Source organism: Cellulomonas fengjieae (assembly GCF_018388465.1).
Taxonomy (GTDB): Bacteria; Actinomycetota; Actinomycetes; order Actinomycetales; family Cellulomonadaceae; genus Cellulomonas; species Cellulomonas fengjieae.
Genome location: NZ_CP074404.1, coordinates 3,712,364 through 3,767,094 on the forward strand (window position 1 = coordinate 3,712,364; position 54,731 = coordinate 3,767,094).

General features: G+C 73.7%; 61 protein-coding genes and 1 riboswitch (2 of these 62 running past the window's edge). Of the genes, 20 read left to right on the forward strand and 41 right to left on the reverse strand.

Translation table 11 applies throughout. From position 1 onward, the window contains the following. Positions 1–132, reverse strand: partial view of a thioesterase domain-containing protein gene (locus KG102_RS18935; RefSeq protein WP_208290254.1) — the start only. 1,380 nt of this gene lie to the left of the window's left edge; only the first 132 of its 1,512 coding nucleotides appear in the window; its start codon is at positions 130–132; the stop codon falls past the left edge of the window. Further along, on the reverse strand, positions 129–368 hold the full coding sequence (locus tag KG102_RS17310) for a hypothetical protein (protein ID WP_208290253.1): 240 nt from the start codon (positions 366–368) through the stop codon (positions 129–131). Before KG102_RS17310 ends, KG102_RS18935 begins: the two co-directional genes overlap by 4 nt. Before the next feature lie 120 nt (positions 369–488). On the opposite strand from KG102_RS17310, the gene KG102_RS17315 reads away from it, so the two are divergent. Further along, on the forward strand, positions 489–1,445 hold the full coding sequence (locus KG102_RS17315) for an EamA family transporter (RefSeq protein ID WP_208290252.1): 957 nt from the start codon (positions 489–491) through the stop codon (positions 1,443–1,445). Here KG102_RS17315 and KG102_RS17320 read toward each other — a convergent pair. Genes KG102_RS17320 through KG102_RS17340 form a run of 5 tightly spaced genes read right to left on the reverse strand, consistent with a single transcriptional unit; the run spans position 1,442 to position 5,403 of the window. Beyond that, the gene (locus KG102_RS17320; protein ID WP_208213148.1) at positions 1,442–1,951 is read right to left on the reverse strand and encodes a hypothetical protein; all 510 of its coding nucleotides are present in this window, start codon (positions 1,949–1,951) and stop codon (positions 1,442–1,444) included. The genes KG102_RS17315 and KG102_RS17320 overlap by 4 nt on opposite strands. Then, a complete protein-coding gene (locus tag KG102_RS17325; RefSeq protein ID WP_208290251.1) occupies positions 1,948–3,225 on the reverse strand; it encodes a DUF58 domain-containing protein in 1,278 nt (425 codons plus the stop codon). Before KG102_RS17325 ends, KG102_RS17320 begins: the two co-directional genes overlap by 4 nt. Next, positions 3,222–4,202 carry an AAA family ATPase gene (locus tag KG102_RS17330; protein ID WP_208290250.1) on the reverse strand — a complete coding sequence of 327 codons (981 nt, stop codon included), beginning with the start codon at positions 4,200–4,202 and terminating at the stop codon, positions 3,222–3,224. Before KG102_RS17330 ends, KG102_RS17325 begins: the two co-directional genes overlap by 4 nt. Next, positions 4,199–4,693 carry a hypothetical protein gene (locus tag KG102_RS17335; RefSeq protein WP_208290249.1) on the reverse strand — a complete coding sequence of 165 codons (495 nt, stop codon included), beginning with the start codon at positions 4,691–4,693 and terminating at the stop codon, positions 4,199–4,201. The genes KG102_RS17330 and KG102_RS17335 overlap by 4 nt, the downstream gene beginning before the upstream one ends. After that, positions 4,690–5,403, reverse strand: coding sequence for a DUF4129 domain-containing protein (locus tag KG102_RS17340; protein WP_208290248.1), 714 nt, complete (start codon positions 5,401–5,403; stop codon positions 4,690–4,692). The genes KG102_RS17335 and KG102_RS17340 overlap by 4 nt, the downstream gene beginning before the upstream one ends. Positions 5,404–5,487: 84 nt before the next feature. On the opposite strand from KG102_RS17340, the gene purB reads away from it, so the two are divergent. Both purB and KG102_RS17350 read left to right on the forward strand, forming a co-directional pair. Then, complete coding sequence (purB, locus tag KG102_RS17345; RefSeq protein WP_208290247.1) at positions 5,488–6,909, forward strand: adenylosuccinate lyase; 1,422 nt, start codon at positions 5,488–5,490, stop codon at positions 6,907–6,909. Positions 6,910–7,143: 234 nt separating this feature from the next. Then, the gene (locus tag KG102_RS17350; RefSeq protein ID WP_243886025.1) at positions 7,144–7,998 is read left to right on the forward strand and encodes a hypothetical protein; all 855 of its coding nucleotides are present in this window, start codon (positions 7,144–7,146) and stop codon (positions 7,996–7,998) included. Between the two features lie 100 nt (positions 7,999–8,098). On the opposite strand, the gene KG102_RS17355 is transcribed toward KG102_RS17350, so the two are convergent. Continuing rightward, a complete protein-coding gene (locus KG102_RS17355) occupies positions 8,099–9,361 on the reverse strand; it encodes a glutamyl-tRNA reductase (RefSeq protein WP_208290246.1) in 1,263 nt (420 codons plus the stop codon). A gap of 46 nt (positions 9,362–9,407) precedes the next feature. Here KG102_RS17355 and hemE point away from each other — a divergent pair, with 46 nt between their 5' ends. The 6 genes from hemE (at position 9,408) to hemL (ending at position 16,044) form a co-directional block, all read left to right on the forward strand. After that, positions 9,408–10,472 carry a uroporphyrinogen decarboxylase gene (hemE, locus tag KG102_RS17360; RefSeq protein WP_208213156.1) on the forward strand — a complete coding sequence of 355 codons (1,065 nt, stop codon included), beginning with the start codon at positions 9,408–9,410 and terminating at the stop codon, positions 10,470–10,472. Between the two features lie 2 nt (positions 10,473–10,474). After that, positions 10,475–11,764 carry a protoporphyrinogen/coproporphyrinogen oxidase gene (locus KG102_RS17365; protein ID WP_208290245.1) on the forward strand — a complete coding sequence of 430 codons (1,290 nt, stop codon included), beginning with the start codon at positions 10,475–10,477 and terminating at the stop codon, positions 11,762–11,764. A 167-nt stretch (positions 11,765–11,931) separates the two neighbouring features. Then, positions 11,932–12,903, forward strand: a complete 972-nt coding sequence (hemC, locus tag KG102_RS17370) for a hydroxymethylbilane synthase (protein WP_208290244.1) — start codon at positions 11,932–11,934, stop codon at positions 12,901–12,903. Beyond that, complete coding sequence (locus tag KG102_RS17375; protein ID WP_208290243.1) at positions 12,900–13,727, forward strand: uroporphyrinogen-III synthase; 828 nt, start codon at positions 12,900–12,902, stop codon at positions 13,725–13,727. The genes hemC and KG102_RS17375 overlap by 4 nt, the downstream gene beginning before the upstream one ends. Next, positions 13,727–14,713, forward strand: a complete 987-nt coding sequence (gene hemB / locus KG102_RS17380) for a porphobilinogen synthase (protein WP_208213160.1) — start codon at positions 13,727–13,729, stop codon at positions 14,711–14,713. The genes KG102_RS17375 and hemB overlap by 1 nt, the downstream gene beginning before the upstream one ends. Then, positions 14,710–16,044 (forward strand): glutamate-1-semialdehyde 2,1-aminomutase, encoded by a 1,335-nt coding sequence (hemL, locus tag KG102_RS17385; RefSeq protein WP_208290242.1) that lies wholly within the window; start codon positions 14,710–14,712, stop codon positions 16,042–16,044. The genes hemB and hemL overlap by 4 nt, the downstream gene beginning before the upstream one ends. Here hemL and KG102_RS17390 read toward each other — a convergent pair whose 3' ends face one another. Further along, entirely contained in the window at positions 16,045–16,503 is a 459-nt protein-coding gene (locus tag KG102_RS17390) for an RrF2 family transcriptional regulator (protein ID WP_208213162.1), read from the reverse strand. It abuts the gene before it with no gap. 105 nt (positions 16,504–16,608) lie between these two features. On the opposite strand from KG102_RS17390, the gene KG102_RS17395 reads away from it, so the two are divergent. Genes KG102_RS17395 through KG102_RS17405 form a run of 3 tightly spaced genes read left to right on the forward strand, consistent with a single transcriptional unit; the run spans position 16,609 to position 19,507 of the window. Continuing rightward, positions 16,609–16,890, forward strand: coding sequence for a metal-sensitive transcriptional regulator (locus KG102_RS17395; protein ID WP_208213163.1), 282 nt, complete (start codon positions 16,609–16,611; stop codon positions 16,888–16,890). A 26-nt stretch (positions 16,891–16,916) separates the two neighbouring features. Beyond that, on the forward strand, positions 16,917–17,159 hold the full coding sequence (locus tag KG102_RS17400) for a heavy-metal-associated domain-containing protein (RefSeq protein ID WP_208213164.1): 243 nt from the start codon (positions 16,917–16,919) through the stop codon (positions 17,157–17,159). After that, positions 17,156–19,507 (forward strand): heavy metal translocating P-type ATPase, encoded by a 2,352-nt coding sequence (locus KG102_RS17405; RefSeq protein WP_256440374.1) that lies wholly within the window; start codon positions 17,156–17,158, stop codon positions 19,505–19,507. The genes KG102_RS17400 and KG102_RS17405 overlap by 4 nt, the downstream gene beginning before the upstream one ends. A gap of 18 nt (positions 19,508–19,525) precedes the next feature. On the opposite strand, the gene KG102_RS17410 is transcribed toward KG102_RS17405, so the two are convergent. From KG102_RS17410 to KG102_RS17425, 4 genes are read right to left on the reverse strand one after another with little or no spacing between them, the layout of a single operon-like run. Beyond that, the gene (locus KG102_RS17410; RefSeq protein WP_208213165.1) at positions 19,526–20,302 is read right to left on the reverse strand and encodes an ABC transporter permease; all 777 of its coding nucleotides are present in this window, start codon (positions 20,300–20,302) and stop codon (positions 19,526–19,528) included. Then, positions 20,299–21,210, reverse strand: coding sequence for an ABC transporter ATP-binding protein (locus KG102_RS17415; RefSeq protein ID WP_208213166.1), 912 nt, complete (start codon positions 21,208–21,210; stop codon positions 20,299–20,301). Before KG102_RS17415 ends, KG102_RS17410 begins: the two co-directional genes overlap by 4 nt. Continuing rightward, positions 21,207–21,509, reverse strand: a complete 303-nt coding sequence (locus KG102_RS17420) for a transcriptional regulator (protein WP_208213167.1) — start codon at positions 21,507–21,509, stop codon at positions 21,207–21,209. The genes KG102_RS17415 and KG102_RS17420 overlap by 4 nt, the downstream gene beginning before the upstream one ends. After that, positions 21,502–22,128, reverse strand: coding sequence for a hypothetical protein (locus tag KG102_RS17425; RefSeq protein WP_208213168.1), 627 nt, complete (start codon positions 22,126–22,128; stop codon positions 21,502–21,504). Before KG102_RS17425 ends, KG102_RS17420 begins: the two co-directional genes overlap by 8 nt. An 88-nt stretch (positions 22,129–22,216) precedes the next feature. Here KG102_RS17425 and KG102_RS17430 point away from each other — a divergent pair, with 88 nt between their 5' ends. Beyond that, positions 22,217–23,035, forward strand: coding sequence for a CPBP family intramembrane glutamic endopeptidase (locus tag KG102_RS17430; protein WP_208213169.1), 819 nt, complete (start codon positions 22,217–22,219; stop codon positions 23,033–23,035). A 14-nt stretch (positions 23,036–23,049) separates the two neighbouring features. Here KG102_RS17430 and KG102_RS17435 read toward each other — a convergent pair whose 3' ends face one another. After that, entirely contained in the window at positions 23,050–23,634 is a 585-nt protein-coding gene (locus KG102_RS17435) for an HdeD family acid-resistance protein (RefSeq protein ID WP_208290241.1), read from the reverse strand. 132 nt (positions 23,635–23,766) lie between these two features. Here KG102_RS17435 and KG102_RS17440 point away from each other — a divergent pair, with 132 nt between their 5' ends. Then, positions 23,767–26,310: a lysylphosphatidylglycerol synthase transmembrane domain-containing protein gene (locus tag KG102_RS17440; protein WP_208213171.1), complete on the forward strand. Its 2,544-nt coding sequence runs from the start codon at positions 23,767–23,769 to the stop codon at positions 26,308–26,310. A gap of 48 nt (positions 26,311–26,358) precedes the next feature. Here the strand turns inward: KG102_RS17440 and KG102_RS17445 are convergent, their stop codons facing one another. The 13 genes from KG102_RS17445 to KG102_RS17505 all read right to left on the reverse strand — a co-directional run bounded on the left by KG102_RS17445 (position 26,359) and on the right by KG102_RS17505 (position 36,481). Further along, positions 26,359–26,739 (reverse strand): SHOCT domain-containing protein, encoded by a 381-nt coding sequence (locus KG102_RS17445; protein WP_208213172.1) that lies wholly within the window; start codon positions 26,737–26,739, stop codon positions 26,359–26,361. A gap of 284 nt (positions 26,740–27,023) precedes the next feature. Next, positions 27,024–27,098, reverse strand: a riboswitch (cyclic di-GMP riboswitch). Between the two features lie 166 nt (positions 27,099–27,264). Continuing rightward, positions 27,265–27,453 (reverse strand): hypothetical protein, encoded by a 189-nt coding sequence (locus KG102_RS17450; RefSeq protein WP_208213174.1) that lies wholly within the window; start codon positions 27,451–27,453, stop codon positions 27,265–27,267. 1 nt (position 27,454) lies between these two features. Continuing rightward, the gene (locus tag KG102_RS17455) at positions 27,455–28,066 is read right to left on the reverse strand and encodes an ArsR/SmtB family transcription factor (protein ID WP_208290240.1); all 612 of its coding nucleotides are present in this window, start codon (positions 28,064–28,066) and stop codon (positions 27,455–27,457) included. 136 nt (positions 28,067–28,202) lie between these two features. Further along, complete coding sequence (locus KG102_RS17460; protein ID WP_208213176.1) at positions 28,203–28,373, reverse strand: CsbD family protein; 171 nt, start codon at positions 28,371–28,373, stop codon at positions 28,203–28,205. 37 nt (positions 28,374–28,410) lie between these two features. Further along, positions 28,411–28,857 carry an SRPBCC family protein gene (locus tag KG102_RS17465; protein ID WP_208213177.1) on the reverse strand — a complete coding sequence of 149 codons (447 nt, stop codon included), beginning with the start codon at positions 28,855–28,857 and terminating at the stop codon, positions 28,411–28,413. Next, the gene (locus KG102_RS17470; protein WP_208290239.1) at positions 28,850–29,440 is read right to left on the reverse strand and encodes a DinB family protein; all 591 of its coding nucleotides are present in this window, start codon (positions 29,438–29,440) and stop codon (positions 28,850–28,852) included. Before KG102_RS17470 ends, KG102_RS17465 begins: the two co-directional genes overlap by 8 nt. 31 nt (positions 29,441–29,471) lie before the next feature. Then, the gene (locus KG102_RS17475; RefSeq protein ID WP_243885089.1) at positions 29,472–30,059 is read right to left on the reverse strand and encodes a 1-acyl-sn-glycerol-3-phosphate acyltransferase; all 588 of its coding nucleotides are present in this window, start codon (positions 30,057–30,059) and stop codon (positions 29,472–29,474) included. A gap of 27 nt (positions 30,060–30,086) precedes the next feature. Then, a complete protein-coding gene (locus KG102_RS17480; protein ID WP_243885015.1) occupies positions 30,087–32,315 on the reverse strand; it encodes a SpoIIE family protein phosphatase in 2,229 nt (742 codons plus the stop codon). A 77-nt stretch (positions 32,316–32,392) separates the two neighbouring features. Further along, positions 32,393–33,061, reverse strand: a complete 669-nt coding sequence (locus tag KG102_RS17485) for a hypothetical protein (protein ID WP_208290237.1) — start codon at positions 33,059–33,061, stop codon at positions 32,393–32,395. After that, the gene (locus tag KG102_RS17490; protein WP_208290236.1) at positions 33,058–33,594 is read right to left on the reverse strand and encodes a sigma-70 family RNA polymerase sigma factor; all 537 of its coding nucleotides are present in this window, start codon (positions 33,592–33,594) and stop codon (positions 33,058–33,060) included. The genes KG102_RS17485 and KG102_RS17490 overlap by 4 nt, the downstream gene beginning before the upstream one ends. Before the next feature lie 74 nt (positions 33,595–33,668). After that, entirely contained in the window at positions 33,669–34,526 is an 858-nt protein-coding gene (locus KG102_RS17495) for an NAD-dependent epimerase/dehydratase family protein (protein ID WP_208290235.1), read from the reverse strand. Then, positions 34,523–35,494 carry an aldo/keto reductase gene (locus KG102_RS17500; protein WP_208290234.1) on the reverse strand — a complete coding sequence of 324 codons (972 nt, stop codon included), beginning with the start codon at positions 35,492–35,494 and terminating at the stop codon, positions 34,523–34,525. Before KG102_RS17500 ends, KG102_RS17495 begins: the two co-directional genes overlap by 4 nt. Positions 35,495–35,749: 255 nt before the next feature. Next, on the reverse strand, positions 35,750–36,481 hold the full coding sequence (locus tag KG102_RS17505; RefSeq protein ID WP_208290233.1) for an alpha/beta fold hydrolase: 732 nt from the start codon (positions 36,479–36,481) through the stop codon (positions 35,750–35,752). 112 nt (positions 36,482–36,593) lie between these two features. On the opposite strand from KG102_RS17505, the gene KG102_RS17510 reads away from it, so the two are divergent. Beyond that, positions 36,594–37,244, forward strand: a complete 651-nt coding sequence (locus KG102_RS17510; RefSeq protein ID WP_249667387.1) for a GntR family transcriptional regulator — start codon at positions 36,594–36,596, stop codon at positions 37,242–37,244. Between the two features lie 5 nt (positions 37,245–37,249). Here the strand turns inward: KG102_RS17510 and KG102_RS17515 are convergent, their stop codons facing one another. The 7 genes from KG102_RS17515 to KG102_RS17545 all read right to left on the reverse strand — a co-directional run bounded on the left by KG102_RS17515 (position 37,250) and on the right by KG102_RS17545 (position 43,840). Continuing rightward, positions 37,250–38,191 (reverse strand): outer membrane protein assembly factor BamB family protein, encoded by a 942-nt coding sequence (locus KG102_RS17515; protein ID WP_208290231.1) that lies wholly within the window; start codon positions 38,189–38,191, stop codon positions 37,250–37,252. 15 nt (positions 38,192–38,206) lie between these two features. Further along, complete coding sequence (locus KG102_RS17520; RefSeq protein ID WP_208290230.1) at positions 38,207–39,673, reverse strand: leucyl aminopeptidase; 1,467 nt, start codon at positions 39,671–39,673, stop codon at positions 38,207–38,209. A gap of 11 nt (positions 39,674–39,684) precedes the next feature. Beyond that, positions 39,685–41,484 carry an SLC13 family permease gene (locus tag KG102_RS17525; protein WP_208290229.1) on the reverse strand — a complete coding sequence of 600 codons (1,800 nt, stop codon included), beginning with the start codon at positions 41,482–41,484 and terminating at the stop codon, positions 39,685–39,687. 9 nt (positions 41,485–41,493) lie between these two features. After that, a complete protein-coding gene (locus KG102_RS17530) occupies positions 41,494–42,135 on the reverse strand; it encodes a DUF4386 domain-containing protein (RefSeq protein ID WP_208290228.1) in 642 nt (213 codons plus the stop codon). 69 nt (positions 42,136–42,204) lie between these two features. Next, the gene (locus tag KG102_RS17535; RefSeq protein WP_249667561.1) at positions 42,205–42,519 is read right to left on the reverse strand and encodes a helix-turn-helix transcriptional regulator; all 315 of its coding nucleotides are present in this window, start codon (positions 42,517–42,519) and stop codon (positions 42,205–42,207) included. Beyond that, a complete protein-coding gene (locus KG102_RS17540) occupies positions 42,414–42,842 on the reverse strand; it encodes a hypothetical protein (protein WP_208290227.1) in 429 nt (142 codons plus the stop codon). Before KG102_RS17540 ends, KG102_RS17535 begins: the two co-directional genes overlap by 106 nt. After that, positions 42,842–43,840 (reverse strand): NAD(P)-dependent alcohol dehydrogenase, encoded by a 999-nt coding sequence (locus KG102_RS17545; RefSeq protein WP_243885014.1) that lies wholly within the window; start codon positions 43,838–43,840, stop codon positions 42,842–42,844. The genes KG102_RS17540 and KG102_RS17545 overlap by 1 nt, the downstream gene beginning before the upstream one ends. Before the next feature lie 91 nt (positions 43,841–43,931). On the opposite strand from KG102_RS17545, the gene KG102_RS17550 reads away from it, so the two are divergent. Continuing rightward, positions 43,932–44,453, forward strand: a complete 522-nt coding sequence (locus KG102_RS17550; RefSeq protein WP_208290226.1) for an adenylyl-sulfate kinase — start codon at positions 43,932–43,934, stop codon at positions 44,451–44,453. On the opposite strand, the gene KG102_RS17555 is transcribed toward KG102_RS17550, so the two are convergent. Beyond that, a complete protein-coding gene (locus KG102_RS17555; protein WP_208290225.1) occupies positions 44,431–45,306 on the reverse strand; it encodes an RNA polymerase subunit sigma-70 in 876 nt (291 codons plus the stop codon). The genes KG102_RS17550 and KG102_RS17555 overlap by 23 nt on opposite strands. An 86-nt stretch (positions 45,307–45,392) precedes the next feature. Between KG102_RS17555 and KG102_RS17560 the strand changes: the two genes are divergently transcribed. Further along, complete coding sequence (locus KG102_RS17560) at positions 45,393–46,079, forward strand: DUF899 family protein (protein WP_208290224.1); 687 nt, start codon at positions 45,393–45,395, stop codon at positions 46,077–46,079. Here KG102_RS17560 and KG102_RS17565 read toward each other — a convergent pair. The 4 genes from KG102_RS17565 to KG102_RS17580 form a co-directional block, all read right to left on the reverse strand. Beyond that, positions 46,076–47,026 (reverse strand): LLM class flavin-dependent oxidoreductase, encoded by a 951-nt coding sequence (locus KG102_RS17565; RefSeq protein WP_208290223.1) that lies wholly within the window; start codon positions 47,024–47,026, stop codon positions 46,076–46,078. The genes KG102_RS17560 and KG102_RS17565 overlap by 4 nt on opposite strands. Then, the gene (locus KG102_RS17570; RefSeq protein ID WP_372438436.1) at positions 47,026–47,583 is read right to left on the reverse strand and encodes a sugar O-acetyltransferase; all 558 of its coding nucleotides are present in this window, start codon (positions 47,581–47,583) and stop codon (positions 47,026–47,028) included. Before KG102_RS17570 ends, KG102_RS17565 begins: the two co-directional genes overlap by 1 nt. An 8-nt stretch (positions 47,584–47,591) precedes the next feature. Next, positions 47,592–49,529, reverse strand: a complete 1,938-nt coding sequence (locus KG102_RS17575; protein WP_208290222.1) for a penicillin-binding transpeptidase domain-containing protein — start codon at positions 49,527–49,529, stop codon at positions 47,592–47,594. A 123-nt stretch (positions 49,530–49,652) separates the two neighbouring features. Then, positions 49,653–50,966, reverse strand: coding sequence for an FAD-binding oxidoreductase (locus tag KG102_RS17580; protein ID WP_208290221.1), 1,314 nt, complete (start codon positions 50,964–50,966; stop codon positions 49,653–49,655). A gap of 144 nt (positions 50,967–51,110) precedes the next feature. On the opposite strand from KG102_RS17580, the gene KG102_RS17585 reads away from it, so the two are divergent. The 3 genes from KG102_RS17585 (at position 51,111) to KG102_RS17595 (ending at position 53,578) form a co-directional block, all read left to right on the forward strand. Beyond that, on the forward strand, positions 51,111–51,947 hold the full coding sequence (locus tag KG102_RS17585) for an aldo/keto reductase (RefSeq protein ID WP_208290220.1): 837 nt from the start codon (positions 51,111–51,113) through the stop codon (positions 51,945–51,947). Positions 51,948–52,027: 80 nt separating this feature from the next. After that, positions 52,028–52,369, forward strand: coding sequence for a YciI family protein (locus KG102_RS17590; RefSeq protein WP_208213200.1), 342 nt, complete (start codon positions 52,028–52,030; stop codon positions 52,367–52,369). A 15-nt stretch (positions 52,370–52,384) separates the two neighbouring features. After that, entirely contained in the window at positions 52,385–53,578 is a 1,194-nt protein-coding gene (locus KG102_RS17595) for an RNA polymerase sigma factor (RefSeq protein ID WP_208290219.1), read from the forward strand. Here KG102_RS17595 and KG102_RS17600 read toward each other — a convergent pair. Then, positions 53,562–54,203: a GNAT family N-acetyltransferase gene (locus KG102_RS17600; protein WP_208290218.1), complete on the reverse strand. Its 642-nt coding sequence runs from the start codon at positions 54,201–54,203 to the stop codon at positions 53,562–53,564. The two genes, KG102_RS17595 and KG102_RS17600, sit on opposite strands and share 17 nt — an antisense overlap. Positions 54,204–54,226: 23 nt before the next feature. Beyond that, on the reverse strand, positions 54,227–54,731 hold the 3' portion of the coding sequence (locus KG102_RS17605) for an MFS transporter (protein WP_243885009.1). Its footprint extends 749 nt past the window's final position; the window shows 505 of its 1,254 coding nt (coding positions 750–1,254); the start codon falls outside the window, past its right edge — the gene reads right to left on this strand; the stop codon is at positions 54,227–54,229.

Sequence of the window (54,731 nt, forward strand, 5' to 3'; positions counted from 1 at the left end):
GAGCCGGTCCGCGGCGCGCTCCAGGACCCGGCAGACCTGTGCCAGCTCCTCGAGGTCGACGGACGTGGGTCCCGGCCCGCCCGCCACGCGATAGCCAGTGGCCCACTCCGTGGCGCTCGTGTCCTGCGTCACCGGCCGACGAGGACCGTCTCGGCGTCGGCGTCGGCCGCCGCCACGGGCTGCACCGCCCGCTCGACCGCGACCTGAGCCGCCCGCACCTCGGCGTCAGCCTCCTCGAGGGCCGTGCGGAACCGGTCCGCCGCGGGGGACCGCCATGCGACGTGCCCCGCGGCGGCGACGGCCCGGTGGGCGGCCACCACGTCGTCCAGCGCGCGCAGCACCAGAGGGAGCCCGTGTCCGATCTGCATGTCCGGGACCGTAGGACCGGCGACGGCGCCACGGCCCATCCGCCCGCCACCCGGTGGACACGACGTGCCGTGCGTGGGTTGTGGGCGGCTCGACGGGTGACCGGCCACTACGCTCGCGCGGTGCCACGCCCCTCCTCGTCCGCGATCGGCGTGGTCGCCGTCGTCACCGGGTCCCTGCTGTTCGCGGTCAACGGCACCGTGGCCAAGCTCGCGATGGAGGCCGGCCTCGGCCCCACCCGGCTGGTCGAGCTGCGCTGCCTGGGCTCCGCGGTGGTGCTCGTCACGGCCGCCCTCGTCGTGGCGCCGCGCAAGCTGCGGCCCGCGAGCAGGCGCGAGGTGGCCGTCCTGGCCCTGCTCGGCGTCGTCGGCGTGGCGCTCGTGCAGTGGTTCTACCTCGTGGCCATCAGCCGGCTGCCGGTCGGGCTGGCGCTGCTCATCGAGTACACGGCGCCACTGATCGTGGCGCTGTGGGCGCGGTACGTGTTCCGCGAGCAGGTGCGCGCCCGCGTGTGGTGGGCGCTGGCCGCGTGCCTGGCCGGGCTCGGGCTCGTCGCACAGGTGGGCGACGACGTCCGGCTGGACGCCGTGGGCCTGCTCGCCGCCGTCGGTGCCGCCGTCGCGCTCGCCACCTACTACCTACTGGGCGACCGGCTGCTGACCACGCGGGACCCGCTGACCACGCACGCCTGGTCGTTGGGGTTCGCCGCCCTGTTCTGGGTGGTCCTGCAGCCGCTGTGGACCTTCCCGACGAGCACGCTGAGCATCGACGTCGCGGTGCCGGGCACCGGGCTGCAGCCCCCGATGTGGCTCCTGGTCGCGTGGATCGTCCTGCTCGGCACCGTCGCGCCCTACCTGCTGTTCCTGGTCGGCATCCAGCGGGTGGGCGCCGCCCGCGCGGGCCTGCTCGGCATGGTGGAGCCCGTGGCGGCCTCGGCGGCGGCGTGGGCCGTGCTGGGCGAGTCGATGACGCCGGTGCAGCTGGTGGGCGGGGCCGTCGTGATCGCCGGCGTGGTGCTCGCGGAGACCGCCCGGCGGAGTCGGGACCAGGCCCTCCTGCCGGACACGGTCGTCACCTAGGGCCGAGGCAGCAGGACCGCGGCGAGGGTGATCGCGGCGACCAGCGCGGCGGCCCGCCACAGGTCGCCCTGTGCCACCCCGACCAGGAGCATCGCGACGACCGCGAGCACCTGGGCCCCCACCTGGACCAGAGCCACCTCGCGCAGCCCGCGCACCAGCACGGCGAGCTCCACGCGAGTCCGCCAGGACGTCCGCGCCGCGACGGCACCGGCCCACAGGGTCAGGTGCACCAGCAGCACGAGTGCGAGCACGACGCCCAGCGCCGGCGGGTCCCCCACGAGCAGCCGCGTGCCGGCGACCAGCACGACGAGCGCCGCCAGCCCGAGCCCGGGCAGGACGGTCGTCGCGACGACCAGCGCGGCCAGCGCGACCACGAGCACCGCGTGCGGACGCGGCCCGGTCCCGCCGAAGGCGACCGCCAGGAGACTCGCCGCGAGCGCCGCGAGCGACCCGCGCACGGCCCAGGCCGGCACGGGCCGGACGAGCTCGAGGCCGACCTCGCTCATCGGGACGCCCCCGCCCGGCGCTGCGCCCGGCGCGCCAGCGACGCGAGCGCGACCTGCGGGGAGTCCCGCCACGTCACCAGCTCGACGTCGAGGTCCGCCAGGTCGGCCAGCCGGTCCTCGCGCGCCATCCGGATCAGGCGCATCGCGAGCCGCTCGCGCTCCCCGAGCTGGCGCTCGCGCAGCGTCGGCAGCACGTCCACCGCGACCACGCGGTGCCCCGCACGGCGCCAGACCGACGCCACGTGGGCGGCCTCGTCGTCGAGGAAGGTGGAGAAGAGCATGACCAGCGCGCCCGACGGGAGCTGCGGGGGCCGCAGCCGGCGCAGCGGGTCGCCCTCCGGCCGGGTCAGGGCCAGCGCGTGCCGGATGCGGTCCAGCTGACGACGTCCGCCGCCCGGCGGCAGCGGGCGGCGGACAGCCCCGAGGTCGTCGAGCCCGACGCGGTCGCCCAGGTCGAGGAAGCCCTGCGCGGCGGAGGCGGCGGCCTGCCGCGCCAGGTCGAGCGACGTCGGCTCCTCGGCACGCGCGGGGACCGACCCCCGCCAGGTCATCGGGTCGGGCCCGACGTCGTCGCGCGAGTCCACGACCAGCACCACGACCGCCTCGGCGAGCGCGTGCTCACGCCGGACGTACAGCTCGTGCAGGTCGGGCGCGCGCCGCGCGGTCACCCGCCAGTCGATCCGCCGCAGCCGGTCACCGGGCGAGAACGGGTGCACGTCGCGCAGACCGCCGCCCTCGCCGGGGCGGCGGGACTCGTGCGCCCCGGTGAGCCCCCGCAGCCGTGGCGGCAGGGGCAGGTCGCCCAGCGGGCGCGGTGCGGGCAGCACCAGCGCGGAGCGGGACACCCCCGGGCTCGGCTCCGACACGCTCGCGGCCCCAGGCCCGACGCCCTGGGCCTCGACGAAGGCGAGCTCCTGCGGACCGGTGCGGACCGTCCGCACGACGAGCGGCAGGCGCCGGGTCCCGTCGACCACCACCCAGGCCCGCGCCAGGGACCGCGCGCCGCGTCGGACACCGACGAGCACCCCGGAGGGCGACTCGACCACGACGTCCGCACGCAGGGTCCCCGCGGCGGGCTGCACGTCCGACGCCTCGAGCCGCACGACCGGGCCGGTGGACGGCCGGCGGTGCCAGTCGCGCACGCCCGCCACCAGCGGCGCCGCCCCGAGCACGGCCACGTCCGGTCGCCCGAGCAGCGCGCCGACGGCGAGCAGCACCAGGCCGACGACCACCCCGGCCGCCGCCGCCCGCGAGCGCGCCCAGGTGGTCGTCACAGGCGGCGTGCCGTCGTCGGCCCCGCCACCCGTGTCAGGACGTCCGCGACGACGCCCTGTGGCGCGGTGCCGGTGGCCCACGCCTGCGGGGTCAGCGAGAGCCGGTGAGCGAGAGCCGGGACGGCGGCGGACTTGACGTCCTCGGGCGTCACGAAGTCGCGGCCGGCCAGCACGGCGAGCGAGCGCGCGACCAGCACGAGCGACTGCGACCCGCGTGGCGACGCACCGACCTCGACGGCGTCGTGCGCCCGGGTGGCCGCGGCCAGGTCCACGCAGTACCGCAGGATGTCGGGGTCGACGGTCACGGCCTCGACACCGGCCTGCATCTGGCGCAGCGTCGCCGCGTCGACGACCGTGCGGACGGAACCCTGCTCCTGGCGCCGTGCGAGCCGGCGCGAGAGCACGTCCACCTCGCCGTCCCGGTCCGGGTACCCGACGGCGATCCGGACCATGAACCGGTCGAGCTGCGCCTCGGGCAGCGGGTAGGTGCCCTCGTACTCGACCGGGTTGGAGGTCGCGACCACGTGGAACGGGTCGGGCAGCTGGTACGTCTCCCCGTCCACCGTGACCTGGCGCTCGGCCATGGCCTCCAGCAGGGCCGACTGCGTCTTGGGGGCGGTCCGGTTGATCTCGTCGGCCAGCAGGAGGCCGGCGAACACCGGGCCGGGCCGGAACGCGAACGACGCGGTCGCGGGGTCGAAGACGCTGGATCCCGTGATGTCCGACGGCAGGAGGTCGGGGGTGCACTGCACGCGCCGGAACGTCAGCCCCAGTGCGGTGGCCAGGCTGCGCGCCGCCAGCGTCTTGCCCAGCCCGGGCACGTCCTCGAACAGCACGTGGCCGCCACCGAGGACGGCCGCGAGCGCGACGGTGAGGGGCTCGCGCATCCCGACGACGAGCGTGCCGACCTCGTCGAGCACGGCGGTGCCCAGGCTCGCGACCTGCGCGACGGTCAGGGTGGTGGGCTGTTCGGTCATGAAGGGGAGTCTTCCTCGCGGGGCGGGTGGTCGGTCGGGTCTGCTCGCCTGGGTCCCAGGCGGTCGAGCACGTCGATGGTGTGCCGCACGTCCGCGACGGTCGGCAGGGGTGACTGCGTGCGGGTCAGGGTGTGCACCGCGCGGGTGCCGAGGAGCCGCTGCGCCGCCGGGTCGTCGAGCACCAGCCCGTGCCTGGCCAGCCGGCGGCGCGCGACCTCGCGCAGCCGCCGCAGCACGCGCTCGCCGATCCGGCCGTCGCGACCGACCATGGCCCACGCCAGGTCCTGCACCTCGCCGCGCGCTCCGTGCCGGCGGTCCAGGCGCTCGCGCTCCCACCCCGGGTCGGGCGTGCCGTCCAGGCGCGTGAGCACCAGGACACCCGCGGCGACGAGCAGGCCGAGCAGCGCCGACGTCGCGACGGCGAACCCCACGGCCCAGGCGACGACGGCACCCGCGACGAACCCCGCCGCGGGCCGCCAGTCCCACCTCACGCGCCCGCCCGCCGTCCGAGGTCGTCGGCGATCGCCGCCAGGCTGGCGCGCGCGCGCGCCACGTCGTCGTCGGTGAGCACATGCTCGGAGTACCGCGCCGCGAGGTACAGCTGCAGGAGGTCCCGCGTCGCACCGGGGTCGGCGGGCGTGGTGCCGAGGACCTCGACGGTGAACTCCGTCGCCGTCTGCGCCCGGTCCCGCACCAGCCCGCTGCGCTCCGCGGACGCCTCGAGCGCCACCCACGCGGCGATCACCGCGTCCCCGGGTGGCACGTCGTCGTCCAGCACCTGCGCCGCGCGCCGGACCCCCTCACGCAGCGCGGGCGTCGCGCCGTCCAGGACGTCACCCCCGAGCTCCACGTCCGGCACCGCGGTGTCGACCTCACGGGGTGCGCGTCGCTGCCACAGCGTCCGCAGCCGCCGGGCCAGCAGGGCGAACCCGAGCACCAGCAGGGCACCGACCACGGCGATGGCCACGAGGTAGATCCAGCGCTGCGCCTCGATCGGCTCCTGCGCCCCGCCCAGCCCGGGCGCTGTCGGGATCGGGGTGGTCGTGGCCGTGGGGGCGGCCGGCGGCGGGATCGTGAAGACCTCGTCGTCACTGCGCTGCCGCGGCTGGAACGGTCCGGCCAGGGCCGCGCCGACGACGGCCACCACCACGAACGCTCCGACCAGCAGCACAGCGCTCGGCCTGCGTGCCTGGGGCGCCACGGGGCTCCTCGTCGTCGGGGACCGGCGGCTGCGCCGGCCCGGACAGGCTACTGAGTGATCACCGTGCTCTGGGATGATGCCCCCATGTCCCCTCGTGTCCGGCTCGCGGACGTCACGCCCCCGATCGCCCTCGGCCCGCTCGACGGCCGCTACCGCGCCGCGGTGGCCCCGCTGGTCGACCACCTCAGCGAGGCGGCGCTCAACCGCGAGCGCGTGCACGTCGAGGTCGAGTGGCTCATCCACCTGGCCCAGCACCAGGTCGTCCCCGGCGCCCCGACGCTGTCCGACGCGGACGTCGCGTACCTGCGGGACGTGGTGGCGACGTTCGGTCCCGACGAGGTCGCCGAGCTGGCCGCGATCGAGAAGATCACCGTGCACGACGTCAAGGCCGTCGAGTACTTCCTCAAGAGCCGGCTCGCGGCCGCGCCCGAGGGCTCCGCGCTGCGCGAGGTCGGCGAGCTCGTGCACTTCGGGTGCACGAGCGAGGACATCAACAACCTGTCGTACGCGCTGATGGTCCGCGGCGCGGTGCAGGAGGTGTGGACCCCGGCGGCGACCGCGCTCGTCGACCAGGTGGCCGAGCTCGCGCGCGCCCTGCGCGACCAGCCGATGCTCGCCCTCACGCACGGGCAGCCGGCGACGCCGACGACGCTCGGCAAGGAGCTCGCGGTCCTCGCGCACCGGCTCCGCCGCCAGCTCGTGCGAATCGGTCACGACGAGTACCTGGGCAAGCTCAACGGCGCGACCGGCACCTACGGCGCGCACGTCGTCGCGGTGCCCGGCGCCGACTGGCCCGCGGTCAGCAAGTCGTTCGTGGAGCACCTGGGCCTGACCTGGAACCCGCTCACCACGCAGATCGAGTCGCACGACTGGCAGGCCGAGCTCTACGCCGACGTGGCGCGGTTCAACCGGGTGCTGCACAACCTGGCCACCGACGTGTGGACGTACATCTCGCGTGGGGTCTTCATCCAGATCCCCGTGGCCGGCGCGACCGGGTCCTCGACCATGCCGCACAAGGTCAACCCCATCCGGTTCGAGAACGCCGAGGCGAACCTCGAGCTGTCGTCGGCCCTGCTGGACACCCTGGCCAGCACGCTGGTGACCAGCCGCCTGCAGCGCGACCTGACCGACTCGACCACGCAGCGCAACATCGGTCCGGCGTTCGGGCACTCGCTGCTGGCCATCGACAACGTGGCGCGCGGCCTGCGCGGCCTGTCGGTCGACGAGGCGCTGCTCGCCCGCGAGCTCGACGAGAACTGGGAGGTGCTCGGCGAGCCCGTCCAGTCGGCGATGCGCGCGGCGTCCGTGGCGGGCGTCACGGGCATGGAGAACCCCTACGAGCGGCTCAAGGAGCTGACCCGCGGGCGCCGCCTGACCGCGGACGACATGCGGGAGTTCATAGGCGGTCTGGGCCTTCCCGACGACGTCGCCGCGCGGCTGGCCGTCCTGACGCCCGCGTCGTACACCGGGCTGGCAAACGTACTGGTCAGTTACCTGGACGCCTGAGCACGCTGCTCCATCCGGGTGACGATCACCCCGGACGGCCCCGCTTCTGCTCGTCGGCGGTCATAAGAGAAGCGCTTCGACGGGAATCGCTCTCACACCCTCTGACCTGCCAATTCACACGAATGAGTGGCGACTCCTGGACAGCCGCCCTGTAGCGGCTGCACAATCGTGCACCGACTGGTCGGAAAGATCCGGTTCACCCCATTCCCGGCGAGGATGCCCATCGTGACGCTCATGCAGAAGGCGATCACCCCAGCGCTCACCCGCGCACACCTCACCGCGGGCCATGACCGCCTGGCCGGTTACGTCGTGCGGGCCGAGGACGTCGCCTTCGCGACGACGCCGGCCCAGCTGTTCGAGGTCCACGGCCTCGGCTACGAGGGCTCACCCTTCAGCCCGTACGACCGCTCGATCGACGTGCTCCGCTTCGAGTCGTCCCCCCAGCTCCAGTACCGCGACGTCCCCGGCTACATCCTCCCGCTGTGGTGGCTGCGGCACTCCCGCATCCCCCCGGGCGCCGAGCTCGTCCGCATCTACGACAACGGCACGTCGACGATGCTGGCGCGGTACGGCGACGTCGGCGCCGGCTGGACCGTCACGCAGCAGGGCGTGTCCCGGCCCTCGCTCGCCTCGCTGTCCCGCTGCGTCGGTCCGGTCGCCAAGTGGCACGGTGCGTACCTCGAGGCCGACGTGGTCGACAACGGCCACACGGTCGTCCTGGCGCTGGCCAACCCGCCGCTCGCCGAGACCGGGTTCCACCAGTCCCCGTCGGGGCGCTGGTACCGCCGCGTGGCACGCGAGGACGTCACCGAGCTGTTCGAGCTGGACCTCACCGCACGCTGGAACGGCCTCAGCGTCCGCGTCGTCGACCAGTGGCAGGACGCCCAGCGCTACGTCGTCGCCCGGATCTCCCACCTCGGGGACGACATCGAGCGGGCCGAGCGCCTCCACCTCAACCGGGTCGAGGCCGGCGTCTACGAGGGCATCGTCTACGCCGCCGAGCTCACCGACATCCAGACCAACCAGGTGGTACCGCACACCTGGGCTCCCGGACCCGCTGCACCGCGCCAGCAGGTGGTCCGCTCATGACCGGGGTCACGCCAGCACTCGTGTGACCCCCCGGAACGCGTGCCGGGCCTGGCCCTCCCCCCCGTCCAGGCCCGGCACGCTGCTTCATCCGCCAGCGTCGTCAGCCCCGCGCGTCGGCCACCACGGTCGGCACCGGGATCGCGGCCAGCTCCGCGAGCGCGGCCGCGTACCTCGCCGCATCCCCGGCGCGGGCGGCCTCCCGGGCACGGACCGTCGGCGCGTGCAGCGCCGCGCGGGTGCGCCGGCGCAGCGCCCGTTCGGTCCGCTCGTCCCGCAGCTCGGCCGGGAGCCCGCTCAACGCGGCTTCCAGCCCGCCCAGGACGCGGGTCCGCTCAGCGACCACGGCCGGGTTCCAGTCTCGGACCCGGCGGTCGGCCTCGTAGGCCTCGGCCGCCTCGAGCACCACGGTGCGCGCGGTCTGCACGGCGGCGTGCTCGGCCGGCGCGTGCTCGGCGACCGTATGCAGGCTGACCAGCCGGACGCCGGGCAGGGTGCGGACACCGGGATCGACGTCGTGCCGCAGCGCCAGGTCGACCACGGTCAGCGGAGCGGAGGAGCCAGTGCGGGCCGCCGCGAGCGCGTCGACGCCGAGCACCGCCCCCGCGGCGCCGCTGCAGGCGACGACCAGGTCGACCTCGGCCACCTCGGCGGCCAGGTCGGCCGACGCGGGCAGCGAGCGGACGCCACGGGCCGCGGCGAACGCGCCCGCGCGGCCGGACGTCGAGTAGACCCGGACGTCGCCGGCGCCGCGGGCCTTCAGTGCCGCGAGCGAGGCCCCGGCGTAGGAGCCGGTCCCGATCAGCACGCAGCGCACATCGCGCCAGTCCGGCAGGTGCTGCTCGGCGATGTCGAGCGCCACGCCCACCACGGAGCGGCCGGTCGCCCCCAGCCCGGTGCGGCTCTCGACCAGCCGGGAGACGCGCGAGGCTGCCTGGAACAACGACTCGAGCGCGGACGTGGTGGTTTGGTCGCGACGGGCGGTGCTCAGCGCACGGCGGACCTGACCGGCGATCTCCCGCTCGCCCACGACCATCGAGTCGAGGCCGCTGGCGACGGAGAACAGGTGGACGGCGGCGTCGGTCCCGGTGCTGACCCGCAGGTGGGAGCTCACCTGGTCGACCGTGTAGCCCGAGCGGCCGGCGACGGCGTGCGCCGCGGCGGCGATCGCGGCGGGGGTGTGCGCCGCGTCGTCGACCTCCAGGTACAGCTCGAACCGGTTGCACGTCGCCAGGACGACGGCACCGGACACGGACGCGGCCGACGCCACGAGCTCGGACGCGACGGCGTGGACATCCGTCGAGAGACGTTCCAGCACATCGAGGTCGAGGTCGTGGTGGCTGGCGGCGAGGGACAGCAGCACCACGTGCCCGAGTTAATCATCCCGACATTTGTCCGGCACAATCGGCAGCGTGAACCTTCCTTCCTCGCACCCCCTCGCAGACGGCCGGACGACGAATTCTTCGCTGGTCCGCGCCTATTGCGGGAAGCAGCCCGCGAGGCGGCCGGTGTGGTTCATGCGACAGGCCGGCCGTTCGCTGCCCGAGTACCGCGAGGCGCGCGTCGGCACCGCCATGCTCGACGCCTGCCTGGATCCCGCGCTGGCCAGCGAGATCACCCTGCAGCCGGTGCGACGCCACGACGTGGACGCGGCGATCTTCTTCTCCGACATCGTCGTGCCGCTCAAGCTCGCCGGTGTCGACGTGGAGATCCAGCCCGGTGTGGGCCCTGTGATGGGATCCACAGTCCGCACGGCCGACGACGTGGCGCGCCTGCGCGACCTCGGTCCGCTGACCCCGGAGGCGCTGCAGCCCGTCTCGGACGGTGTCGCGCTGACGGTCGCCGCCCTCGGCGCGACGCCGCTGATCGGCTTCGCGGGTGCGCCGTTCACGCTCGCGGCCTACCTGGTGGAGGGTGGCCCGTCGCGCGACCACCTCGCGGCCCGCACGCTGATGCACGCCGACCCGGCCACGTGGACGGCGCTGACCGAGTGGGCCGCCGACGTGACCGGCGCGTTCCTGCGGGCGCAGGTGCTGGCCGGCGCGAGCGCGACGCAGCTGTTCGACTCGTGGGCCGGCTCGCTCGGCCTCGGCGACTACACGGCGCACGTGGCGCCCGCGTCCAGCCGCGCGCTGAGCCACGTGGCCGACCTGGGGGTGCGCAAGGTGCACTTCGGCACGGGCACCAGCGAGCTGCTCGGCGCCATGCGGGACGTCGGCGCCGACGTGATCGGCGTCGACTACCGCCTCCCGCTCGACGAGGCCAACCGCCGCCTGGGCGGCACGACCCCGCTGCAGGGCAACATCGACCCGGCGCTGCTCGCGGCCCCGTGGCCGGTCCTGGAGGCGCACGTCCGGGACGTCGTCGCCCGCGGTGCCACGGCGCCCGGCCACGTGGTGAACCTCGGTCACGGGGTCCCGCCGGACACCGACCCCACCGTGCTCACGCGGGTGGCCCGCCTGGTCCACGAGATCTGACGATGGCCTGGGACGCGGTCGTCGTCGGCGGCGGGGTCGCCGGCCTCGTCGCCGCGCGCGAGCTGGTGCACGCCGGCCTGCGGACGCTCGTCCTGGAGCAGCGCGACGCCCCGGGCGGGGCGGTCGCCGGGCACACGGTCGCCGGTCTGCGGCTCGACGCCGGGGCGGAGTCCTTCGCCACGCGCGGCGGTGTGGTGGCCGAGCTGCTCGACGAGCTGGGCTTGGCGGCTCGCGTCCGGACGCCCGAGCCCGTCGGCTCCTGGGTGCACCTGCCGCACGGCGACGGCCCCCTGCCGCGCACCGGCCTGCTGGGCATCCCGGCCGACCCGCTGGCCGCCGACGTGCGCGCCACGCTCGGGCCGCTCGGCGCGCTGCGGGCGAGCCTGGACCTGGTGCTCCCCGCCAGCGACGAGGCCACGCTCGGCGCGCTGGTGCGGCGGCGGATGGGGACCCGCGTGCTGGACCGCCTGGTGCGGCCGGTGGTCGGCGGGGTGCACGCCGCGGACCCCGACGAGCTCGCCGTCGACGCGGTCTCACCCGGGCTGCCGGCCGCCCTGCGCCGCGAGCGCGGCTCGCTGGCCCGGGCGGTCCGCAGCCTGCGGGCGTCGGCACCGGCCGGCTCGGCCGTGCAGGGGATCGACGGTGGCCTGCACGTGCTGGTCGAGGCCCTGGTGGCGGACATCGAGGCCCGCGGCGGCACCGTCCGCTGCGGCGCGACCGTCACGTCGCTCGAGAGCGAGCGCACGGACCGGTGGGTCCTGGCCACCCCGGCGGCCGTGGACCTGCTCGGCCTGAGCGTGGGCACGCCGGATCCCGGGACCCCGGTCACGCTCGTCACCCTCGTGCTCGACGCCCCCGCGCTCGACGCCGCCCCGCGGGGCACCGGTGTGCTCGTGGCACGCGAGTCCACCGACGTGACCGCCAAGGCGCTCACGCACGCCACCGCCAAGTGGGGCTGGCTGGCCGCGGTCGCGGGCCCGGGACGGCACGTGGTCCGGCTGTCCTACGGGCGGTCCGGGCAGGACGTCCGGCCCGACGTGGACACCGCCCTGCGGGACGCCGCGGTCCTCCTGGGCACGCCGCTGGGGCGTGACCAGCTGCTGGGCTCGGCGGTCGTGCGGTGGACCCAGGCCCTGCCGCGGCCGAGCGCCGAGCACGCGCGGGTGGTCGCGGCGGTGCGCGCCTCGGTCGACCAGCTGCCGGGCGTGACCGTGTGCGGCGCGTGGGTCGCCGGCAACGGGCTCGCGTCGGTGGTCCCGCAGGCCAGGGCGGCAGCCCGCGCCATGATCTGACGCGCATTCCGTCGGCATTTTCTGACAACGCGTCGTGATGCGGCGCAAGAATGCCGTGGGTCACATTTTCCCCGTCATTTTCTGACAGATTGTCAGGACCAGGCCACGACTTTTGTGGATTCTCCTGCGACTTCGACATCCCCGCGACCGAGAGGGACACTGGCGGTATGCCTCAGCACGTCCTCGTCGGCACGCGCGCCAGCGCGCTCGCACTCACGCAGACCGGCCACGTGGTCGACGCCCTCGCGGCGCTCGGCCGTGGCGACCTCACCCTCGAGACCGTCCGCGTCCGCACGGACGGCGACCGGCTGACGGGCTCGCTGCAGAGCCTCGGGGGCACCGGGGTGTTCGTCGCGGCGCTGCGCGACGCCCTCCTCGACGGCCGGTGCGACGTGGCGGTGCACTCGCTCAAGGACCTGCCGACGGGTGACCCCGACGGCCTCGTGCTCGGTGCGGTCCCGCCGCGCGAGGACCCGTCCGACGCCCTGTGCGCCCGGGACGGGCTGACCCTCGACCGCCTGCCGACCGGCGCCCGGGTGGGCACCGGCTCCCCCCGCCGGGCGGCCCAGCTCCTCGCGGTCCGGCCGGACCTCACGGTCGTCGACATCCGCGGCAACGTCGACACGCGGCTCGGCCGGGTCGCCGGCTCAGCCACCGGGCCCGGCGACCTCGACGCGGTGGTGCTCGCGCGCGCCGGGCTCGCACGCCTGGGCCGGCTCGAGGCCGTCACGCAGGAGTTCACGCCCGACGTCATGGCGCCCGCCCCCGGGCAGGGTGCGCTGGCCGTCGAGGTCCGGTCCGACCTGCCCGCCGATGCGCCGCTGGCGCGCGCCCTGCGCCTGCTCGACCACCGGCCGACCCGGCTGGCGGTCGTCGCCGAGCGTGCGCTGCTCGGTCGGCTGGAGGCGGGCTGCGCCGCCCCGATCGGCGCCGACGCCCACCTGGCCGGCGACGGACGCACCCTGCGCCTCGACGCCGTCATCGTCCGACCGGACGGGGGTGCGATCCTGCGCCGCGGCCGGACCATCGCGCTCGGCGCGGACGGTGTGGCGGACGCCCACCGGCTCGGCACCGAGCTGGCCGAGATCCTGCTCGACGCGGGCGCCGCCGACCTGGCCTTCCTGGGGGCCGCCCGGTGACGACGACACCCGCGCTCCCGCTGGCGGGCTGGCGCGTGCTGGTGCCGCGGCCGGCGGCCGGTCGCAGCCCCGCGGTCGTGGCGCTCGCGGCCGCCGGTGCCGAGGCGGTCGTGGTGCCCCTCATCGAGACGGTGCCGCCCGAGGACCCGACCGAGCTGGACGACGCCCTGCTGGCGCTCGAGTCCGGCTGGTACGGCTGGTTGGTACTCACCAGCGCGGCTGCCGTCCCGGTGCTGGTGGACCGCGCGCAGGAGACCGCCGGCGGCCTCGCCCAGCTCCTGGCCGACGGGCACGTGCGCGTCGCTGCCATCGGCCCCGGCACCGCGCGGGCCCTGCGGGACGTCGGCGTCGAGCCCGCACTGGTGCCGCGCGGAGCGTCCACGTCGCGCGCGCTGGTCGACGCGTGGCCCGAGCCGACCGAACCCGCCCGCGTGCTGTTCCCCCGCGGCGACCTGGCCGCGACGACCGTCACCGACGGTCTGCGGCAGCGGGGCTGGGACGTGACGGACGTCGTCGCCTACCGGACCGTGCCCGCCGCACCGCCGCCCGCCGAGGTGCGCGAGTCCTGGTCCGACGGCACGATCCGCGCGGCGCTGCTCACGTCGGCCAGCACCGTGCGCGAGCTGGCCGCCCGCCTGGGGCCGCCGCCGACGAGCACGTTCCTGATCGGCATCGGCCCGTCCACCGCCGCGGAGGCCGCGCGCCTCGGCCTCCCCCTCGCCGGCGTGGCGACCGAGCAGACCATGCTCGGCATGGTCGACGCCCTCACCCGGGCCGCCACGACGGTCCTGCCCGCCCCCGCCACCAGCCCCGAGGAGCTGTGATGACCGGACGTCGCGTCCGTCCCCGTCGGCTGCGCGCCACCCCCGCGATGCGCCGCCTGACCGCCGAGACCCGCCTGGAGGCCGCGCAGCTGGTGCTGCCGGTGTTCGTCAAGGAGGGCCTGTCCGAGCCGCACGAGATCAGCTCCATGCCGGGCGTGCTGCAGCACACCCGCGACTCGCTGCGTCGCGCGGTCACCGAGGCGGCGGACGCCGGGCTCGGTGGCGTCATGCTCTTCGCGATCCCGTCGGTGCGGGACGCGACCGGCTCGCAGGCCACGGACCCCGACGGCATCCTCAACGTCGCCATCGCGGACACCGTCGCGGAGGTGGGCGACGCGCTCGTCGTGCAGGCCGACCTGTGCCTCGACGAGTTCACCGACCACGGGCACTGCGGCGTCCTGACGCCCGGCGGCGCCGTGGACAACGACGCGACGCTGGTCCGGTACGCCGAGATGGCCCTCGCCCAGGCCGAGGCGGGGGCGCACCTCGTCGGGCTGTCCGGGATGATGGACGGCCAGGTCGGGTACGTGCGGGACGCCCTGGACGCCGCCGGCCGTGAGGACGTCGCCGTCCTGGCCTACGCCGCCAAGTACGCGTCCGCGTTCTACGGTCCGTTCCGCGAGGCGGTGGACTCGCAGCTCGAGGGTGACCGCCGGACGTACCAGATGGATCCGGCGAACCGTCGCGAGGCCGTCCGGGAGGTGGCCATCGACCTGGCCGAGGGCGCCGACGTCGTCATGGTCAAGCCGGCCCTGGCGTACCTCGACATCCTGTCCGACGTGGCCGCGATGTCGACAGTTCCCGTCGCGGCCTACCAGGTGTCCGGCGAGTACGCCATGATCGAGGCCGCAGCCGCGCGCGGCTGGATCGAGCGCAGACGGGCGATCCTGGAGTCCGTGCTCAGCATCCGCCGCGCCGGTGCCGATCACGTCCTCACCTACAGCGCGACTGAGCTGGCCGGTTGGCTGGCGGAGGAGATCCGATGAGCGTCACCACCAACGCGACGACCAGCGCGTCAGCCTTCGCGCGCGCGCAGTCCGTCATCCCCGGCGGTGTCAACTCCCCGGTGCGCGCGTACGGCAACGTGGGCGGGACGCCGCGGTTCCTCGCGTCGGCGCAGGGCGCCTACGTCACCGACGTGGACGGCAACGAGTACGTCGACCTCGTCGGCTCCTGGGGTCCCGCGCTGCTCGGGCACGCGCACCCGCAGGTCGTGGAGGCGGTCCGCGAGGCCGCCGGCCGGGGCCTGAGCTTCGGCGCCCCGACCGTCACGGAGGTCGACCTGGTCGACGAGATCCGCTCGCGGGTCCCCCCGGCCGAGAAGGTGCGCCTGGTGTCCACCGGCACCGAGGCGACCATGACGGCGCTGCGCCTGGCGCGCGCGTTCACGGGCCGCGACCTCGTCGTGAAGTTCGCGGGCTGCTACCACGGCCACGTGGACGCACTGCTCGCCTCCGCCGGGTCCGGCGTGGCCACCCTCGGCCTGCCCGACTCGGCCGGCGTCTCCGCCGCGGTCGCCGGCGAGACGATCGTGGTGCCCTACAACGACGTCGAGGCCGTCGAGGCGGTCTTCGCCGAGCACGGCGAGCGCATCGCCGCCGTCATCACCGAGGCGGCGCCGGCCAACATGGGCGTCGTCCCGCCGCTGCCCGGCTACAACGCCGCGCTGCGTCGCATCACGCTCGCGCACGGCGCGCTGCTGATCCAGGACGAGGTGCTCACGGGCTTCCGCGTCGGCTACTCCGGCTGGTGGGGCCTGGAGGGCCTGCGGGAGGGCTGGTCGGCGGACCTGCACACATTCGGCAAGGTCATCGGTGGCGGGCTGCCCGTGGCGGCCGTCGGCGGGCGCCGGGACGTCATGTCGCTGCTGGCCCCGGTGGGTCCCGTCTACCAGGCGGGCACGTTGTCCGGGAACCCGGTGGCCACCGCCGCGGGCCTGGCCACGCTGCGGCTGGCGGACGCGGACGTGTACACGCGGGTCGACGCCGTCGCCGCCCAGCTGCGCGCCGAGCTCACCACCGCCCTCTCGGCCGAGGGGGTGCCGCACGCGGTCCAGTGGGGCGGCAACCTGTTCAGCACCTTCTTCGGCGCCGGCGTGGCCGCGCAGGGCGCGCGCGACTACGCGTCCGTGCTGGCCACCGAGTCGTGGCGGTACGCACCGTTCTTCCACTCGCTGCTCGAGTCCGGGGTGTACGCGCCGCCGTCGCCGTTCGAGGCGTGGTTCGTCTCGGCCGCGCACGACGACGCCGCGGTCGACCGCATCGTCTCGGCGCTGCCGGCCGCGGTCCGCGCCGCGGCGCAGGCCACCGCCCCCTGACTACGGGTTGACCCAGGCGTCCTCGCGGGCGCCCAGGTCCCGCACGTGCGGGGGCAGGTCACCTGAGACGAGGTCAGCGAGGGTGACCTGGTCGAGCACGTCCCGCACGCTGACGCGCAGCGCCACCCAGACGTCGAGCAGCGCGCGCGCCGAGCCGCCGTACTCGAGCGCGGTCGGCCGCTCGTCGCGCACGGTGACCAGCGGACCGTCGACGGCGCGGATGACGTCGGCCAGCGTGATCTCGGTCGCCGGCCGGCCCAGCCGGTAGCCGCCGGCCCGCCCGCGGACGCTGGTCACCACGCCCCCGCGGCGCAGGTCGCCCAGGATCCGCTCCAGGAACGCCACGGGCAGCTGCTGACCGGCGGCCAGGTCGTCGGCGCGCACCGGCTCGCCGTGCGGGGACGCCGCGAGCTCGGCGCACGCCCGCACCGCATAGTCCGCCTTCGCCGAGACCCGCATGCGGTCGATTGTGCACCGCGCACCGTCGGGAATACCCCCTAGGGGTACCGTGTTGCGAAGATTGCACCCGCTCGACCGACGGCCCGACCCCAGGAAGGACCCACCATGCACGGCTACATCGACGCCAAGGACGACTACCTCAAGCGCCTGCGGCGGGTCGAGGGGCAGGTGCGTGGCATCGCCCGCATGGTCGACGAGGACGTCTACTGCATCGACATCCTGACCCAGGTGGCAGCCGTCACCAAGGCCCTGCAGGCCGTGAGCATCGGCCTGGTCGAGGACCACCTCGCCCACTGCGTCGTCGACGCGGCCCGCCAGTCCCCCGAGGAGGGCGCGGCCAAGGTCAAGGAAGCGTCCGACGCCATCGCCCGCCTCGTCCGTAGCTGAACCTCAGCTGGAACCTAGGAGCCCCCATGAGCACGAGCACCATCACCACCACGTTCGGCGTCGACGGCATGACCTGCGGCCACTGCGTCGCGGCGGTCACCTCCGAGCTGTCCGCGCTGCCGGGCGTCAAGGACGTCACCGTCCAGCTGGTCGTCGGCGGGTCGTCCACCGTCTCCGTCATCTCCGACAGCCCGCTGCCCGACGAGCAGATCTCCGCCGCGGTCGCCGAGGCGGGCTACGCGATCACCCCGCGGAGGTCGCTGCTGTGAGCGAACGAACCGTCGACCTCGCGATCGAGGGCATGACCTGCGCGTCCTGCGTGGCGCGCGTGGAGAAGAAGCTGAACCGGCTGCCCGGCGTCGAGGCGACCGTGAACCTGCCGCTGGAGAGCGCCCGCGTCACGATCGCCGACGGCGAGCCCGCCGACGACGAGACGCTCGTCGCCGCGGTCCGCTCTGCGGGGTACGACGCCACGGTGGTGGCTCCCCCGCACGAGCACCACGCGATGGACCCGTTCGAGCACGCCCTGTCGGGCCACTCGATGGCCCCCGGGCAGGACATGGACCCCGACGAGGACACCTCCGCGCCGACCGACGCGCGCGGCACCGACCTGCGCCGTCGCCTGCGGGTGGCGAGCGTCCTCACGGTCCCGGTGCTGGTCCTCTCGATGATCCCCGCGCTGCAGTTCACGGGGTGGCAGTGGGTGGTCACCGCGCTGGCCCTGCCCGTGGTCACGTGGGCGGCCTGGCCGTTCCACCGCGCCGCGTTCCGGGCCGCCCGGCACCGCGCCTCGACCATGGACACCCTCGTGTCGATCGGCATCATCGCGGCCACGGGCTGGTCCCTGTGGGCGCTGCTGCTGGGCGGCGCCGGCAGGCTCGGCATGACGATGACGCCGACGCTGTGGCCGCGGGCCACCGAGGCCATGGGGATGCCCGAGCTCTACTTCGAGGTCGCCGCCGTGGTCACCACGTTCCTGCTGGCCGGCCGGTACGCCGAGCACCGCTCGCGGCGGCGCGCCGGTGACGCGCTGCGCGCGCTGCTGGACCTGGGCGCCAAGGACGTGGCGCTCCTGGTGGACGGCACCGAGCGGCGCGTCCCGGTGGAGCGCCTCGTGGTGGGGGACGAGTTCGTCGTCCGGCCCGGGGAGAAGGTCGCCACCGACGGCGTCGTGGTCCGCGGCACGTCCGCGCTCGACACGTCCCTGCTGACGGGCGAGCCGGTGCCCGTCGACGTCGGCCCCGGTGACGAGGTGACCGGTGCGACCGTGAACACCTCCGGAGCGCTCGTCGTGCGCGCCACGCGGGTGGGCGCCGAGACCCGGCTGGCGCAGATCGGCCGGCTCGTCGCCACCGCGCAGACGGGCAAGGCGCCCGTGCAGCGCCTGGCCGACCGCATCTCCGCGGTGTTCGTGCCGGTCGTCCTCGTGCTCGCGCTCGGGACGCTGGCCGTCTGGCTGCTCAGCGGCGCCGGCGTCCAGGCGGCGTTCACCGCCGCCGTCGCCGTGCTGATCATCGCGTGCCCCTGCGCCCTCGGCCTGGCCACGCCGACCGCGCTGCTGGTCGGCACCGGCCGCGGCGCCCAGCGGGGCATCCTGATCAAGGGCCCGGAGATCCTCGAGCAGACCCGCACCATCGACACGGTCGTTCTGGACAAGACCGGAACGGTGACCGAGGGCCGGATGGCCCTGGTCGACGTGATCGGTGAGCCCGAGGCCCTGCGCTACGCCGCCGCCGTCGAGCAGCTCGCCGAGCACCCGATCGGCCGGGCCATCGCGTCCGCGGCGCACACCGGGGACGGCCCGGACGTGCCCACGGGCGCCGACGGCGTCGTGATCGGCGCCGACCAGGTGCTCGACTTCCACGCCGAGGCCGGGCACGGCGTCTCCGGCGTCGTCCGCACCGCGCACTCCGGCGTCGGGCTCGGTCGTCGGGTCCTCGTCGGCAAGCCGGCCTGGCTCCGCGAGCAGGGCATCGACCCCGCCGCGTTCCAGGACGCGTTCGACGCCGCCGAGACCGACGGCGCCACCGCGGTCATGGTCGCCTGGGACGGTTCGCCGCGCGGCGTGCTGGTCCTGCGCGACCCGGTCAAGGCGTCCTCCGCGCAGGCCGTCGCGGAGCTGCGCGCCCTCGGGCTGCGCCCGGTCCTGCTCACCGGCGACAACGAGGGTGCCGCGCGCGCCGCCGCCCGCGAGGTCGGCATCCCCGAGGGCGACGTGGTCGCCCACGTGCTGCCGGCCGACAAGGTCGACGTGGTCGCCCGGCTGCAGGCGTCGGGGGCGCGCGTCGCGATGGTCGGCGACGGGGTGAACGACGCCGCGGCGCTGGCCACCGCGGACCTCGGCCTGGCGATGGGTACCGGGACGGACGTCGCGATCGACGCCGCCGACATCACGCTCGTCCGGGGCGACCTGCGCTCGGCCGGGGACGCGATCCGGCTGTCCCGCCGGACCCTGCGCGTGATCAAGCAGAACCTGTTCTGGGCGTTCGCGTACAACGTGGCGGCGATCCCGCTGGCCGCACTCGGGCTCCTCAACCCGATGATCGCGGGCGCCGCCATGGCGCTCTCGTCGGTGCTCGTGGTCGGCAACTCCCTGCGGCTGCGCCGCTTCGAGTGACCGCGTCGAGCCGACGGCTCAGTGGAACCGGCGGCCCTCGTCGTTGCGGTAGGCGATGACCGCCAGGGCCGCGAACAGGACCGTCCAGGCCAGGATCACCGGGAGCGCGTAGGCGTAGGCCGACTCGCCGGTGACCACCTGGACGGCCAGGTCGCGGGCGGCCCGGGAGGGCAGGAACGTGGACAGGGTGTCCAGCCAGCCCGGGAACGCCTGCGGCGGCAGGAACAGCCCACCGGCGAAGGCGAGCGGGAACAGGGTCGCCTGCACCACCGCGATCGAGGCCTTCGAGCTGAGCCGGTAGCCGATCGCCAGGCCCAGCAGCAGGAACGGCACCGCCACCGCGGGCACCAGCGCGACCGCGGCCAGCGCCTGCGTGAGGCTCAGGGTCGCCGCCGTGAGCAGGACGCCGAGCACCACGAGCGGCACCAGCGCGAGGTATGACCAGATCACCCCGTTGAGCACCCGGCCGGCCAGCCGCGGTCCGGCTCCGGCGGGCAGCGTGCGCAGGAACGGGTCGAACGGCATCGCGCGGTCCTCCGAGACGCCGACGCCGAACGAGAACAGGCACGTCGACATCACGGCGAACACGCCCAGCTGCGCGATCGCCGCGGTTGCCGCCAGGGGGTCGTCGGCCACCGAACGCTGCGGGACGACGAAGAACAGCATCGCCAGCGACGGGAACAGCAGGTTGCCGAGCACCGCGATCGGCACGCGGACGGTCTCCAGGAACTGGAACCTGGCGTGCAGGAGCGCGAGCGCCCGGAACGGGCGCGGGGTCAGGGTCGCGGTGCTCATCGGACGGCCTCCTCGTCGTGCGTCTCCTCGTGCGTCAGGGTCAGGAACGCCTCCTCCAGAGAGGCACCGCGCATCTCCAGGCCGCTGAACGGCACGTCCTGCGCGACGAGGGCGCGCACCAGCCGGTCCGCGTCCGACGCCAGGACCGTCCACCGCCCGTCGAGCCCCTGCTGCGCGCTCGTCGCGCCGGGCAGGCGGGCGAGGTCGACGTCGTGGCCGGGCGGCAGGGACAGGATCACGCGACGCAGCGCGACGAGCCCGAGCACCGAGGCGAGGCTGTCGTCCGCAAGCACGCGACCGCCGCCGATGACCACCACCCGCTGCGCCAGCGCCTCGATCTCCTCGAGGTAGTGGCTGGTGAGCAGGACGGTCGCGCCGTCGGCGTGGTAGTCGCGCAGCGCCTGCCACAGGATGTGCCGCGCCTCGACGTCGAGCCCGGTCGTCGGCTCGTCGAGGAGCACGAGCCGCGGCCGCCCGACCAGCGCCAGCGCGACGGCGAGCCGCCGCTTCTGCCCGCCGGACAGGCCGCCGGTCTGCCGCCGCACCAGGTCTTCGAGCCCGAACCGGGCCAGGGCCTCGCCGCGCGGCATGGGTGCCGGGTAGTGCTTGCCGACGAGGTCGACGACCTCCCCGACCGTCAGCGTCGGCGGCAGGCCCGTCTCCTGCGGGGTGGTGCCGAGCGCGATGCGCGACGACGCCGAGCGCGGGTCGCCACCGAACAGCCGGACCGTGCCGGAGTCCGGCCGGCGCAGGCCGCTGACCAGGCTGAGCAGCGTGGTCTTGCCGGCCCCGTTGGGACCGAGCAGCCCGACCAGCTCGCCGTGGCCGACCGTCAGCGACACGTCGTCCAGCGCCGTCACGGCCCCGAAGGTGCGGGTGGCACCGGCCACCTCGACGACGGCGGTCACGACGCACCGTCGAGCAGCGCGCGCAGCGAGCCGGTGTACCGCTCGAACGCCAGGCGCCCGGTGGGTGTCAGCTCCACGTACGTGGCCGGGGTCCGGCCCTCGTGGGTCTTGGTGATCAGCACGTACTCCGCCTCCTCGAGTCGGCGCAGGTGGGTGGACAGGTTCCCCGCGGTCATGTCCAGCAGCTTCTGCAGCCGGGGGAAGGCGATGCGGTCGTGCGTGTCGAGGGCTGCCAGCGTGGCGACGACCCTCAGCCGCGCCTGCGCGTGGATGACCGGGTCGAGCTCGACGTCAGGCACGTGCCCGGACCCTCTCGACGAGGCCCGCGGCGAGCATCCCGCCACCGCCCGCGACCGCCATGACCAGGTAGGTGCCGGGCAGCCCGGCGAGCGCCGCTGCGCCGCCGACCAGCGCCATCCAGCCGCCGATCACGTACATGGGGACCGAGTCCCAGAGCATCCCGCCGGCCAGGTAGAGCAGCCCGACGACCAGCGCCGCGATCGCGTTGCCCGCGAGCGCCAGCACCTCGCCCGACGCCCCCGCCGATGCGAAGCCGCTGACGATCATGGCCTGCGCCGCGAAGCCGATCGACCAGGCCAGGCCGTACATCGTGCCCTGCCGGGAGCTGGCGCCGACGATCCCGCGCGTCCGGCGGATCACGTGCACGATCGTCACCACGAGCGCGATCACGCCGCCTGTGATCGCGACGGTCGCGGTGAGCCCGGCCGGGCTGTCGTCGTCGCTCGAGGTCAACCAGATCAACCCGTAGCCGATGAGCCACGCAGCACCCCACACCCCGAACAGGAGGGGGCCCGAGGGTCGGGTGTCGTCGGTCCGTGCGCGCTGCGCCGCGATGATCGCGAGCGCGTCGGCCGGGCTCGGCATCGCGTCCGCGTCGCGGGGGTCGTGCTGCGTCATGTCGCCTCCGTGGGTTTGCACGACAAAGTACTTTGCCCACACGGCCTGCGCAAGCCCCTCGACCGGGTCCCGGCCTACGCTTCGAGGCATGACAGCGCCGACGCCCGCCGACGAGCGCCCCGTCGGCATCGCCCCGCCGCCCAGCCCGCGCGCCTACCGCCGCCGGATCACCACCGAGATCTGGATCGTGCTCGGCCTGTCGCTCGGCCGGTCCGGGCTGTACGCCGTGGTCAACATCATCGACCGGCTCACCGCGGGGCCTCCGCTGGCCGACCAGTCGACGACGCTGAACCCGAGCCGGTCGGACCGTCCGTGGCTCGACCTGACCTACCAGCTGCTGCAGATCGGCTTCGCCCTGGTACCGGTCGCGCTCGCGCTCTACCTGCTCTCCGCCAACGGCCGGTCCGCCGTCCGCCGGATCGGCCTGGACCTCACGCGGCCGTGGCGCGACCTGGGGATCGGCGTCGCGCTGGCCGCCGCGCTCGGCATCCCCGGGCTCGGGCTGTACGCGGCCGCGCGCGCGCTGGGCCTGGCGGTCGAGGTGCAGGCGTCCGCCCTGAACGCGGCCTGGTGGACCATCCCGGTCCTGATCCTCGCGGCCCTGCAGAACGCGCTGGTCGAGGAGGTGATCGTCGTCGGCTACCTCATGGAGCGGCTACGCGAGCTGCGCTGGAGCACGCCCGCGATCCTCGTCACCAGCGCCCTGCTGCGCGGCTCGTACCACCTGTACCAGGGCTGGGGCGCGTTCGTCGGCAACGCGATCATGGGGCTGGTGTTCGCCGAGTACTACCGCCGCAAGCGCCGGGTGATGCCGCTCGTGATGGCACACACGGTCATGGACGTGGTGGTGTTCGTCGGCTACGCGCTCGTGCCCGACGAGTGGATCGCCGCGCTCGGCCTCGACTGACGCCTCGACCGACGTCAGAGCGCGGAGAGGCTGTCCAGCTGCTTGGCCAGCTGCCGGGTGGCGAAGCCGCTCACCACGAGCACCACGCCGCCGACGAAGGCGAACAGCCCGAGCAGGACCACGATCACGCTCACGGACGTCTGCGGGTTCATGATCAGCAGCAGCCCGAACAGGAACGAGACGAGGCCGAAGGTGAGGACCCAGTACCAGCCGATGTCGCGGGAGCGGTACAGCACGACGGCCGCGATGATGGCCAGGACGCCGAGCAGCAGGACCCACAGCGCGATCAGGTAGAAGATCACCGCGACCGACGCCTCCGTCCACACGACGGCGACCACACCCAGCGCGATCCCCATCAGCCCGGACGCGAGCCACCAGCCGGATCCCGGCTCCTTGCGGTTGCCGAGCCACTGCCCGATGGCGACGAGGCCGTCGATGATGGCGAAGATCCCGAAGACCCAGGTCAGCACGCCGACGCTGGCGAGCGGCTGCGCCAGCATGAACAGGCCCAGGATCAGCAGCACCACGCCCCGCACGACCGGTAGCCACCAGATGCGGCGCAGTGCGGTCGAGGCCTCGGCGGTCAGGTCGTCGGACATCGGTTCCCCCACAGGAATCGGGACGAGGACCTGACGGCCCTCGGGCGCCACGCTAGTGGAGGTGGCACCCAGTCACAGCGTCGCAGCGCCGTCCTCCCGGGCGCGACCAGCACGGCTGCCTAGAATCGCCCCATGCCCGCGACGCCTGCCAGTCACGCGGCGGACGGCGCCGCGGCTGCCGACGCCGTGCTGCCCGACCCTGTCCTGGGGACACCCGGCTCCTCGCCGAGCACCGAGGGCATCACCATCGAGGACATCCCGACGGTCCGGGTCCACCACCCCAGCGACCTGCTCGGCACCGTGCTGTCCCTGCTCGGGGTCGTGCTGGTGCTCATGCTCGCCACGTACGCGCACAACACCACGAGCGGTGTCGCCGAGGACGTCCAGGGGTTCGCCACCTTCCTCCAGCAGATCCTGTTCGTGCCGGTGTCCCTGCTCGAGGGGTTCGTCATCCTGGCGGTCCCGGTGGCCGTCATCACCGAGCTCGCGTTCCGACGCCTGGGCCGGCAGCTGCTCGAGGGCATGGCCGCCGCGCTCGCCGCGCTGGTCCTGAACGAGGTCGCCCGCTGGGCCATCGAGACGTTCGGGTCCGCCGAGCTGATGATCGGGATGTCCATCCGGTCCGACGGCCGCTGGGTGGTCACCCTCCCCGCGTACGTCGCCCTGCTCGTCGGGCTGCTCACGGTGGTCGGTCCGCGCGGCCGCCGCCGGACCGTCACCTGGTCGTGGAACCTCATCTGGTTCGCCGCCGGCGTGCTGCTCATCACGGCCGGCGTCTCGCTGCCGGGCCTCATCGTCTCCCTGCTGATCGGGCGCGTGGCGGGCCTCGGGATCCGGTACCTGTCCGGCGTGCAGTCGGAGCGCGCGTACGGGTCGAGCCTGGTCAACGGCGTGCGCCGGGCGGGGTTCGAGCCCGTCCGGCTGAGCCGGGTGGCCGACACGACCACCGACGAGGTGGACCCGCAGCGGGCGGCTCGGCTCGACGGCGACGCCGCCGCCCGCGCGCTGACCCGTTCCACCGACCACCGCGTCTACGAGCTCACCACCGCCGACGGCGAGAACCTGGACCTCGTGGTCATCGATGGCGACCGCCAGGTGGTGGGCATGCTCACCCGGCTGTGGCGCTCGCTGCGGCTGCGCGGGATCGAGGGTCGCTCCGTCGTGTCGCTGCGGCAGGCGGCCGAGCGGACCGCGCTCCTGTCCTACGCAGCGCGTGCGGCCGGCGTGCTGACCCCCAAGCTGCTCAGCATCGCCGAGGCGGACGACTCGATGCTGCTGGTCCAGGAGCGCCCGGGCCACGCGGTCCCGCTGAGCGACCTCGACGACGAGGAGCTGACCGACGAGCTCCTGCGGGAGATCTGGGCGCAGCTCCAGCTCGCGCACGACGCGGGCATCGCGCACCGGTCGCTGACCAGCGACGTGCTGCTGGTGGAGATGGTCGTCGGGCGACCCGTCGTCTGGCTGACCAGCTGGGAGCAGGGCGACGTGGCGTCGACCGAGCTCGCCCGGCGGATGGACGTGACGCAGCTCGTCGCGATGCTCGCCCTGCGGGTGGGGGCCACACGCGCGCTGGACTCGGCCGCCGCCGTCGTGCCGCCCGAGCACGTGGCCGCGATCGGCCCCCTGCTGCAGATGATCGCGCTGCCGCGGCAGACCCGCGACGAGATGCGCGCGAACAAGAAGGTGCTCGCGGAGCTGCGCTCGGCCCTCGTCGCCCGGCTGCCCGAGGCCGACGTCGAGCCGCAGCAGCTGGTCCGCTTCGGGGCCCGCACCGTGCTCACGATCGTCGTGCCCATCGTCGCCATCGTCTTCGTGATCACCAGCGTCAACGTCAACCAGATCACCTCCGCGCTCGCGACGGGCGACTGGCGCTGGACGGTGGTGTCCTTCCTGCTCGGCCTGCTCACCCTCCTCGGCGCCGCCCTGGCCTTCGTCGCGTTCTCCCCGGTCAAGCTGCCCGTCTGGCGGGCGACCCTGGTGCAGACGGCCGCGACGTTCGTCGGGCTCGCCGCTCCCGCCGGCATCGGGCCGGCCGCCCTGAACCTGCGGATGCTGACCAAGCGCGGGGTGTCCACCACGCTCGCGGCCGCGACGGTCGCCCTCGTCCAGGTCAGCCAGTTCGTCGTGACGCTCGGCCTGCTCCTGGTGCTCACGATCGTGTCGGGGAACAACGAGTCGTCCCTGCCGGTGTCGCCGGCAGTGCTCCTGGTCATCGGCATCGCGGCCGCCCTGGTCGCCTCCACCCTCCTCGTTCCCAAGGTCCGGCAGTGGGTGCTCACCAAGACCATGCCGATGCTGCGCCAGACGTGGCCGCGGCTCATCGAGGTGCTCGGACAGCCGTGGCGGCTGGCGCTCGCCGTCGGCGGGAACCTGCTGATGACCCTCGGGTTCATCTTCGCGTTCGACGCCAGCCTGGCCGCCTTCGGCCAGGACGCCACCCTCATCCAGGTCGCGCTGGTCTACCTGGCGGGGAACACCGCCGGCGCGCTGATCCCGACGCCCGGCGGGATGGGAACCATCGAGCTGGCCCTGGCCGGCACGCTGACCAGCATCACCGGCATCAACCCCGGTATCGCGACGTCGATCGCGGTGCTGTTCCGCGTAGCCACGTACTGGCTGCGCATCCCGATCGGCTGGGCGGCCATGCGGTACCTGCAGAAGTCCGGCGAGCTCTAGACAGCCGTCCGGGCCGGCACCTGAGCGGTACCGGCCCGGAACGGGGTGTCAGGCGAGTGCCTTGGCCTTGAGCTGGGCGTACTCGTCCGCGTCGATCGCACCGGAATCGAGAAGTGCCTTGGCGTCCGCGATGTGCTCCGCCGGCGACTTGCCTGCGGCCACCTCGCGGATGTAGGAGTCCGTCTCCGACTTGGCCTCCTGGATGGCCTTGACCTGCCGCTCCGCCATCCCATTGCCACGCGCGATCACGTAGACGAGGGCGGTGAGGAACGGGAAGATCACCAGCGCGATGATCCAGAGAGCTTTCCACCAGCCGCTGAGCTCGCGGTCACGGAAGAGGTCGCTGAGGATCTGGAAGAGGATCACGAGGTAGGCGAAGAACAGGAACCAGTAGATCAGCAGCAAGAACCACTGCCCGAAACTGTCCATGCGACCTTCTCTCCGAGGCAGCTCCCCCTGCTGGTAGCCGCTTCGCCGAGATTATCGCTGCCCAGGGCAGCACAAAAGCCCCACAGACCACGGTCCGGGGGCTTCTGTGAAAGGCGGTGGTTCAGGCGGCGGCGTGCTCCCGCTGGGCGGGCACCTGGTCCGCGGCACTGCGACGGGCGGCGATCCCGGCCCACGCCGTGAGGCGGATGGCGGGGAACACGGGGCTGGAGGCCTCGGACGGGTCTACTGAGTATCCACGCTGATCCATGACGCTGTCCTGTCTGTTCGGTAGCCCGGCTGACCATGTAGGTCCCGTGGCTTTGCGTCCCCGCTTTGCAGAGGGTTTGCCGTTTTCGCTGACAAGTCCGACATTAGAGCAACATGAGGGCACGGCGGAAGCGCGCGCAGTGACCAATACCGGACGCGCGTCCATTTTCACCCGCTCGGATGTATCTGCTGGGGCGCGTCCAACTTGCGTCGGGCAACTGACCATGTCAGACGGCCAGCCCGCGCGGCCGGGCCGGGTCAGCGGCGGAGCGCCACCGCGGCGTCGAGGTGGGCGTCGCGCCGCTTCTCGTGGGCGCGCCGCTCGGTCTGCTGCCACGGCTCGAGCGGCTCGGGCACCCGACGGGCGAGGCGGGCCCGCGACGAGCGCAGGACGAGCCGGGGGATCGGGATGCGCAGGGTGTGAACCTCGTACGTGAGGGCGACCATGTCATGCCTCCGGACCTGGTGCGGGATCGGTGTGCAGATCGGGGCGGCTGGTGGCGAACCAGCGCATGAGCAGGGCTCCGGCGGGCCGGGCGGCCGCGTCCGTCACTCTGGCGATGTAGGGCTCGAACAGGGCACCGATGTCCCTCATCAGCGCCTCCGTCTCGTCGGGGGTGGCCCAGAACGCGTCCTTGGTCATCGCGGTGGGCAGCGGCCGGCCGGCGAGGTCCGCCCCGGCCCCGGCGCGCTCGTGCAGGAAGCTGATGAAGGCCTCGGCCTCCTGGCGCACGGCCACCTCGGCGAGCTCGACGACGGCGACGAGGGAGCCGGGCACCGACTCGTCGGGGGCGAAGGGCTCCCCCCGCACGGTGGGCCGCCACGGGCGCTCACGGCCGCGGGGCTCGGCCGGCTCGATGAAGCCGTAGCGGGCCAGCAGGCGCAGGTGGAAGGAGCAGTTCGCCACCGTCTCACCCGTGTGCCTGGCGCACTGCGTGGCCGTGGCCTCACCGACCCCGTCGAGGTAGTCGAGGAGCGCGAGCCGCAGGGGGTGCGCCAGGGCGCGCATGCGCTCGGGATCGCTCTGGGCAGGTCGGCCGGTCTGCTCGTGCGGGCTCATGTGACGACCATAGGACTCGCAACGATCATTGCGCAATGGTCCTTGCGCAAGTGTTGTTGTGAACCCGCCCGCCGCAGACACGGCGAAGGCCCCCACCGCCGTGGTGGGGGCCTTCGCGCACTGCAGGACGGTCAGATCACTTGAAGGCGTCCTTGATGTTCTCGCCGGCCTGCTTCACGTTCGCGCTGGCCTGGTCCTTCTTGCCCTCAGACTCGAGGCGCTCGTCGTCCGAAGCCTTGCCGGCCGCTTCCTTGGCCTTGCCCTTGGCTTCGTCCGCGGCGTTGCTGATCTTGTCGTCGAGACCCACCAGAACCACTCCTTCTCGGGTTGGGAACACCCAGACGCTACGACGCCGACCCGCCCCCCGCATCCGCAACAACCGCGTCCCTCAGGGCGCCGAGCACCTGCTCCCAGCTGGCGGTCGCGTGCTCCGCCTCCTGCGCGGAGCCGTTGCCGTCCTGCTCGAGCGTCACCGTGGTCGCGCCGTCGTGCTCCTCGAACGTGAACGTCAGGTGGTGGTAGTTCTCCGGCTGGTCCGGCTGCCCGCTCATCGGCGAGTAGTGCGTGTAGTGCAGGCGCCGCGGGCGGTCGACCTCGAGGATCTCGCCGCGGTCCTGGAACGGCTTGCCGTCCCACTCGCCGTCGAACGTGATCGGCGCGCCGACCACGTAGGCGCTGGTGACCCGGGCGCCCATCATCCAGGTGGCCTCGGGATCGACCAGGGTGTCCCAGACGGCCCCCGCCGACGCCGGGATCTCGACGGCCGCGTGAGCGACGTGGTTCTCAGCCACGACCGCCCCCGGTGACGCGGTACAGGTCGGTCAGCGTGAACACCTCGGACCCGTGGTGGATGATCTCGCGGTTGATGTGCTGGACCAGGTGGGCGAAGGGCGACTGCTGGTCGATCTCCGTGGCCTGGCTGAACCCGACGGTGAAGATGTCGTCGTCGGACATCTGCGCGATCCCGGCGCGCCAGAGGTCGGCGACCCGGGTCAGCTCGGCGACGGCCGGGCCGACCTCGCCCGAGTAGGTCAGGTCGGACCGACGCGCCCGGTGCTCCCCGAACGTCCAGTCGTAGCGCTCGGTGAGCACCTCGGTCAGGTGCGCCACCAGCCACGCGACCGTGCGCGGTCCGGGATGGTCGGGGCCCTCGGGCCACTCGACCACCCACTCGCCGACACCGAACACGCGGGGTGCCGTCGACTCCGACCGGCGCCGCACGCTGAGGGCACCCGGCGCGGGCTCCCAGACGAACTCGGCCTGCGTCACCGTCTCCAGCCGCCGGCCCAGCTCCCACCAGGAGAACTCCAGCTGCCCGCGCACGACCGCGCGGGGGGTGGGCACCGTCAGGATCGACCAGTCGAAGTTCTCCATCTCGGCACCCTAGCGACGCCCGCCGACACGGTCAGTCGGTTGACCGCTCCGCGTCCGCGCTCTCCTCGCGCAGGCGCGGCTCGGTGCGGCGCCGCGGCGCGAACCCGGCCTTGTCGGCGTAGAAGGCGCGGACCTGGTCCATGTCCGCCCTGACGTCGCCGGTCATCTCGAGGGTCGGGCCCAGCCCTGCCGTCATCGTGGTGCGGTCGACGTACCCGAGCGTGACGGGCAGGCCCGTGGCGCGCGCGATCCGGTAGAACCCCGACTTCCAGCCCGATCCGCTCCGGCTGCCCTCGGGCGTCACCACCAGGTAGAACCGGTCGCCGCTGCGGATGCGGGACACCAGCTCGTCGACGAGCCCCGACGGGTTGTGGCGGTCGACCGGGATGCCGCCGAGTGCCCGCATGACGGGGCCGGCCGGGCCGCGGAAGAGCTGCTGCTTGCCGAGCCACCGGTACGTCAGGTCGTTCTCGCCCGCGATCGCGAGCATCAGCACGAAGTCCCAGTTGGACGTGTGCGGTGCACCGAGCACGATTCCCGCGCCGTCCGTCGGGAGCGGTTGGGTCACCAGCTCCCAGCGGCTGACGCGCCAGTACGCACGGGCGAGGGTTCTCTTCAGCGTCACCGCAGGACCGTACCTGAGGTCTCAGTGGTTCCTGCGCAGCAGCAGCAGCGTGACGTCGTCGACCGACGCGGGGTCCCGGCACTCGCGCAGCACGGTGTCGATGTCCACCGCGCGACCGTCGGCGTGGTCGAACTGCCCGAGCAGGCGGCGCAGCCCTTCGCGCAGGGAGGTCTGGCGGGAGTCGACCAGCCCGTCGCTGTAGAGCACGAGCCCGCCCCCCGGCGGAAGCGTCAACCGGGTGGTGGGCGGCGTCCCGGAGCCGGCGCCGAGCGGGCGTTCCACGGGCATGTCGAGCAGCACCGCTGCCCCGCCGGGCTGCAGGAGGAGGGGCCGCGGGTGCCCGGCGGCGGACAGCTCGACGTCCCCCGTGGCCGGGTCCACCAACGCGACGACCCCCGTCGCCATCTCCAGCGGCATGGTCCACCGGACCACGTGGTCGAGAGAGGCCAGGGTCTGGGCCGGCGAGTCCCCGCGCAGCAGGTAGGCCCGCAGCGCGTTGCGGATCTGCCCCATGGCGGCCGCGGCGGACAGGCCGTGCCCGGCGACGTCGCCCACGACGACGGCGAGCCGTCCGTCGGGGAGCGCGAGGGCGTCGTACCAGTCACCGCCTACCCGGCCGCCCGCGGCCGGCTCGTACCGGGCGTGCACCGACCAGCCGTCGACCTGCGGGAGCGACGCGGGCAGCAGGCTGCGCTGCACGGTCTCCGCCGTGCGGATCTGGAGGCGCGACCGCTGCAGGAGCACCTCGAGCAGCCGCGCGCGCAGCTCCTCGGCCCAGCGCACCTCGCTCGGCGTCCACGGCTCGCTCCTGTCGCGGACCGTCTCCCGCCACAGCGCGAACGACTTGCGCGGGCTCAGCCGGACGTGGTCGCCCTCCCTCGTGGCGATGGCCTTGTTGTGCGGGTCGCCGCCCCAGTCGACGTTCTGCACCGCCTCGTGCCGGAGCCACACCACGGCCTGACCCTCGGGCAGCCGCAGGGCCATCAGGCCGGCCACGCCCGGCACGAGGGCCGCGAGCGCGGGCTCCTGCGTGGCCAGCGCGTCGCGCACGACCACCTCCTCGTCCTGCTCGGCCACCCACGCCAGCAGGGCGGTGCAGTCGGCCGGGACGTCCCCGACGCAGTCGACCACGCCGTCGGCGGAGACCACGGCGCCCTGCGCCGGGACCAGGTCGAGCACCGTGGTGCCGGTGACGAGGGCGGAGGCGAGCGCACGGTCGTGGTCCCGGCCGGCGCTCAGCAACCGCGACAGCGTGCGCGACGCGCCGATGCGCGCCTCCAGCTCGTCCTCCTCGACACGGGCGACGAGTCGCAGCGAGAGGCTGGAGCCCAGGAACTCCGCCGCGGCGCGCACCCCGTACGGCGGCTCGTGCGGACCCGCGTAGTGATGGCACGCGATCAGGCCCCACAGCCGGCCCTGCCGCAGCAGCGAGACCGACATCGACGCGGCGACGCCCATGTTCTCCAGGTACTCCACGTGGATCGGCGACACGCTGCGCAGCGTCGAGTGGGTGAGGTCCAGCGGCTGGCCGGTCACCTCGTCGAGACCGGGCACGATCGGCGACGGGGTGTAGCCGACGTCCGAGATGAGCCGGATCCAGCTCTGCTCGTACAACGCGCGGGCCTGCGGCGGGATGTCGCTCGCCGGGAACTTCAGGCCCAGGAACGGGTTGAGCTCCGGACGCATGGCCTCCGCGACCACCTCGCCGTTGTACTCGTCGTCGAAGCGGTAGATCATCACGCGGTCGAACCCGGTCAGCGCCCGCACCTCGCGCGCCGTGATCTCGTAGAGGTTCGCCAGGTCGTGCGCGCCGTTGAGCTGCTCGACCGCGCTGCGGACCGCCTGGTAGGTGTTGGGGAACGAGAAGGGCCGGGGCCCCGACGCCGGTTCGACCTCGACGACGAGGAGCGTGCTGTCCCCGCTCAGGATGCGGTGCAGGACCACGTCCAGATGACGGTCGCCGATGGCGACCACGAGCGGGTTGCGAGCGCGCAGGTTGCCCCACGTCCGCACGTGCTGCGCGATCGCGTCGGCGGCCTCCGCACCGAGCACGTCCGCCAGCGGGTGCCCGAGCACGTCGTCGACCGCCGGCCCGAGCAGGGCCTCGACGTTCTGCGACGTGTGCCGCACCACCAGGTCCGGTTCCGTCACGGCCAGCAGGACGCCGCGCGGCTGCACGCTCCCCGGGATGTGGATCGGTTCGCGGGCACAGTTATCGAGGTTAACCACCTCGCCGGGCGCCAGGTACATCGTTTCGAGCCTGTCCGTCATGACGTACCCCCCGGGGCAACCCTGCCATGGGACGCCGCCCCTGTCAGGGACCGTGGTCAGTCGAGGCAGAACAGCGTGACCTCCGCGATGCCGACCGCGCCCGGCCCATACAGCTGCGCGAACAGCTCGGCGTCCTCCTTCGAGGCCAGGTAGGTCGCGACGACGAGGGTCTCCGGGGGGAACCCGAGCGCCTCGCCTGCACCCTGGTCGCAGGCGATCTCGCCGCCGGACGGCGCGTAGCCGAGCTCGGTGACCCGCGCCGTGGCCGCGACTGCCGCGGGCGAGTCGAACGAGTCGACGACCGCCACGTAGGTGCCCCAGACCCGGTTGCCGTGCGCGACGTCGGCCGGCTGCGGCCGGGCGGGAGGCGTCGTGGGAGGCGTGCTGGGTGAGGGCGCCGTCGGGGTCGGGCTCGCCGTCGTCGGGGTCGGGGTCGGGCTCGCCGCCGTCGGGGTCGGCGTCGGGCTCGCCGTGGCGGTCACGCTCGGGGCGGGTAGCGCCGGCTGCACCGCCGACAGCCCGGTCACCGCGTTGGCGGTCACGATGCCGACGGCGACCGCCGCCGCGGCTGCCGTGGTGACGGTGATGACGCGGCGGGCGCGGAGCCGATGGACCTGAGCGCGCACCTGCTCCGCCTCCGTCCGGGGATCCGGGGCAGCGGCGGCGGCGGCATGGGCCTCGTGCTGGGCGAGCGCGCCGAGCAGGTCACGCAGGTGTGCGGTCATAGGTGGCTCCCGGATTCGACGGCCGCGTCGGGGTCGTGGGGCAGGACGTCCGGGCCGAGCGCGGTGCGCAGCTTGGCCGTCGCGTCGAACAGGTAGCGCTTGACCGCCCCGGTGCTCAGGCCCAGCTCGTGGGCGACCTCCGGGACCGTCAGGTCGTCGAAGTAGCGCAGGACCGCGACGGCGCGCTCGCGAGGGGTCAACCCCGCGAGGGCCGCGCGCACGTCGAGCGCCGCCGCGGTGGCGTGCTCCGGGGACCGGGCATGCCCGGTGTCCGCCAGCAGGTGGACCTTGGTCCGCCAGGACGCCGTGCGGCGTGCCGAGTCGATGAACATCGTGCGGATCACGCTGCGCACGTAGCCCTCGGCGGTGTAGACGTCCGTCAACGCACGGGGCTTGGCAAAGGTCCGGACGATCGCGTCGTGCACGAGGTCCTCGGCGTCGCGCCGGTCGAGCGTGAACAGGGCGGCATAGCCGACCAGGGCCGAGCGCCGATCGTGCAGCACCTCGTCCAGAACCCGGTGCCAGGCTGGCACGCCGCACCCCCTTCGTCGTCCGGACAACCGTCATGAGGACAACGAGCGCGCGGCCCTGAACGTTGGGGGGGCTGTCAGACCTCGTCGCGCCAGGTGTGCCGCGGGTCGTAGCCGAGCAGGCGCCGGGCCTTGTCGATGGACAGCAGCGTCTCGCGGCCCTCGAGGTGCCGGGTCACCGGGACGTCGGGGAAGTACTCGGCGACGAGCTCCGCCGACGGCCGTTCCAGGACGGTGTCCGGCGACGCGACGATGAAGGCCTCGAACCCCCTGAGGTCGCTCTCGAGCGCGAGCCGGACCGCGAGGGCGCCGTCGCGGGCGTCGATGTAGCCCCACAGGTTCCAGCTCCGGCTGCGGGGCTCGGCCGCGAACCCGGGGAAGGCGGCGTAGTCGGCGACGTCCATGACGTTGGAGAACCGCAGGCCGATGAGCTTGAGCTCGGGGTCCCACCGCGTGAAGTGCCGCGCCATCTCCTCCTCGACCGCCTTGCCCAGCGAGTACGTGCTCTCCGGGCGGACGGCGTACTCCTCGTCGACCGGCACGTAGGGCGGTGGCGTCTCGAACGGCAGCCCGAGGACCGTCTCGCTGGACGCCCAGACGACGTTCTTGATGCCCGCCCAGCGCGCCGCGCTGAAGACGTGGTGGGTGGCGACGACGTTGTTGGCGAACGTCGCGCCGCTCGGCCGCAGCCCCGGGGCCGGGATCGCCGCGAGGTGGACGACCGCGTCGACGCCGTCGTACCGGTCGTCGATGCCGGTCAGCGCCTCGGTCACCTGGCCCAGGTCCGTCAGGTCGACGCGCGTGAACACCGCCGGCTGACCGGCCGGTGGCAGGGCGGTGTCGACGTTGACCACGTCGTACCCGTGCGCCGCCAGGTGGTCGACGACCGCTCGTCCGAGCTTGCCGCTGCCGCCGGTCACCACGACGCGGGTCATGAGGCGTCCAGCCAGGTGTGCGCCGGCGGGACCAGGGCCTCGAGCGCGGCCCACAGGGCGTCCGGCAGCGGTGCGGAGGCCAGGTCGAGGGTGCGGGCGACGCGCCCCGGCCGGCTCATGCCGACGATGGTGGACGCGATGCGGGGGTCCCGCAGGGAGAACTGCAGCGCCGCGGTGCCCAGCTCGGTGCGGAAGTCGGCGCACACCCGCCGCATCTCCGCGACGGCCGCGAGCGTCTCGGGCGGCGCCGGCCGGTAGCCGTAGCTCGTCGGCCCGCCGGACTGGAAGGCCAGGATGCCGCCGCCGTAGACCGCGGCATTGAGGATCCCCAGGCCCTGCCGGACGGCCTCCTCGATCACGGGCCCGGCGCTGCGGTCCACGAGCGTCCAGCGGTTGTGCACCAGCAGGACGTCGAACACGCCCAGGTCGAGGTACTTCGCGATCTCCTGCACCCGACCGCCGGCCAGCCCGATCGCACCGATCTCGCCTGCGTCGCGCAGCTGCACCAGCGCCTCGACCGGCCCTCCCGGGGCGGACATCTCGGCGAAGTCGAACGACTCGGGGTCGTGCAGGTGGACCAGGGGGAGGTGGTCGAGGCCGAGGCGCTCGCGGCTCTCCGCCACGGAGGCGCGCACCCGGTCTCCCGAGTAGTCGCGGCCCGCCGGGTCGACCTTGGTGGCGATGACGACGCCCTCGGGCACGCCGCCCGCCTCGACCAGCGCGGCCCCGATCCGGCGCTCGCTCTCGCCGTCCGAGTAGCCATTCGAGGTGTCGATGAACCGGATGGGGCTGTCCAGCGTGGCCAGGACGGTCGCGACGCCGTCGTCGGCGGAGACCTCGCGCCCGAAGAGCTCGGGCATGCTGCCGAGCGGCCCGCCGCCCAGGCAGACGGCCGACACCTGCAGGCCTGTCCCGCCGAGCTCGCGGATCCATCCGGGCTGACCGGGTGCGTGGGGGGGCTGCTTCATCCGCACATCTCACCACGGGGGGTCCGAGATGTCCGGTCCAGGTCTAGCGCTCTCGGCGCTCTTCCAGGCCATGGACAGCACCGTCACGTTCGAGCAGGCGCAACTGGGGGCCGAGGAGCCGGAGACGGTCACGGTGCCCGCGCGCAGCCTGCTCGACGCCGACAGACTGCGGTTCGTGTTCACCCCGCCGGTCGCCAACTTCCGGGAACCCTGGCTCCACCACGACAACCGTCACCGAGCCCACACCGGCATGCATCAGCCCTCGGCGGGCGCGGTCGCCCGGGCGGCCTCCAGGATGATGTCGGTCACCGCGCCCGGCTGTGAGACCGAGACGGCGTGCGAGGCGTCGACCTCGACCAGGTGCGCGTCGGCCCGCTCCGCCATGAAGCGCGACAGCTCGGCGGGGATGGCCAGGTCCTGGGCGGCCAGCAGCACCCACGACTCGATCGACCTCCACGCCGCTCGCGTCGCCGGGGCCGTGAACGCGGCGAGCGCGAAGGGACGCTGTGTGACCGCCATCCTCTCCGCGACAGCCCTGTCGACGTCCGCGCCGAACAGGTCGGGGAAGCGCGCCGGGTCGATCGTCAGCTCGGTCTGCGTGGTTCCGTCGGCCGAGCGGTACGGCGTCGCGACGGCCGCACCGCCGAGCTGGGCACCCGGGAACTTCTCGACGAGCTCCAGCAGGCTCTCGCCGACCTCGGCGAGGAAGCTGGCGACGTAGACGAGGGCGGTCACGTTCGTGTTCCCGTCGGCCGCGTGGCTCATCACCGCACCGCCGTACGAGTGGCCGGCGACAACGATGGGGCCCTCGATGCCCTCCAGGACGCTGCGCAGGTAGTCGCCGTCGCTCTCGAGGCCGCGCAGCGGGTTGGCGACGGCGACCACGCGGTGGCCGGCCTCGCGCAGGGCGTCGATGGAGCCGTTCCAGCTCGATGAGTCCGCGTACGCGCCGTGGACCAGGACGATGGTCTGGGCTGTGGTGGTCATGGTGTTCCTCCGGGTGATGGCTGGGACTGGTGTATGCAATATATTGCGTACTGTGGACACTCCGTCAACCCTTCCTCCCCAGAAAAGGCCACGCGGCGGGCACGATGGTCGGGTGCCTGTTCCCTCCGACCGCCCACCGGTCGACCGTTCCCTGCTCCGCGACGACGTCTACCGCCGCCTGCGCGACGGGATCATCGACGGCACGTTCGCCCCGGGTGAGCAGCTCAAGGACGGCGAGCTCGCCACCTGGCTCGGGGTGAGCCGGACCCCCGTGCGCGAGGCGCTCCTCCGGCTCGCGCACTGCGGGCTCGTGGTGGCCCGGCCGGGCCGGTCGACGGTCGTCAGCTCGCTCGACGAGCGGGCGACGCGTGACGCGCGGGACGTGGTCGCCGCCATGCACGAGCTGGCGGTCCGGGCGGCCGTCCCCCAGCTCACCTCGGCGGACATCGACGCGATGCGCGACGCGGCCCGCCGGTTCAGCGACGCCCTCGACGACGGCGACATCGACGTGGCGCTCAGCGCCGACGACGAGCTCCACGCCGTCCCCGTGACCGTCGCCGGCAACCGGGCGGTCGCCGCCGTCCTCGAGCAGCACATGCCGGTGCTGCGCAGGATCGAGCGCGTGCGGTTCGCGTCGGCCGACGGCCGGCGCTCACCCGACCGTCACGAGGACCTGATCCGGCTGTGCGCCGCGGGTGACGTCGACGGCGCCGCGGCGGTCGCGTTCGAGACGTGGCACAGCCTCCCGACCAGCGCGTCCTGACCGCGTCACCGCGGCTCGAACGCCACGATCCCGCTGCTGCTCACGCCGAACAGACGGTGGTCGACCACCGCGAGGCTGTGGATGCCGACGGGCGGCTCGACGGACCAGGCGAGCCGCCCGTCGTGCAGGTCGTGGGCCACCACGGTGCGGCGGAAGCCCGGCCCGAGCACGATCAGGTGCCGCCCGTCGGTCACCAGGCTCTCCCCGCGCAGGTCCTCCGGCGCCAGCTCCCACACGACCGCGCCGGTCCGCAGGTCCCGGACCTCGACCGCCCCGCTGACCAGCACCGCGAGCAGCCCGTCGACCACGAGCATCGTGCTCGACATGTCGCTGGTGGGCCGGGGGGCCGTCCACACCGTGCCGCCCGTGGGGGCGTCGATACCGCGCAGGCCGTCCTCCTCCTGCCGGAGCAGGACGTGGGGCGACGACCCGTCGTCGACGGCGATCCGCGGCCCGCGCACCGGTCGCGCATCGGGCTCGGCACGGCCCGACGCCGCCCCGTCGGCGAGGTCCGACGTCCAGAGCTCGTCACCCGTGCGCATGTCGATCCCGCGCAGCCGGTCCGCCCCGTCCTGGTACCGGAGCACGAGGACGCCGTCGCGGACCCAGGCGCGACCGGGGAGGCCCACGACGTAGTCGCTGCGCGCGGGCGCCGACTGCCACGCGACCCTCGGGGCGGCGTCCATCGGCGCGAGCACCTCCGGGATCGCCGCGAGGGCCTCGGCGCGCGCTCGCTCGGCGCGCACCGACAGCGTGCCGGGCACGACGAGGGCGACCGCCACCGCGATCGCCGCGGCCGACGCCGTGAGCCGGTGCCGCCGGACCCATCCGGACGCACGGCGGAGGCGTTCACCGACGACGCTGCGGGCGCGGTCCACCTCGTCCGTCGCCTGCCCGGCACCGGACGCCTCCACGAGCTCGACGGGCTCCATCCGCCGGGTGCTCATCGGACCCGCTCGCGGTCACCGGGCCGCGGCGAACGTCGACGCGATCTCCAGCAGCAGCCGGGCCCCGAACCCGGTCGCCCCCTTGGTCCGCCAGGCGTCGTCCGACTCGGACCGCATCGTGCCGGCGATGTCGAGGTGCGCCCACGGGGTGTCCCCCACCCACTCGGCCAGGAACAGCGCCGCGGTGATCGCCCCGGCGTACTCGCCGCCCAGGTTCTTGATGTCCGCGACGTCGGAGTCCAGCTGCTTGCGGTACCGGCGGTCCAGCGGCAGCCGCCACACCTGCTCGTCGGTCTTCTCCGCCGCCGCCTCGACCAGGTCGAGGAGCGCGTCGTCGTTGCCGATGACGGCCGCGGTCAGCATCCCCAGCGCCGCCAGCGCGGCGCCGGTCAGCGTCGCGATGTCGACGATCGCGTCGACCCCGTCCTCGCGGGCCAGCGCGATGGCGTCGGCCATGACCAGGCGCCCCTCGGCGTCGGTGTTCACCACCTCGATGGTCCGTCCGCTGCGGCTGGTCAGGACGTCGCCCAGCTTGGTGGCCGACCCCGACGGCATGTTGTCCGTGCAGGCCAGGTAGGCGCTGACGGCCACGGGGACGTCGAGGTCCGCGAGCGCGGTCATGGCCGCGAGCACCGCCCCGGCTCCGCTCATGTCCATCTTCATCGCCGCGTGCATCGCGTTGGACGGCTTGAGGCTGATGCCGCCGGAGTCGTAGGTGATCCCCTTGCCGACGAGGCCCAGGTGCGCACGCGGCTCGGTCGCCGGCGTGTACCGGACGACGATCATCCGCGGCTCGACCACCGACCCCGCGTTCACCCCCAGCAGGCCGCCGCAGCCCATCTCGACGAGGGCCGCCTCGTCGAACACCTCGATGTCGAGACCGTGCTCACCGGCCAGCCAGACGGCGATGTCGGCCAGGTCCGGGGCCGTGAGGTGACCGGCCGGGGTGCTCGCCAGGTCGCGGGACAGCGACGCCGCCCGGGCCAGCACGAGTCCGCGGTCGGCCCCGCGGCGGGCGTCCTCCGCCGACGCATCGTCCACCAGCAGCACGATCTCGCGCACGGGGACGGTGCTCGGATCGCTCTTGAGGGCGTCGTAGCGGTAGCGGCCGAGCAGGATCCCCTCGACGACGGCCTGCGCGGAACCGTCGTCGAACGCGAGGTCGGTCGTCAGCACGTCGTCGCGACGGGCCGCCCGGGCGAACGCGGCCGCCGCGTCGCGCAGCGACGACTCGGACGGGTGGTCGCCGACACCCGTGAGCACCAGCGCGCCGCCGTCGCGGGGCAGGATCAGCGTCTCGCCGACCTTGCCGCCGAAGCCCCACTCGGTCAGCTCGTCGCGGCTCAGCGGCACCCCCGACGGAACCTCGCCGGTGGCGGTGACCGCCACGCCGAGGGCGCGGCCGGCGCCGGTACCGGGCGACGCGACCCGAACCGACACCTCCTCGAGCAGTGCGCGGGACGGGATCGGGTCGAAGGTCATCGTCGTGCTCCTTACGTCGGCCAGATGACGGGGATGAGCAGGACGGCGACGGCGAACCACGCTGCCGTCGTCGCGAGGCCGAGCTTCCAGTAGTCGGAGAACGCATAGCCGCCCGGCCCCATGACCATCATGTTCGCCGGGGTCGCGATCGGCGTCAGGAACGACGCCGCGCCGGCCACCGCGACCAGCATCAGGACGGGCGCGAGCGCGACGCCCGACGCGTCGGCCAGGGCGACCGCGATGGGCGCGATGATCAGCACGGTGGCGGTGTTGCTCACCACCTGGCCGAGCACGAGCGTGAGCAGGAACAGCGTCGCGAGCACGACGCGCGGGCCGCCGTCGCCCACGAGGTCCACCAGCCAGCCGGCCACCAGGTCGGCGGCGCCGCTCGACGAGATCGCGACCGACAGGGGGATGAGCCCGCCGATCAGCACGACGATCTGCCACGACACCGCTCGGTACGCCTGCGGCACGCCGACCACCCCGGTCATCACCATGAGCGCCGCCCCGACCAGACCCGCGATGGCGGGGGGCACCACGCCGGTGGCCAGCAGGAGCACCGTCACGGCCAGCACCGCGAGCGCACGCCACGCCTTGGGCCCGAGGGCCACGGTCTGCCGGCGGACGAGCTCGGGGCTGTCCACGATCAGCACGTCGTCGTCGGCCGCGAACGCCTCGACCGCGGGCCACGGACCGTGCACGAGCAGGGAGTCACCCTCGGCGAGCACCAGCTGGTCGCCTCCGCGGTCCTTGCCCAGCCGCCGGACGCCGAGCACGGTCACGCCGGAGCGCGCCATGCCGGCGAACACGACCTCGCCGATCGCCCGCGACCGGGGCCGCACCACGAGCTCCGCGACGCCGACCTCGCGCCCCAGCAGCGCCTCGCGGGTCCGCCGGGTCAGTGGCGTGGTCGCGACGACGAGCCCGTGGCGCTCGACCAGCGACGCGATGCCGGAGCTGTCCCCGGTGACCACGACGACGTCCCCGACGTCCAGCGCGTCGTCCACGCCCGCCGGGCGGCCGTCCTCGCGCTGCACGCCGATGAGCACCACCCCCTCGGGCACCTCGACCTCGTCACGGCGCCGGCCCACGACGTCGGACGACGGACGCACCCCCAGCCGGAAGAAGCCCACGTCGAGGCTGTAGTGCTCGACGAGCGTGTCGACATGCTCGGAGTAGTCGGCCGGGAGGGAGGTCGGTGAGCGGTCGGGCAGCAGCCGGCGTCCGACCAGGACCGAGACCGCGATGGTCGCCAGCACGAGCGGCAGACCGATCAGCCCGAACTCGAAGAACCCGAACCGGTCGCCCGTGGAGTCGAACAGCGCGTCGGACACGATGACGTTGACCGTGCTGCCGCTGAGCACCAGCAGCGCGCCGGCGCTCGCGGCGAACGCGAGGGGCATGAGCATCTGCGACGTCGACTGCTTGGAGCGGCGCGCCGCCAGCACCACCACGGGCAGGAGCGCCGCGGTGGCGCCGTTGGGCGTGACCAGCGCGGCCAGGACGGCCGAGAGGGCCATGAGGGCGATCAGCAGCTTGGTGCGGGCGGTCCCCGCGCGCGTGATCAGCTCCTGCCCCGCCCAGGCGGTGACCCCCGACGACTCGAGACCTTCGCTGACCACGAACAGGGTGGCGATGAACACGACGACCGGGTCCCCGAAGCCAGCGATCGCCTGGTTCGCGTCGATCAGGCCGGTGGCGTAGAGGGCCAGCGCGGTGAGGATGGCGACCACGCCGACGCTGAGCCGGTTCCAGACGAAGAGACCGACACAGCCGGCGAGGACGAGCAGGCTCAGGACGGCGTCGGACACCCCGCCAAACTAGAGCACGCTCTGCACCACAGGAGCGCGCGGCCCCTTCACCAGGAGCCAGCCGAGGAAGGCGAGCTCCGAGACCCCGCCCAGCAGGCCGAGCGCCAGCGCGGCAGAGTCCGCGGAGGGGGCGACGAGCTCGACGACGAGGCCGAGCAGGTACCCGGCGCCACCGATGATCAGGGCGTACCCGAACACCCGGGGGACCACGCCCGAACGGAGCACCAGGTAGCCCAGCGGGATGAGAAAGCCGCCGAAGAAGATCTGCGCGACCAGGTAGCCGATGCCGTGCAGGTCGAGGAACAGCACGGCGAGCTCGTCGGCCCCCCGCTGCGCTGCGAGGACCGCGCCCGCGTGGTTCACCATGTTCAGCGCCTTGATGGCCACGCTCACCGCGGTCATGGTGAGCATCGCGATCGCCGCGGTCCGGTGGACCTCCCTGAACAGCGCGTACAGGGCGACGCCGACCAGCAGGAAGCAGGTGAACGCGGCCAGGTCGGCGACGAACGCGACCTTCATCAGCCCGGCGTCGTCGCGCAGTGCTGCGGCGACGTCGTCGGTCGCCTTGATCCTCGAGCGTGCGAACAGCTCGGCAAAACCAGCGAGGAAGGCGACGGCGAGGTAGAGCAGTCCGGCCAGGCGTGCGGTCATCGGAGGTTCCTCTCGGGCGTGCGGGATCGCGAGACGGCGATGCGCGTCTCGTGCGGGTCGTGCGGTGGGTCAGCCCGGGTACTGGAAGACGTCGTCGAGCGGGACGTCGAACACGCGGGCGATCTGGAAGGCCATCTCGAGCGACGGCGAGTAGCGGCCCTGCTCGATGGCGATGACGGTCTGGCGGGTGACGCCGATGCGCTCGGCCAGCTCGGCCTGCGTCATCTCCCCGTGGGTGAACCGGAGCGTGCGGATGGAGTTCGTGACCTGCGTGGGCTTCACCACGTGGAGAAGTCCTGTCGGTAGGCGGCGAGCTTGGTGAGCGACCCGAGCACCGCGGACAGCACGAAGCCGAGGTAGATGACGTTGGCGATCCAGAACCAGTCCGCCTCGACCAGCGCCAGGACCAGGGCGGCGATGCCGCCCATCACCACGAACGCCTGGCCGTTGTACTCGCCGAGCCGGTTGATCTCCTTGTCGCGCTGGTCTTTGCGGTGGCCGTCGCGGCGGTTGGCCAGTGAGACCGCGATCGAGCCGACGATCGTCACGACGATCGCGCCGCCGATGGACCACAGCAGGGGGCCGACGTAGGCCACCTGGCTCAGCGGCACCTCCCGGGCCCGGCTCAGCACGATCACGACGTACGTGGCGTACGCGAGCACCGAGACGACGAGGGACACCCAGACGTTCCGCTCTTCGTAGGACATCAGCGCTCCCGGGCGACGGTGAGGACGGTCTTGCCCCGGGCGTGCTCGGCCATCAGTCGGCGCAGCGCCTCCGGGGCGTCGCCCAGAGCGTAGGTCCGCTCGACGGCCGGTCTGATCGCTCCGTCCTCGGCGAGCTCGCGCAGCCGGTCGAGCTTCGCCCGACCGGGGGTGGCCGAGACGGGCCGCAGGTGCTGGCCGACGAGCAGGTTGAGCAGGACCGCATGCACGATCCGACCCATCGGCCCGATCACCCGACCGCCGTTGCCCGAGGACAGGGCGAGAGTGCCCCGCTCGGTGAGCGCCCGCCGGTACGCCGCGAGGCTCCGGTTGCCGACGAGGTCGATGACCAGGTCGTACCGGGTGCCGTCGCTGGTGAAGTCGGAGCGCTCGTAGTCGATCACCCGGTCCGCGCCGAGCCCTCTGACCAGCTCCACGTTGCGTCCGCTGCACACGCCGGTCACCTCGGCACCGAGCGCCTTGGCCAGCTGCACCGCGAACGTCCCGACGCCCCCGGACGCCCCGTTGACCAGGACCTTCTGTCCCGGCCGGACCCCGGCGACGCAGTCCAGCGCGGTGCCGGCGGCCAGCGGGAGGGTGGCGGCCTGCTCGAAGCTGAGGTTCGCCGGCTTGAGCGCGACGATCGACGCCCTGACGCACACGTGCTGCGCCCACGCGCCCGCCGGGGCCTCGGCGTAGACCTCGTCGCCGGGGCGGAGGTCGGTCACGTCCGCGCCGACCGCCTCGACGACGCCGGCAACGTCCTTGCCGGGCACCCGGTGCTTCGGCGTACGCAACCCGGAGACGGCCCGGATCAGCGACGGTCGACCCGTGACCATGGCGACGTCGGCGAAGTTCAGCGACGACGCGCGCACCGCGATCAGCACCTCGTCGGCCCTCGGCACCGGGCGCGGAGCGGTCCGGTACGCGAGCACCTCCGACGAGCCGTAGGCGTGCTGGACGATCGCCTGCATGGTGCCGTTCTCGGTCTCGACGTCCATCGGAGTCTCCTGTGTAAAGAATTGTTGACATGGCGAACGTATGGCTAACCAGACACCATGTCAAGAGTTCTTTACACGGCATGATGTGCGCGTGGATGTCGTCGTGCTCTCGGGAACCGTCGGTGCCGGCAAGACCACGATCGCCCTCGCGTTGCGCGACGCGCTCGTCGCGCGCGGGCTGTCGGCCATCGACGTCGACGTCGACGCCGTCGCCCAGGAGACGTCGGCGGCGCCCGACGACCCGTTCAACGAGCGCGCGGTCGTCGCCCACCTGCGGTCGATGCGGGAGCACTGGCGGGAGGCCGGGATCGACGTGCTGCTCCTGCCGCGCGTCGTCGAGACCGTCGGACAGCGCGACGCCTGCGCGGACGCCCTGGGTGAACCCGTGCGCGTCGTGCGGATCGACGCGGACTCGTCCACCCGCCACGCCCGCCTGATCAGCCGGCACGAACCCGGACCCGACCGCGACTGGCACCTGGCCCGCACGGACGTACTGGCCGACCTGCTGGTCGCGGCCTCCGTGGAGGACCTCGTGGTCGTCAACGACGGTCGTCCGGCGACCGCAGCGGCGCTCGAGATCGTGGACCTGCTCAGGCTTCCGGCGCGAGCGTGAGCGGCAGGCCGAGCGCCGCGACGTGGTGTCCCCCGACGAAGGCGTTGATCTCGGCGATCCGCCCGTCGACCACGCGCAGCACGTCGACCACCCACCCCTCGTAGCGCCCCTGCTCGGGCCGCCACAGGTAGTTGACGAGCGCCGGTCGACCGTTGGCGCGCGACGGGACGGTGCTCCAGTCCAGGGGCCGGCCGAGGAACTCCGCCGCGTCGTCGATCCCCAGGATCGGCGCGTCGGGGGGCATCGTGATGCGCACGTCGTCGGCCAGCAGCATCCGGAACGCCTCCGGGCCGGAGGCCGCCGCGTACCGGCGCAGGATCTCCTCGTCCTGCGCGGTCAGCGCCGGCCGGCGCCAGTCCTGCGGGTCGGCGGGTGCGTGCCGGCGGACCGTGTCCCGCGCGCGCTGCACCAGGCTGTTCACCGCGGGCACGGCCACGCCGAGGGCGTCGGCGATCTCCGTCGGCGTCCAGCCGTCCACGTCGCGCAGCACGAACGCCGCCCGCTGCCGCGGCGGCAGGTGCATGAGCGCCGCGATCAGAGCGAGCTCCACGAGCTCGTCGGCCGCGACCTCGTCGTCCGGGTACGGCCCCACCTGCGTGCTCCACTCGAGCACGTCCCCGACCGGGGTGGTCCGGCGGGCCGCGGACTTGCGGCTGTCCAGGAACACGTTCGTGGCGATCCGGCGGAGCCACGTGCGCTCGGAGGCACGGCCCTCGAACCGGTCCCGCGCGCGCCACGCCCGTAGGAACGTCTCCTGCACCAGGTCGTCGGCGTCCGCGACGTTGCCGGTCAGCCGGTAGGCGTGCGCGCGCAGATCGCGTCGGTGCACCTCGAGGTCCTGCTCGCTGGGCATCACCGCGCTCCTCGCAGACCGATGACGTCGACGGCCTGGCTCGTCAGTACTGGGGACCGACCACGACATCCTCAAGGAGCCCACCCATGACCGCAACGCCCCCGATCGTCGACCGCGACACCTGGCAGCGCGAGCGCGACGAGCTGCTGGTCCGCGAGAAGGCCCACACCCGCGCCGGCAGCGCGCTGGCCGCCCAACGCCGGCGCCTGCCGATGGTGGAGGTCGACGGCGGCGTCACGCTGCTCGGCGCCGACGGCCCGAGAACCGTGCTCGACATGTTCGAGGGCCGCGACCAGCTGCTCACGCTCAAGCACATGTGGCACCACGGCAAGGGCTTCGCCGGCCAGTGCCGGGGGTGCACCGCGACGCTCTGGAACTTCCAGGACGCCACCTACCTGGAGGCCAGGGGAGTGTCGTTCGCGATCTGGTGCGAGGGCCCGTACGACGAGTTCGCGCCGTACCGGGAGTTCATGGGGTACACCGCCCCCTGGTACTCCCTCGAGGGCGTCGACTCCCCCGGCATCTCGGACGGCTGGCTCAACGCCTACCTGCGCGTGGGCGACCGCGTCTTCCAGACGTTCGAGACGGACGGCCGCGGCGTCGAGGTGATGATGCCCGCCCTCCAGCTCCTCGACCTGACCACGTACGGCCGGCAGGAGGAGTGGGAGGACTCCCCGGAGGGCTGGCCGCAGGACCCGACCCAGAGCTGGTTCATGCGCGACGGGCGCCCGATCCCGCAGTGGACCCGGCCGGGCGTCACGCCGACCTCCTAGAGGACCCGCGCGAGGCCTTCCAGTGCGGCCAGCGGGTCGGGGCCCACCGGGAGGAGCACCGCCGTGGTCACGCCCGCGTCGTGCAGCTGCCCGATGCGGGCGCGGGCGTCGACCACGGTGCCGACGACGGCGAGCTGGTCCACCCACGCGTCGGGCATCCGCGCGGCGAACTCGGCGCCCGTGGCGGACGCCGCCCGCAGCGCCCGGAACTCGTCGGCGAACGGCAGCGGGGCGATGTGCACGTCCCAGTCGGGCTCGCCCATCCACTCCAGGGCAGGCCGGGCGGTCGCGCGCGCCCGCGCCGCGTCGTCGTCGACCGCCGCCACGCAGTAGCCCACGATCCGGTGCTCCCGCGTGGGCGCGATGTGTCGCAGGGCCTCCGCGACGTACTCGGGCGTGACGGGCTCGGCCAGGACCGTGCCGTCCGCCGCCCGTCCTGCGAGCGCGAGCGACTTCGGCCCGCGGACCCCCGCGAGCACCCGCGGCACGCTGGCCGGCGGAGTGTTCAGGTCCACGCCGTCCAGCGACACGTAGCGACCGTCGGCGTCCACCCGGCCGCCCCGCACCACCGCACGCACCGCGTCGAGGTGCTCCTCGAGCATAGTCAGCGGGCTCGTGGGCCAGGCGCCGACCTGCCGCATCCAGCCCGGCATCCCGTGCCCGATGCCGACATCGATCCGGCCCGGGAACAGCTCTCCCAGGGTGGCCGCCTCCAACGCGGTGAACGCCGCGTTGCGCACCGCGGCGGGCAGGATGCCGATGCCGACCCGGATGCGCTCGGTCATCGCGAGCGCCGCCGCGGCCTGCGCGATGCCGCCGCGGAAGAAGCAGTCCTCCACCACCCAGAGCTCGTCGAAGCCGAGCGCCTCCGCCCGCTCGGCGAAGGTGCGGAACAGGTGTGCGGGCAGGTCCCGCGGCAGCATGACGCCGACGGCGCGCTCGGTCATCAGATCTCCTTGATCACGCGGGCCGGGTTGCCGACGGCCACGACGTTCGCGGGCAGGTCCTTGGTGACGACCGCCCCGGCGCCGACCACCGTGTTGTCGCCGATGGTCACGCCCGGGCACACGATGACGCCCCCGCCGAGCCAGACGTTGTTGCCGATCGTGATCGGCTTGGCCGCCTCCAGCTTGTTCCGCCGCGGCTCGGGGTCGACGGGGTGGACCGGGGTCAGCAGCTGGACGTTCGGGCCGATCTTCGTGTCGTCGCCGATGTGGATGGCGGCCACGTCGAGCGCCACCAGACCGAAGTTGACGAAGGACCGCGCACCCAGGTGCAGGTGCACGCCCAGGTCGACGAACAGCGGCGGGCGGATCCACGAGCCCTCGCCCAGCGAGCCGAGCAGCTCACGCAGCCGGTCGACGGCGTCGTCGTCGCCGTCCCTGACGGCCTGCGCGAAGCGCTCGGCACGGGCCTGCGCGGCGCTGGTCAGTGCGCTGATCTCGGCGTCGGCCTCGTACCAGTCGCCGGCGACCATGCGTTCGTACTGCGTGCGCTTGTCCACGGTGCCGCTCAGCCCTGCGCCGCCACCAGGAACTGCTCCAGCAGAGGCCCGGCGGTCGTCGACCCGTACTCGCCGACGTCGACGAACACCGCGACGGCCAGGTCGCCCTGGATCGCGACCATCCACACGTGGTTCTGCAGGTTGTCCGCCGGGCCGAACTGGGCGGTGCCGGTCTTGGCCGCCACCTCCTCGCCGGGGACGTCCTGGAGGAACGTCGCGCCGCCCTCGGCCACGACCCCGCGCATGAGCTCGTGCAGCGTCGCGCCCTCGGCCGCCGTCAACGGGACCGCAGGAGCCGGCGCCGGGGTGGCCGTCTCCTCGGCCGGGAGCACGAGTCGCGGCACCACGGTCGCCCCGCGCGCCACCGAGGCGGCGACCGTCGCCATGCCGAGCGGAGAGGCCAGGACGCGGCCCTGGCCGATCATCGACGCCGCGTGGTCGGTGCCGTCCGAGTCGCCCGGCACGTCGCCGAGGAACCCGGGGAAGCCCAGGGTCGCCTTCGGGTCCAGCCCGAGCGAGCCGGCCGCCGCGATCAGCGCCTTCTGGTCCGCGGTGTCCCGCGCCGAGATGAAGGCGGTGTTGCACGAGTAGGCGAACGCGGTCCGCAGCGGGACCGTGCCCAGCTTGTCGGTCGGGTACTCGGGGAAGTTGGTGAACGACCGGCCGTCGACGGACACGGTCGCCGGGCACGTCGTGTCGCTGTCCGCGGTGAGCCCGGAGCGCAGCAGCGCGAGTGCGGAGACCACCTTGAACGTCGAGCCGGGGGCGAACTGCCCGAGGGTCGCGGTGGACATGCCCTCGCCGCCGGTGCCGCTGGCCGCGGCGAGCACCTCACCGGTCGAGGGCCGGATGGCGACCACCGCGCTCGCGGGCGTGACCGTGGAGAGCACCGACTCCGCGGCGTCCTGCAGCCGGACGTCGAGCGTGGTGGTCAGGGGCGTCCCGGGGGTGGGGTCGACCGAGAACAGCTGCCGCGGGGCCACTCCGTCCGGTTGCGAGGCCGTGACCGTCAGGCCGGGCAGCCCTCGCAGCTGCGCGTCGTACTGCCGCTGGAGGCCGGACAGGCCGGTGAGGTCCCCGGCGACGACGGCGCCGTCGGACTTCTCGATGATCTCCGCCGTGGCCACGCCGACCGAGCCGAGGATGGGCCGGGCGAACCGGCGGCTCGGCGCGAGCGGCAGCGTGTCGACCACGTCGTGCACGCCGGGCAGCGCGGCGAGCGCGCGGACGTCGTAGGCCGGGTCTCCGTCCCGGATCGTGATGGCCTCGACGAAGGCCTTCTCGCCCGCCGCGGTGACCGACCCGGCGTACGTGTCGGGGTCGATCCCGAGCATCCCGGCGAGGGTGCGTGCCGCCGCGTCCTGCTCCGGGGCGGCGACCTGCGTCTTGTCGATGCCGAGCCGGTGGACCGTGCGGGGCTCGACGATCACGGCACCGCCGGCACCGAGCACGTTGGCGCGTTCCGCGCGGAGGCGCTGGACGGTGAGGATCTCACCGTCGACCAGGTCGGGAGCCAGCAGGGACGGGGACCACGTGGCGTGCCAGAGGTCCTCCTCGTCCCGGGCGAACCTCGCGTGCGTCTCGTAGGTCCAGTCGGCGTCGCTCGCGTTGACGTCCCAGGTGTAGCCGAGGGTCACCTCGGCGGTGTCCTTCTCCTCGCCCTCCACTGTCGTCGACACGACCTTGACCGCAGGCTCCCACGGGGCCAGCCCCTCGTAGGCCGCGGTCCTGGCGGCGGTCGCGGCGGCGACATCCGCCTCGCCCCCGGCGAACGGGACCTCGCTGAAGTCGCCCGACGTGAGGGCCGCGGCGAGTGCTGCGGTCGCGCTCTCGGGTCCCGGCGGCTCAGGGCTGCACGCCGTCAGGCTCCCGGCCACGGCCGCCAGAGCGATCCCGCAGACCACGCTGCGTCGCCAGCCGGCCACCCGTTCACGTGCGAACTTCATGCTGTCCTCTCGTCATGCTGCGGAGCGCCCCGGTGAGCCTCCCACCAGGGGGTGCGGCGGCGTGCGCGAACCGCGCAGCCTTCACCACTCCTTCGCAGGCCGGCTCATCCGAACAGCCCAGCCTCATCCGAACAGCCCTGCCGGGTCGTACGTGGCGCGCACCCCGGCCAGCCGCTCCGCGGTCGCCGGGTCCCAGACCGCCGCAGCGCTGCCGGCGAAGTTCGGGTTGAGCTCGGGCGCCGTCCACGGCGCGAGTGCCTGCGCGACCGCCTCGGCCGCGGCCGGTGCCGCCGAGCCGAGCTGCGGCCCGGCGGCGACGAGCGACGCCACGAACGCCGCCGAGCGCCCGGCGACGGCCGAGCTGCCCGGGGCCTCGTCCCCCGCGGCGCCCGCGACGTGCCGCAGCTCGGCCGCGACGAACGGGCTCCCGGTCCCCGGGCCGACCAGCCCCAGCCAGGTGCGCGCGAGGTCGTCGTCGCCGTGGCCGAGCATGATCCCGCGCACCCAGCTGGGCCCCGGGTTGACCGGGTCGTTGTGGATCTCCGCCGACCGCGCCACGGGCAGCACCCCGACCGTGTCGAGGAAGGCCGGCGCGAGCGCGCGCAGCGGAGCGGTCGCCGCCGCCCCGGCGCTTTCGTCGCCGGGCCGCGCCACCCGCAGGTTCAGCACCGTCCGGCCGCGCAGGAACGGCGGGATCGGGTCGATGTCCGGGAACGCGAGGATCGCCGCGCTGGTGGTGGTCACGGCGTCGGCGGTCGAGGTCCACGCCAGCCAGCCCCGCAGCACCGCCTCGACGTCCTCGGCGTCGAAGAACAGCGACCCCGCGTACAGCTCGGGGATCGACGTGAGCCGCAGGCGCACCTGCGTCACCACGCCCAGCCCGACCTTGCCGCCGCGAAGCGCCCAGAAGAGGTCGGGGTGCTCGTCTGCGGACGCCTCGACCACCTCACCCGTCCCGGTCACCACGGTGAGCGACTCGATACGGTCCGAGCTGAAGCCGTGGCTCCGGGCGAACGGGCCGAGGCCCCCGCCGAGCAGGTAACCGACGACGCCCACGTTCGTCGACGAGCCGGGCACCGGCGTCAGGCCGTGCTCGTCGGCGACCGGGATGACGTCGGTCCACCGCGCACCCGCGCCGATCGTGGCCACCCCCGCCTGCGGGTCGAGGCTCACGGCATCGAGCCGGCGGGTGGTGAGCAGGACGCCGGACGTGACCGGACGGGTCGCCCCGTGACCGGTGGCGAGGACCGCCAGCGGCACGCCCTGCTCGGCGGCCCAGCGCACGGCCGCGACCACGTCCTGCGTGCTGGTGGCGCCGACCGCGACGTCGGGCGCGTTGGTCACCGCGCGGTTGTGGGGGGCGACCTCGTCGGCGAACCCGTCGTCGTCGGCGGTCAGGACGGGTCCGTCCACCAGGGAGATCAGGGCGTGTGGCATGGCTGTGCTCCTCTGCGGTCGATGTGATGGCAGGTTTCCACGAGCGAGGCGGTGCGGGCACGATCTTTCCGCTCACCGCAGACATGCAGCCCGCTGCGGCTCCCCGACGGGCACATCGCGCTCGCACAGGGTCGAATAGGGGGCATGACGACAGTTCCGAACATCACCCTGAACAACGGCGTCGAGATCCCCCAGCTGGGCTTCGGCGTCTTCCAGATCGACCCCGAGGAGACCAAGGACGCCGTCCTGCAGGCGTTCGAGGTGGGCTATCGCCACATCGACACGGCGCAGATGTACCGCAACGAGAAGGGCGTCGGTGAGGCGTTCGCGGCATCGGGCCTGTCCCGCGACGAGGTCTTCATCACCAGCAAGCTGAACAACGACTCGCACGACCCGGAGGTCGCGGCGGCCGCGTTCGACCTGACGCTGGACACGCTCGGCCTGGAGTACGTCGACCTGTTCCTCATCCACTGGCCCCTGCCGACCGTGAGCAACTACGTCGAGACCTGGAAGGCCATGGAGGACTTCTACCGGTCGGGTCGCGCCAAGTCGATCGGCGTCTCCAACTTCCAGCCGACGCACCTGCGACGGCTGCACGCGGAGAGCACGATCACGCCTGCCGTGAACCAGATCGAGGTGCACCCGTACCTGACGCAGGACGCGGTCCGCGCGTTCGACGCCGAGCACGGCATCGCCACCGAGGCGTGGAGCCCGATCGCGCAGGGCAAGGTGCTCGACGACCCGACGATCGTGCGGATCGCCGAGTCGCTCGGCAAGACCCCCGCCCAGGTCACCCTGCGCTGGCACATCCAGCGCGGCGACATCGTCTTCCCCAAGTCGGTGACGCGCAGCCGCATCGAGGAGAACTTCGCGATCTTCGACTTCGAGCTGTCGGACGTCGACATCGCCGACATCACCGGGCTGAACCGCGACGAGCGCACCGGCCCGGACCCGGACACGTTCGACTACGTTCCCAGCTAGGTGTCGATCCGGCTGCTCGCCCTTCGTATGAGGGGTGAGCAGCCGGCGCAGGGCCGGTGCCGCACACCGAGGAGGCCGTGATGAGCCACTACCTGCTGAGCGTGATGGAACCCGCCGGGCCGGCGCCTGCCCCCGAGGTCCTCGAACCGATCTTCCAGGCCGTCGGCGAGGTCGACCGGTCCATGCGGGAGGCCGGTATCTGGGTCTACGCGGGGGGTCTGCACGACCCGAGCACCGCCACGGTCCTGCGCGCCAAGGACGGCGAGGTGCTCACCACCGACGGCCCGTTCGTCGAGGCGCGCGAGCACCTGGGCGGCTTCTCCATCATCGACGTCGACGACCTCGACGCCGCGCTCGACTGGGGTGGCCGGCTCGCGCTCGCCGCCGGGCTGCCCATCGAGGTCCGGCCCTTCCGCTACTAGCCCGGCCGGTGACGAGTGGACGAGGACGCGATCTCGCGGGTCTTCCGCGCGGAGCACGGCCGCGCGGTCGCGGTCCTCACCCGTTCGTTCGGTGACCTGGACGTCGCCGAGGAGGCCGTCCAGGAGGCGTTCGTCGCGGCCGTGCGGCGCTGGCCGGCCGACGGCGTCCCGCCCAGCCCGGCCGGCTGGATCATCACCACGGCCCGGCGCAAGGCCATCGACCGGCTCCGTCGGGAGGCGTCCCGTGACGACCGGCACGCGCAGGCGGCCCTGCTGCACCAGCGAGACGACGACCCGCCGGAGGGACCCGTGCGCGACGACCGGCTCCGGCTGCTGTTCACGTGCTGCCACCCGGCGTTGTCGGCCGAGGCGCAGGTCGCCCTCACGCTGCGGTTGCTGGGCGGCCTGAGCACGGCGGACATCGCCCGCGCGTTCCTCGTGCCGGAGGCGACGATGGCGCAGCGCCTGGTCCGGGCGAAGGGCAAGATCCGCGACGCCCGCATCCCGTACGGCGTCCCGTCGGAGGCCGACCTGCCCGACCGGCTGCACGCGGTGCTGGCCGTCGTCTACCTGGTGTTCAGCACGGGCTCGGGTGACCTGACGCGCGACGACCTGTGCGCCGAGGCGATCCGGCTCGGCCGGGTGCTGGTGGAGCTCATGCCCGACGAGCCCGAGGTCCTCGGCCTGCTGGCCCTCATGCTGCTCACCGATGCGCGGCGGGAGGCGCGCGTGTCCGCCACGGGCGGGCTGGTGCTGCTGCGTGACCAGGACCGCTCCCTCTGGGATGCCGCGCGGCTGGCGGAGGGTCGCGCGCTCGTGCGCCGGTGCCTGCGCCGCGACCACCTCGGCCCCTACCAGCTCCAGGCCGCGATGCAGGCCGTGCACAGCGAACCGGCCGGGACCGACTGGCGGCAGATCGTGCAGCTCTACGACCAGCTCATGTCGATCGCGCCGAGCCCGGTCGTCGCGCTCAACCGCGCGGTCGCGGTCGCGGAGCTGGAGGGGCCAGCGGCGGGGCTGGCGCTCGTGGACGGGCTGCCCCTGGACCGCTTCCACCTGTTCCACGCGGTCCGCGCGGACCTGCTGCGCCGTCTGGACCAGCGTGCGGCGGCCGTCGCCGCCTACGACGAGGCCCTGGCCCTGGTCACCAACGACGCGGAGCGGGCGTTCCTGACAGGGGCCCGCGACGCGCTCAGCCCAGCCGGCTGAGCAGTCCCGTGCGCACCGCCAGCCACTCCGCGGCGACGATCGAGAAGTACGCGGTGTCGCGCAGGCCGCCGTCGGTGGCGACGGTGTGCACGCGGCGGACCCCCTCGAACCGGCCGCCGATCCGCTCGATCGCCGCCCGCGAGGCCGCGTTGCGCGCGTCGGTCTTCAGGGTCACGCGCAGCGAACCCCACGTCTCGAACGCGTGCGTCAGCAGCAGCAGCTTGGCCTCGGTGTTGACCGCGGTCCGCTGCGCCGAGGCGGCGTACCAGGTGCTGCCGATCTCGGCGACGGACGGTGGGTTCCCGTCGCTCGGTGCCCCGCCGACGCCGATGCCGGGCGGCCACGGCGCAGGGTCCTGGAACACCTCGAGATCGAGGAACCGCGTGCTCCCGACGATCGCGTCGTCGGAGAGCCGGCGCACCGCGAACGGCACCGCGCGACCGCCGGCGGCGTGCTCGAGCGCGCCCTCGACGTACGCGCGCGTCTCGTCCCGACCGTCCGGCACCCAGGTGAACGCGTAGCTCCCGCGCTCCTGCGCGGCGGCCGCCGCGAGCCCGTCGACGTGGTCCAGGGACAGCGGCTCGAGCCGGACGTGGCGGCCGCTGAGCGTGAAGGGCGCGAGCATCCGGTCATCCTGCCCGACGGCGCTCACACCGTGGCGTGCTCGTCGGCGGCCTTCATCGCCCGGCGCCCACCGGGCACCGCCGACGCGAGCGCGACCACCAGCAGCAGCGCGACCCCGGCCCAGAGGAGCAGCGACTCGACGCTGAACCGGTCCGCGAGCGGCCCGAACACCGCCATGCCGAACGGCATGGACAGCGCCATGACGATGCCGACGAAGCCGAACACGCGGCCCTGCATCTCCGGCTCGACGGTCTCCTGGAGCACCGTGTACGAGGGCGTGGAGAAGGCCGGGACGGACAGCCCGAGCAGGAACATGAAGCCGAAGAACACCCAGATGTTGGTGGACAGCCCCAGACCGATGGAGAGGCCACCGAACACCACCGTGGACACCAGGATCATCCGCACCCGGTTCCAGGTCCCCGCCCACGCGGCGACCGCCGCACCACCGAGCACCATGCCGATGCTGAAGGCGAGCTCGTTGGCGGTCAGCTTCCACACCTCCTCGCCGAACGTCCGCACGATCATCAGC

Bases quoted from the DNA above. Each gene is read 5' to 3' on its own strand.
- KG102_RS17310 (WP_208290253.1), bottom strand. From the start codon at position 368: ATGCAGATCGGACACGGGCTCCCTCTGGTGCTGCGCGCGCTGGACGAC.
- KG102_RS17320 (WP_208213148.1), bottom strand. From the start codon at position 1,951: ATGAGCGAGGTCGGCCTCGAGCTCGTCCGGCCCGTGCCGGCCTGGGCC.
- KG102_RS17330 (WP_208290250.1), bottom strand. From the start codon at position 4,202: ATGACCGAACAGCCCACCACCCTGACCGTCGCGCAGGTCGCGAGCCTG.
- purB (WP_208290247.1), top strand. From the start codon at position 5,488: ATGTCCCCTCGTGTCCGGCTCGCGGACGTCACGCCCCCGATCGCCCTC.
- KG102_RS17350 (WP_243886025.1), top strand. From the start codon at position 7,144: ATGCAGAAGGCGATCACCCCAGCGCTCACCCGCGCACACCTCACCGCG.
- KG102_RS17365 (WP_208290245.1), top strand. From the start codon at position 10,475: ATGGCCTGGGACGCGGTCGTCGTCGGCGGCGGGGTCGCCGGCCTCGTC.
- hemC (WP_208290244.1), top strand. From the start codon at position 11,932: ATGCCTCAGCACGTCCTCGTCGGCACGCGCGCCAGCGCGCTCGCACTC.
- hemB (WP_208213160.1), top strand. From the start codon at position 13,727: ATGACCGGACGTCGCGTCCGTCCCCGTCGGCTGCGCGCCACCCCCGCG.
- hemL (WP_208290242.1), top strand. From the start codon at position 14,710: ATGAGCGTCACCACCAACGCGACGACCAGCGCGTCAGCCTTCGCGCGC.
- KG102_RS17390 (WP_208213162.1), bottom strand. From the start codon at position 16,503: ATGCGGGTCTCGGCGAAGGCGGACTATGCGGTGCGGGCGTGCGCCGAG.
- KG102_RS17395 (WP_208213163.1), top strand. From the start codon at position 16,609: ATGCACGGCTACATCGACGCCAAGGACGACTACCTCAAGCGCCTGCGG.
- KG102_RS17400 (WP_208213164.1), top strand. From the start codon at position 16,917: ATGAGCACGAGCACCATCACCACCACGTTCGGCGTCGACGGCATGACC.
- KG102_RS17410 (WP_208213165.1), bottom strand. From the start codon at position 20,302: ATGAGCACCGCGACCCTGACCCCGCGCCCGTTCCGGGCGCTCGCGCTC.
- KG102_RS17425 (WP_208213168.1), bottom strand. From the start codon at position 22,128: ATGACGCAGCACGACCCCCGCGACGCGGACGCGATGCCGAGCCCGGCC.
- KG102_RS17430 (WP_208213169.1), top strand. From the start codon at position 22,217: ATGACAGCGCCGACGCCCGCCGACGAGCGCCCCGTCGGCATCGCCCCG.
- KG102_RS17435 (WP_208290241.1), bottom strand. From the start codon at position 23,634: ATGTCCGACGACCTGACCGCCGAGGCCTCGACCGCACTGCGCCGCATC.
- KG102_RS17440 (WP_208213171.1), top strand. From the start codon at position 23,767: ATGCCCGCGACGCCTGCCAGTCACGCGGCGGACGGCGCCGCGGCTGCC.
- KG102_RS17445 (WP_208213172.1), bottom strand. From the start codon at position 26,739: ATGGACAGTTTCGGGCAGTGGTTCTTGCTGCTGATCTACTGGTTCCTG.
- KG102_RS17450 (WP_208213174.1), bottom strand. From the start codon at position 27,453: ATGGTCGCCCTCACGTACGAGGTTCACACCCTGCGCATCCCGATCCCC.
- KG102_RS17455 (WP_208290240.1), bottom strand. From the start codon at position 28,066: ATGAGCCCGCACGAGCAGACCGGCCGACCTGCCCAGAGCGATCCCGAG.
- KG102_RS17470 (WP_208290239.1), bottom strand. From the start codon at position 29,440: ATGGAGAACTTCGACTGGTCGATCCTGACGGTGCCCACCCCCCGCGCG.
- KG102_RS17480 (WP_243885015.1), bottom strand. From the start codon at position 32,315: ATGTACCTGGCGCCCGGCGAGGTGGTTAACCTCGATAACTGTGCCCGC.
- KG102_RS17485 (WP_208290237.1), bottom strand. From the start codon at position 33,061: ATGACCGCACACCTGCGTGACCTGCTCGGCGCGCTCGCCCAGCACGAG.
- KG102_RS17495 (WP_208290235.1), bottom strand. From the start codon at position 34,526: ATGACCCGCGTCGTGGTGACCGGCGGCAGCGGCAAGCTCGGACGAGCG.
- KG102_RS17500 (WP_208290234.1), bottom strand. From the start codon at position 35,494: ATGAAGCAGCCCCCCCACGCACCCGGTCAGCCCGGATGGATCCGCGAG.
- KG102_RS17505 (WP_208290233.1), bottom strand. From the start codon at position 36,481: ATGACCACCACAGCCCAGACCATCGTCCTGGTCCACGGCGCGTACGCG.
- KG102_RS17515 (WP_208290231.1), bottom strand. From the start codon at position 38,191: ATGAGCACCCGGCGGATGGAGCCCGTCGAGCTCGTGGAGGCGTCCGGT.
- KG102_RS17520 (WP_208290230.1), bottom strand. From the start codon at position 39,673: ATGACCTTCGACCCGATCCCGTCCCGCGCACTGCTCGAGGAGGTGTCG.
- KG102_RS17530 (WP_208290228.1), bottom strand. From the start codon at position 42,135: ATGACCGCACGCCTGGCCGGACTGCTCTACCTCGCCGTCGCCTTCCTC.
- KG102_RS17540 (WP_208290227.1), bottom strand. From the start codon at position 42,842: ATGTCCTACGAAGAGCGGAACGTCTGGGTGTCCCTCGTCGTCTCGGTG.
- KG102_RS17545 (WP_243885014.1), bottom strand. From the start codon at position 43,840: ATGGACGTCGAGACCGAGAACGGCACCATGCAGGCGATCGTCCAGCAC.
- KG102_RS17555 (WP_208290225.1), bottom strand. From the start codon at position 45,306: ATGCCCAGCGAGCAGGACCTCGAGGTGCACCGACGCGATCTGCGCGCG.
- KG102_RS17560 (WP_208290224.1), top strand. From the start codon at position 45,393: ATGACCGCAACGCCCCCGATCGTCGACCGCGACACCTGGCAGCGCGAG.
- KG102_RS17565 (WP_208290223.1), bottom strand. From the start codon at position 47,026: ATGACCGAGCGCGCCGTCGGCGTCATGCTGCCGCGGGACCTGCCCGCA.
- KG102_RS17575 (WP_208290222.1), bottom strand. From the start codon at position 49,529: ATGAAGTTCGCACGTGAACGGGTGGCCGGCTGGCGACGCAGCGTGGTC.
- KG102_RS17580 (WP_208290221.1), bottom strand. From the start codon at position 50,966: ATGCCACACGCCCTGATCTCCCTGGTGGACGGACCCGTCCTGACCGCC.
- KG102_RS17585 (WP_208290220.1), top strand. From the start codon at position 51,111: ATGACGACAGTTCCGAACATCACCCTGAACAACGGCGTCGAGATCCCC.
- KG102_RS17590 (WP_208213200.1), top strand. From the start codon at position 52,028: ATGAGCCACTACCTGCTGAGCGTGATGGAACCCGCCGGGCCGGCGCCT.
- KG102_RS17600 (WP_208290218.1), bottom strand. From the start codon at position 54,203: ATGCTCGCGCCCTTCACGCTCAGCGGCCGCCACGTCCGGCTCGAGCCG.